The organism is Limnobacter sp. CACIAM 66H1 (genome assembly GCF_001601825.1).
In the GTDB taxonomy this organism is placed as follows: domain Bacteria; phylum Pseudomonadota; class Gammaproteobacteria; order Burkholderiales; family Burkholderiaceae_B; genus Limnobacter.
On the sequence record NZ_LUJK01000015.1, the window covers coordinates 1 to 57289 of the forward strand.

At 54.8% G+C, this 57289-nt stretch carries 56 protein-coding genes (1 of these 56 cut by a window edge); 23 read left to right on the forward strand and 33 right to left on the reverse strand.

Annotated elements, in window-relative coordinates; all coding sequences use genetic code 11:
* The first annotated feature begins 161 nt into the window (after positions 1–161).
* The 7 genes from A0129_RS06170 (at position 162) to A0129_RS06200 (ending at position 8866) form a co-directional block, all read left to right on the forward strand.
* The gene (locus tag A0129_RS06170; RefSeq protein ID WP_105027588.1) at positions 162–644 is read left to right on the forward strand and encodes a type VI secretion system tube protein Hcp; all 483 of its coding nucleotides are present in this window, start codon (positions 162–164) and stop codon (positions 642–644) included.
* Positions 637–1140: a type VI secretion system baseplate subunit TssE gene (tssE, locus tag A0129_RS06175; protein WP_291713369.1), complete on the forward strand. Its 504-nt coding sequence runs from the start codon at positions 637–639 to the stop codon at positions 1138–1140. The genes A0129_RS06170 and tssE overlap by 8 nt, the downstream gene beginning before the upstream one ends.
* Positions 1141–1160: 20 nt before the next feature.
* The gene (gene tssF / locus A0129_RS06180; RefSeq protein ID WP_291713371.1) at positions 1161–3017 is read left to right on the forward strand and encodes a type VI secretion system baseplate subunit TssF; all 1857 of its coding nucleotides are present in this window, start codon (positions 1161–1163) and stop codon (positions 3015–3017) included.
* Positions 3018–3031: 14 nt separating this feature from the next.
* Positions 3032–4036, forward strand: coding sequence for a type VI secretion system baseplate subunit TssG (gene tssG / locus A0129_RS06185; RefSeq protein WP_291713373.1), 1005 nt, complete (start codon positions 3032–3034; stop codon positions 4034–4036).
* Entirely contained in the window at positions 4033–6699 is a 2667-nt protein-coding gene (gene tssH, locus A0129_RS06190; protein WP_291713375.1) for a type VI secretion system ATPase TssH, read from the forward strand. The genes tssG and tssH overlap by 4 nt, the downstream gene beginning before the upstream one ends.
* 31 nt (positions 6700–6730) lie before the next feature.
* Positions 6731–8140, forward strand: coding sequence for a caspase family protein (locus A0129_RS06195; protein ID WP_291713377.1), 1410 nt, complete (start codon positions 6731–6733; stop codon positions 8138–8140).
* Positions 8141–8221: 81 nt separating this feature from the next.
* Positions 8222–8866: a hypothetical protein gene (locus tag A0129_RS06200; RefSeq protein ID WP_291713379.1), complete on the forward strand. Its 645-nt coding sequence runs from the start codon at positions 8222–8224 to the stop codon at positions 8864–8866.
* 17 nt (positions 8867–8883) lie between these two features.
* Here the strand turns inward: A0129_RS06200 and A0129_RS06205 are convergent, their stop codons facing one another.
* Complete coding sequence (locus tag A0129_RS06205; protein WP_291713381.1) at positions 8884–9993, reverse strand: tartrate dehydrogenase; 1110 nt, start codon at positions 9991–9993, stop codon at positions 8884–8886.
* 89 nt (positions 9994–10082) lie between these two features.
* On the opposite strand from A0129_RS06205, the gene A0129_RS06210 reads away from it, so the two are divergent.
* Positions 10083–10538: a S4 domain-containing protein gene (locus A0129_RS06210; RefSeq protein WP_275272195.1), complete on the forward strand. Its 456-nt coding sequence runs from the start codon at positions 10083–10085 to the stop codon at positions 10536–10538.
* Positions 10539–10559: 21 nt separating this feature from the next.
* Here A0129_RS06210 and A0129_RS06215 read toward each other — a convergent pair whose 3' ends face one another.
* The 4 genes from A0129_RS06215 to A0129_RS06230 form a co-directional block, all read right to left on the reverse strand.
* Positions 10560–11003: a peroxiredoxin gene (locus A0129_RS06215; RefSeq protein ID WP_291713383.1), complete on the reverse strand. Its 444-nt coding sequence runs from the start codon at positions 11001–11003 to the stop codon at positions 10560–10562.
* Positions 11004–11076: 73 nt separating this feature from the next.
* Positions 11077–11751, reverse strand: coding sequence for a BON domain-containing protein (locus A0129_RS06220; RefSeq protein ID WP_291713385.1), 675 nt, complete (start codon positions 11749–11751; stop codon positions 11077–11079).
* Entirely contained in the window at positions 11741–12343 is a 603-nt protein-coding gene (locus A0129_RS06225; protein ID WP_291713387.1) for a phosphoheptose isomerase, read from the reverse strand. Before A0129_RS06225 ends, A0129_RS06220 begins: the two co-directional genes overlap by 11 nt.
* Positions 12344–12434: 91 nt before the next feature.
* On the reverse strand, positions 12435–12938 hold the full coding sequence (locus A0129_RS06230) for a YraN family protein (protein ID WP_291713389.1): 504 nt from the start codon (positions 12936–12938) through the stop codon (positions 12435–12437).
* Between A0129_RS06230 and rsmI the strand changes: the two genes are divergently transcribed.
* On the forward strand, positions 12937–13863 hold the full coding sequence (gene rsmI / locus A0129_RS06235) for a 16S rRNA (cytidine(1402)-2'-O)-methyltransferase (RefSeq protein WP_291713390.1): 927 nt from the start codon (positions 12937–12939) through the stop codon (positions 13861–13863). The genes A0129_RS06230 and rsmI overlap by 2 nt on opposite strands.
* Positions 13864–13931: 68 nt before the next feature.
* Here rsmI and A0129_RS06240 read toward each other — a convergent pair whose 3' ends face one another.
* The 4 genes from A0129_RS06240 to A0129_RS06255 form a co-directional block, all read right to left on the reverse strand.
* Complete coding sequence (locus A0129_RS06240; RefSeq protein ID WP_291713392.1) at positions 13932–14777, reverse strand: hypothetical protein; 846 nt, start codon at positions 14775–14777, stop codon at positions 13932–13934.
* Positions 14778–15753: 976 nt separating this feature from the next.
* Positions 15754–16179, reverse strand: a complete 426-nt coding sequence (gene dksA / locus A0129_RS06245; protein WP_291713394.1) for an RNA polymerase-binding protein DksA — start codon at positions 16177–16179, stop codon at positions 15754–15756.
* Between the two features lie 52 nt (positions 16180–16231).
* On the reverse strand, positions 16232–17200 hold the full coding sequence (locus A0129_RS06250) for a GTP-binding protein (RefSeq protein WP_291713471.1): 969 nt from the start codon (positions 17198–17200) through the stop codon (positions 16232–16234).
* Between the two features lie 97 nt (positions 17201–17297).
* Positions 17298–18320: an MBL fold metallo-hydrolase gene (locus A0129_RS06255; protein WP_291713397.1), complete on the reverse strand. Its 1023-nt coding sequence runs from the start codon at positions 18318–18320 to the stop codon at positions 17298–17300.
* A 95-nt stretch (positions 18321–18415) separates the two neighbouring features.
* On the opposite strand from A0129_RS06255, the gene A0129_RS06260 reads away from it, so the two are divergent.
* Positions 18416–19597, forward strand: a complete 1182-nt coding sequence (locus tag A0129_RS06260; RefSeq protein ID WP_291713398.1) for an isovaleryl-CoA dehydrogenase — start codon at positions 18416–18418, stop codon at positions 19595–19597.
* A gap of 4 nt (positions 19598–19601) precedes the next feature.
* On the opposite strand, the gene A0129_RS06265 is transcribed toward A0129_RS06260, so the two are convergent.
* Positions 19602–20822 (reverse strand): alpha/beta fold hydrolase, encoded by a 1221-nt coding sequence (locus tag A0129_RS06265; protein WP_291713400.1) that lies wholly within the window; start codon positions 20820–20822, stop codon positions 19602–19604.
* Positions 20823–21049: 227 nt separating this feature from the next.
* On the opposite strand from A0129_RS06265, the gene aceK reads away from it, so the two are divergent.
* Positions 21050–22774: a bifunctional isocitrate dehydrogenase kinase/phosphatase gene (gene aceK, locus A0129_RS06270; protein ID WP_291713403.1), complete on the forward strand. Its 1725-nt coding sequence runs from the start codon at positions 21050–21052 to the stop codon at positions 22772–22774.
* A gap of 654 nt (positions 22775–23428) precedes the next feature.
* Here aceK and A0129_RS06275 read toward each other — a convergent pair.
* Positions 23429–24154, reverse strand: a complete 726-nt coding sequence (locus A0129_RS06275; protein ID WP_291713405.1) for a nitroreductase — start codon at positions 24152–24154, stop codon at positions 23429–23431.
* Positions 24155–24286: 132 nt separating this feature from the next.
* Here A0129_RS06275 and A0129_RS06280 point away from each other — a divergent pair, with 132 nt between their 5' ends.
* Positions 24287–25798 (forward strand): NAD(P)/FAD-dependent oxidoreductase, encoded by a 1512-nt coding sequence (locus A0129_RS06280; RefSeq protein WP_291713407.1) that lies wholly within the window; start codon positions 24287–24289, stop codon positions 25796–25798.
* A gap of 53 nt (positions 25799–25851) precedes the next feature.
* Here A0129_RS06280 and A0129_RS06285 read toward each other — a convergent pair whose 3' ends face one another.
* Entirely contained in the window at positions 25852–26235 is a 384-nt protein-coding gene (locus A0129_RS06285; protein ID WP_291713408.1) for a hypothetical protein, read from the reverse strand.
* Between the two features lie 137 nt (positions 26236–26372).
* Between A0129_RS06285 and A0129_RS06290 the strand changes: the two genes are divergently transcribed.
* From A0129_RS06290 to A0129_RS06315, 6 genes are all read left to right on the forward strand, one after another.
* Positions 26373–27062, forward strand: a complete 690-nt coding sequence (locus tag A0129_RS06290; protein WP_291713410.1) for an exopolysaccharide biosynthesis protein — start codon at positions 26373–26375, stop codon at positions 27060–27062.
* Positions 27063–27144: 82 nt separating this feature from the next.
* Complete coding sequence (locus A0129_RS06295) at positions 27145–27753, forward strand: 2-hydroxychromene-2-carboxylate isomerase (protein ID WP_291713412.1); 609 nt, start codon at positions 27145–27147, stop codon at positions 27751–27753.
* A gap of 2 nt (positions 27754–27755) precedes the next feature.
* Positions 27756–29366, forward strand: coding sequence for a carboxyl transferase domain-containing protein (locus A0129_RS06300; RefSeq protein ID WP_291713414.1), 1611 nt, complete (start codon positions 27756–27758; stop codon positions 29364–29366).
* 32 nt (positions 29367–29398) lie between these two features.
* Positions 29399–30196, forward strand: a complete 798-nt coding sequence (locus A0129_RS06305) for an enoyl-CoA hydratase-related protein (RefSeq protein ID WP_291713415.1) — start codon at positions 29399–29401, stop codon at positions 30194–30196.
* Positions 30197–30212: 16 nt separating this feature from the next.
* Positions 30213–32264: a biotin carboxylase N-terminal domain-containing protein gene (locus A0129_RS06310; RefSeq protein ID WP_291713417.1), complete on the forward strand. Its 2052-nt coding sequence runs from the start codon at positions 30213–30215 to the stop codon at positions 32262–32264.
* Positions 32261–33205 (forward strand): hydroxymethylglutaryl-CoA lyase, encoded by a 945-nt coding sequence (locus A0129_RS06315; RefSeq protein ID WP_171101052.1) that lies wholly within the window; start codon positions 32261–32263, stop codon positions 33203–33205. Before A0129_RS06310 ends, A0129_RS06315 begins: the two co-directional genes overlap by 4 nt.
* Positions 33206–33267: 62 nt before the next feature.
* Here A0129_RS06315 and A0129_RS06320 read toward each other — a convergent pair whose 3' ends face one another.
* From A0129_RS06320 to gspG, 15 genes are read right to left on the reverse strand one after another with little or no spacing between them, the layout of a single operon-like run.
* Complete coding sequence (locus A0129_RS06320) at positions 33268–35175, reverse strand: ATP-binding protein (protein ID WP_291713419.1); 1908 nt, start codon at positions 35173–35175, stop codon at positions 33268–33270.
* Positions 35172–35885, reverse strand: a complete 714-nt coding sequence (locus tag A0129_RS06325) for a response regulator transcription factor (RefSeq protein ID WP_291713421.1) — start codon at positions 35883–35885, stop codon at positions 35172–35174. Before A0129_RS06325 ends, A0129_RS06320 begins: the two co-directional genes overlap by 4 nt.
* A complete protein-coding gene (locus A0129_RS06330; protein WP_291713423.1) occupies positions 35882–37795 on the reverse strand; it encodes an ATP-binding protein in 1914 nt (637 codons plus the stop codon). Before A0129_RS06330 ends, A0129_RS06325 begins: the two co-directional genes overlap by 4 nt.
* A gap of 4 nt (positions 37796–37799) precedes the next feature.
* Positions 37800–38513, reverse strand: a complete 714-nt coding sequence (locus tag A0129_RS06335) for a response regulator transcription factor (protein WP_291713425.1) — start codon at positions 38511–38513, stop codon at positions 37800–37802.
* Positions 38510–39724 (reverse strand): type II secretion system inner membrane protein GspF, encoded by a 1215-nt coding sequence (gene gspF, locus A0129_RS06340; RefSeq protein WP_291713427.1) that lies wholly within the window; start codon positions 39722–39724, stop codon positions 38510–38512. The genes A0129_RS06335 and gspF overlap by 4 nt, the downstream gene beginning before the upstream one ends.
* Positions 39725–39742: 18 nt before the next feature.
* The gene (gene gspE, locus A0129_RS06345) at positions 39743–41203 is read right to left on the reverse strand and encodes a type II secretion system ATPase GspE (protein WP_291713428.1); all 1461 of its coding nucleotides are present in this window, start codon (positions 41201–41203) and stop codon (positions 39743–39745) included.
* A complete protein-coding gene (gspD, locus tag A0129_RS06350) occupies positions 41203–43563 on the reverse strand; it encodes a type II secretion system secretin GspD (RefSeq protein ID WP_291713473.1) in 2361 nt (786 codons plus the stop codon). Before gspD ends, gspE begins: the two co-directional genes overlap by 1 nt.
* A 26-nt stretch (positions 43564–43589) precedes the next feature.
* Positions 43590–44321: a type II secretion system protein N gene (gene gspN / locus A0129_RS06355; protein WP_291713430.1), complete on the reverse strand. Its 732-nt coding sequence runs from the start codon at positions 44319–44321 to the stop codon at positions 43590–43592.
* A complete protein-coding gene (gene gspM / locus A0129_RS06360; RefSeq protein WP_291713432.1) occupies positions 44318–44845 on the reverse strand; it encodes a type II secretion system protein GspM in 528 nt (175 codons plus the stop codon). The genes gspN and gspM overlap by 4 nt, the downstream gene beginning before the upstream one ends.
* Positions 44842–46095, reverse strand: coding sequence for a type II secretion system protein GspL (gene gspL / locus A0129_RS06365; protein WP_291713433.1), 1254 nt, complete (start codon positions 46093–46095; stop codon positions 44842–44844). Before gspL ends, gspM begins: the two co-directional genes overlap by 4 nt.
* Positions 46096–47043 carry a type II secretion system minor pseudopilin GspK gene (gene gspK, locus A0129_RS06370; protein ID WP_291713435.1) on the reverse strand — a complete coding sequence of 316 codons (948 nt, stop codon included), beginning with the start codon at positions 47041–47043 and terminating at the stop codon, positions 46096–46098. It abuts the gene before it with no gap.
* Positions 47043–47741: a type II secretion system protein J gene (locus tag A0129_RS06375; protein ID WP_291713437.1), complete on the reverse strand. Its 699-nt coding sequence runs from the start codon at positions 47739–47741 to the stop codon at positions 47043–47045. Before A0129_RS06375 ends, gspK begins: the two co-directional genes overlap by 1 nt.
* The gene (gspI, locus tag A0129_RS06380; RefSeq protein WP_291713439.1) at positions 47738–48112 is read right to left on the reverse strand and encodes a type II secretion system minor pseudopilin GspI; all 375 of its coding nucleotides are present in this window, start codon (positions 48110–48112) and stop codon (positions 47738–47740) included. The genes A0129_RS06375 and gspI overlap by 4 nt, the downstream gene beginning before the upstream one ends.
* Entirely contained in the window at positions 48109–48621 is a 513-nt protein-coding gene (locus A0129_RS06385) for a prepilin-type N-terminal cleavage/methylation domain-containing protein (protein WP_291713441.1), read from the reverse strand. The genes gspI and A0129_RS06385 overlap by 4 nt, the downstream gene beginning before the upstream one ends.
* Positions 48593–49042: a type II secretion system major pseudopilin GspG gene (gene gspG / locus A0129_RS06390; protein WP_291713443.1), complete on the reverse strand. Its 450-nt coding sequence runs from the start codon at positions 49040–49042 to the stop codon at positions 48593–48595. The genes A0129_RS06385 and gspG overlap by 29 nt, the downstream gene beginning before the upstream one ends.
* 369 nt (positions 49043–49411) lie before the next feature.
* Here gspG and A0129_RS06395 point away from each other — a divergent pair, with 369 nt between their 5' ends.
* Entirely contained in the window at positions 49412–49858 is a 447-nt protein-coding gene (locus A0129_RS06395; protein WP_291713445.1) for a type II secretion system protein N, read from the forward strand.
* Here A0129_RS06395 and A0129_RS06400 read toward each other — a convergent pair.
* Together A0129_RS06400 and A0129_RS06405 are read right to left on the reverse strand one after the other, a co-directional pair.
* Positions 49855–50607, reverse strand: coding sequence for a DUF3108 domain-containing protein (locus tag A0129_RS06400; protein WP_291713446.1), 753 nt, complete (start codon positions 50605–50607; stop codon positions 49855–49857). The genes A0129_RS06395 and A0129_RS06400 overlap by 4 nt on opposite strands.
* A gap of 17 nt (positions 50608–50624) precedes the next feature.
* Positions 50625–51095, reverse strand: coding sequence for a D-Ala-D-Ala carboxypeptidase family metallohydrolase (locus A0129_RS06405; protein ID WP_291713449.1), 471 nt, complete (start codon positions 51093–51095; stop codon positions 50625–50627).
* A gap of 5 nt (positions 51096–51100) precedes the next feature.
* Between A0129_RS06405 and A0129_RS06410 the strand changes: the two genes are divergently transcribed.
* On the forward strand, positions 51101–51793 hold the full coding sequence (locus tag A0129_RS06410) for an HAD family hydrolase (RefSeq protein WP_291713450.1): 693 nt from the start codon (positions 51101–51103) through the stop codon (positions 51791–51793).
* Here A0129_RS06410 and A0129_RS06415 read toward each other — a convergent pair.
* From A0129_RS06415 to gpmA, 4 genes are read right to left on the reverse strand one after another with little or no spacing between them, the layout of a single operon-like run.
* Entirely contained in the window at positions 51790–52536 is a 747-nt protein-coding gene (locus tag A0129_RS06415) for a molybdopterin-synthase adenylyltransferase MoeB (protein ID WP_291713474.1), read from the reverse strand. The genes A0129_RS06410 and A0129_RS06415 overlap by 4 nt on opposite strands.
* A gap of 38 nt (positions 52537–52574) precedes the next feature.
* Positions 52575–53960, reverse strand: coding sequence for a S41 family peptidase (locus A0129_RS06420; protein WP_291713452.1), 1386 nt, complete (start codon positions 53958–53960; stop codon positions 52575–52577).
* A 5-nt stretch (positions 53961–53965) separates the two neighbouring features.
* Positions 53966–55267, reverse strand: a complete 1302-nt coding sequence (locus A0129_RS06425) for a peptidoglycan DD-metalloendopeptidase family protein (protein WP_291713454.1) — start codon at positions 55265–55267, stop codon at positions 53966–53968.
* A gap of 6 nt (positions 55268–55273) precedes the next feature.
* Positions 55274–56020 (reverse strand): 2,3-diphosphoglycerate-dependent phosphoglycerate mutase, encoded by a 747-nt coding sequence (gene gpmA, locus A0129_RS06430; protein WP_291713456.1) that lies wholly within the window; start codon positions 56018–56020, stop codon positions 55274–55276.
* Positions 56021–56125: 105 nt separating this feature from the next.
* Between gpmA and A0129_RS06435 the strand changes: the two genes are divergently transcribed.
* The 3 genes in view from A0129_RS06435 to secB are tightly spaced (at most 52 nt apart) and all read left to right on the forward strand, a layout consistent with a single transcriptional unit that may run on beyond the window.
* Positions 56126–56605, forward strand: a complete 480-nt coding sequence (locus A0129_RS06435; RefSeq protein WP_291713458.1) for a rhodanese-like domain-containing protein — start codon at positions 56126–56128, stop codon at positions 56603–56605.
* A 52-nt stretch (positions 56606–56657) separates the two neighbouring features.
* On the forward strand, positions 56658–56924 hold the full coding sequence (grxC, locus tag A0129_RS06440) for a glutaredoxin 3 (RefSeq protein WP_291713476.1): 267 nt from the start codon (positions 56658–56660) through the stop codon (positions 56922–56924).
* Between the two features lie 42 nt (positions 56925–56966).
* Positions 56967–57289, forward strand: partial view of a protein-export chaperone SecB gene (secB, locus tag A0129_RS06445; RefSeq protein ID WP_291713460.1) — the 5' portion only. 157 nt of this gene lie beyond the right edge of the window; the window shows 323 of its 480 coding nt (coding positions 1–323); the start codon lies at positions 56967–56969; its stop codon lies off the right edge, out of view.

The window sequence follows — 57289 nt, forward strand, 5'->3', positions numbered from 1 at the left end:
GGTGGTGAAGACCGCCTGACAGAAACCGTGACTTTGAACTTTGCCGAGTTCAGCTATGTGTACGTGCCACAGAAGAAAGACGGTGGCCCCGAAGGCAAGGTTGAAGCCACATTCAATATTGCAACCAACTCCGAGAAGTAATCGGACAGCCAGGAAACACAATGTCGAAAGTCGATATGTTCCTGGCCCTGGATGGTTCCCGCCAAGGGGCCATCCAAGGGGAAAGCCAGGTCAGTGGTCATGTGGGTGAAATAGAAATCGCCGGTTGGTCTTGGGGCATGTCCCAGCAAGTCCATTCATCATCGCAACTAGCATCCAAAGCCTCGGTGCGTACTTTGAGCGTGCAAAAGGCGATCGACAGTTCGACCACCGCAATCATGAGTGCCTTGAAATCTGCAGAACTGCTGAGCAAAGTGGTACTCACTTGTCGCGACCCTGGTGGCCTTGCAACCATTGATTACTTGCGTATAACTTTGCGCAAGGCGCGTATTTGCGATTATGAAATCACAGGCAGTGCAAGCGATGGCCGGCAGGTCGGGGAGTCATTCTCGATTGCATTCAAGGAAATCGAAGTCGTGTATACCCCCAAGTCGGCAGCCAATTTAAAGGCAGGTGCCTGCACTTACATTGACGTGTATGAGTAAGTCTAGGGACGCGCTGCAACCAGCCTTGCTGGATCGTCTTCAGGATGACGAGCCCGCCCTTCAAACTGAATCTGCCAATCGCCGCTTCATTACCAAAGAGGCGCTGCGTCAGCTGGTGCTGCGCGATCTCGAGCAGTTGCTGAACGCAACCCGTGTTCTTGACAGCAAGTGTCTTGAGGGTCAGCGGCAATTGAATGAGTCTGTGCTGGCTTATGGCATGCCCCCGGTGGCCGGAAAAATTGCGTCCATGATCGATGTCAAAGATTTTGAACGAACCGTGGCCAATCTTATTCGGCGGTTCGAACCGCGAATCGATGGAAGTTCATTGAAAGTAACGGCGGAAACCCAACAAGGCCTGATGCATTTGCACAATGTAATTGGCCTGCGTATTTCCGGTTTGTTGTGGGCTCAACCCTACCCAATCGAATTGATGTTGCGCACTGAAGTGGATCTTGAAACCGGCAAGGTGCTGTTGTTGCCGCTCTCCGGCTTCTGAGTAACAGGTATCACCTCCATATGGACCCTCGTTTACTTCAGTTTTATATTCAGGAGCTTGCTCACGTGCGCGACACGGGTGCCGAGTTCGCTGCACGTTTTCCTAAAGTTGCGTCGCGCCTTGCGATGGATGCAACCGAGGTACAAGACCCCTATGTAGAAAGATTGCTGGAGGGGTTTGCTTTCTTGACTGCCCGGGTTCAGCTTCGCTTGAACGAGGAGTTTCCGCGGTTTACCGAGCAATTGCTCAACTGCATCAGCCCGAATTTTTTAGCCCCTGTGCCCGCCATGGGGGTGGTGCAACTCAATCCCAATCACAGCGATGTTGCCCTGAAAAAAGGCATTTCGCTTTCAGCCGGCACCGTGCTGCAAAGCCAGGTGGCCAAGGGCATCAACACGCCCTGCAAGTTCAGGGTTGGGCACAGTTTAACCTTGTGGCCCTTGGTCATTCAGGCCATTGAACACGGCCCTTTCAAGGCCCATGTGCCAACCATGCGGGGTGGCAAGCAGCCACGGTCAGCTTTGCTGGTCACCATCGAGAATTCAACGCACTCTGCATTGTCCCAACTGCCATTGGATGAACTCGATTTTCATGTCAGTTGTGGTGATGAATACGCCTACGCACTCCTTGAAAGGTTGTGTCATCAAACTGTCTCGGTTGGCATTCGTGCACCTGAACAAGTCGATTGGAAATGGTTACCTCTTCCGTGTGTTGCTGCTTTGGGGCTTGATGATTCCGAGGCACTGCTCCCGGTCCATTCAAACCAGTTCAGTGGCATGCGTTTGTTGCAGGAGTTTTTTGCGTTTCCGGCCCGATTTCTGTTTTTCCGTGTTCAAGGTTTAAGGCGTTTTCTGGCCAGTTGCCAGCATTCCACATTTCAGCTGGCCTTCTGTTTTGCCGAGCCAAATACCGAGCTAGACCGTGTGGTGGGAGTGGATTCATTGGCCTTGAATTGCACCCCTGTGGTCAATTTGTTTGAACAGAATTGCGACCGCGTGTTGCTGGATGAACGTTTGCATGAAGTGCAAGTGCAGCCCAATCGCAGCAAGCCACACGATTTTGAAGTGCACTCGGTGCTGGGCGTGCAGGGGTATGGACAAAACAAGGTGCAGGAATTGCCGCCCTTGTATGCGGTGTCGACCCAAGCCAACACCCATAACGATTGTGAGACCCCCAGATTCGTACACCGGCGTGTGCCCACTTTGCTGTCAGAAAAACAAGTGCGCGAGGGTGGTCGTTCTTCTTACTCAGGCAGTGATGTCTACCTTGGCCTGACCTTGCCCACTGGTGAACTCATTCAAACACACGGTTTTGAACAGCTTGCGGTGCGGGCCTTGTGTACCAATCGGGATTTGCCCCTGCTGATGCCCGTGGGGCAAGGGCCGACAGACCTGGCCTGGCCCGGTAACTTGCCCCTTCACTCCATTCTCTTTTTGCGCGGCCCCAGCCGTCCGAAGGCGGCCATGTATGGCGGGCAAAGTTGCTGGCAGTTGATCGAGCATTTGTCACTGAACTACCTTGGCTTAATCGATCAAGATGCCCTGGCCTTGGGGCAGCTTTTGGCCTTGCACGCCGACCCTGCGCAGCAGGCTCATCAACACATGGCCAGGGCGATTTTGGCAGTTGAATCGCAGCCACTGGTGTCGCGTGTTGTGCGCCAAGGCAGGCCAGCTGTGGTGCGTGGCTTGCTGGTTACGCTCACACTGGATGAACTGGCCTTGCAGGGCACGGGTGCCCTGGTGCTGGGCAGTGTGCTGGCCTTCTACCTTGCAAGCCATGTGTCGGTGAATTCATTTGTGCAAACCCGGGTGCGTCTGCACAGCACGGGTGCAGTATTTGATTTTCCTGCACGGTCGGGCAACCGGCCTTTGTTGTAGCAGGGCTTGTGCAAATGAGCGCGCTCAAGCCACCTGCCCCGAATTTTTTTGCCTTGCTGCGGCAAATTGAACATGCCCATTCGGGCAAGCCTTTGCTTGGAAAATCATTGCGCCTGCGTGATGACCCTGTGCGTTTGGGGCAGCGACCCTACCTTGATTTCGCCACGCAAGATTTCAAACGCGAAGACACCATTGTGGCTGGGCGTTTGGGTGCGATTCCAAAGTTGTACATCCAGAATTTCGGTTTGTTGGGCCCCAACGGCGCCTTGCCACTGCATTACACAGAACATGCCTACACGCGGATTCACCAGTGGAACGACCCCACATTCGCCGAGTTTCTGGATATCTTTCACCATAGGGCTTATTTGTTGTTTTACAGGGCATGGGCCGAGTCGCAACCCCACATTGCCTATCACCGCCACACGTTCAATCCGTTTGCGCAGCATTTGAATAGTTTGGTGGGCCATGGTGCATCATCCAGCTGGGGGCGCGAGGCCTTGCCTACTCATTTTCGCGCCAGTCTGGCAGCGCATTTCACCCGGCGAAGCAAAACACAAGAAGGCCTGGCCAAAAGCCTGTCGGCCTTGACTGGTTTGCCGGTGCAAATTTTTCCTTTTCAGGCGCAATGGCTGCAATTGCCTGTGCAGGCTGGCCCACAAGTGCTTGGGGGTGGGACCATGCTTGGCAGCAGGGTGTGGTGCGCGCAAAGCAAAATAAAAATTGAGATTGGCCCCATGGCCTACAACGCTTACCAACAACTGTTGCCCGCCACCGAAGGCCGCAAGCGCCTTGTGCAGGCAGCCCATGCCTACCTGGGGCTTGAGTTTGATTGTGAATTTGCACTTCGAATCAGCCCTGACCAAATTCCGCAAGCTTGCCTTGACGGCACAGCCCAGCTGGGGCGCACGGCATGGCTGGGTGAACTACAGCGGCACAAACGTGCGCAACAGCCGACCACCGTTCGCATGAAATGTCCTGCGGTTCCCACTCATTCTTCCTTGTCTCGGAGTTCAGCATGAGCAATATCAGCCGTGTTTCGCTGTTTGCCAAATTAAATCCCATTGCATTCAAATCTGTTGAAGGTGCCACCGTGCTGTGCAAATTGCGCAGTAATCCATATGTTGAACTGGTGCATTGGGTGGCCCAAATTCTTCAGCAGGATGACAGCGATTGGCACCACATTCTTCGCCATTTTGATCTGGATGCAAACGCTGTACTTGTGGATGTGCAGCGCGCCCTTGAGCGTCAGCCCGGCGGTGCGCAAGCTATTTCCGATTTGTCTGAGCATGTGACCAATGCCGTAGAAAGGGCCTGGGTTTATGCCTCACTGATGTTTGGCGCACAGAAAGTACGCACGGGTCATGTGTTGGTGGCCTTGTTGAAAACAGATTTTCTGTTGCATGAACTACTGAAAATTTCATCCCGCTTCAAACAGATTCCAGAGGCTGCGCTCAGTGAAAACTTTGCACAACTGGTGGCAAACTCCGCCGAGCAGTCTTTGTTGGCTGCCGAGGTGCCATCGGGTGCACTGCCCGGGCAGGCCAGTGGAGCCATGCCTGCTGCTCAATTGGGCGGCGAAGAGGCTTTGACGCGCTACACCGTGGACCTGACCGACAAAGCGCGCAAGGGTGAAATAGACCCTGTGTGCGGTCGTGAACTGGAGGTGAGACAGATCATCGATATTTTGCTGCGTCGTCGTCAAAACAACCCCTTGATTACCGGTGAAGCGGGGGTGGGCAAAACTGCGGTGGTCGAAGGGTTTGCCTTGCAGGTGGTGGCAGGTGATGTGCCACCGGCACTGCGAGGGGTGCGAATATTAACCCTCGACCTGGGTTTGTTGCAGGCTGGTGCTTCCATGAAAGGCGAATTCGAACAGCGGCTACGCCAGGTGATTGATGAAATTCAGGCCAGCGAGCAAAGCACCATTTTATTCATCGATGAGGTGCACACCTTGGTGGGTGCAGGCGGCAATCAGGGCACTGGTGATGCCGCCAATTTGCTCAAACCCGCCTTGGCGCGTGGCACGCTCCGCACGATTGGCGCCACAACCTGGACTGAATACAAAAAATACATTGAGAAAGACCCCGCACTGACGCGGCGTTTTCAGGTGGTGCAGGTGGATGAGCCTTGCGAGGCCAAGGCCATCGACATGTTGCGTGGTTTGGCCGCGGCCATGCAGGTACACCATGGGGTTTGGCTGCTTGATGAAGCAGTGCAGGCGGCGGTGCGTTTGTCACACCGTTACATTCCTGCGCGGCAGTTGCCAGACAAGGCGATCAGTCTGCTCGACACCGCATGCGCACGCGTGGCTGTTTCCCAGCACGCCACACCTGCACCCATCGAGTCGGTTCAAAAGCGGTTGACTGCTTTGCGTGTTGAGCGACAGGCGATTGAAAAGGAAGCAGCATTTGGGCGTGAGCACGCAGCACGGATGGGTGAAATTGAAGAAGCATCGATCAGGCTGACTGAGGAATTGGAGAAGTTGCAATCGCAATGGCAAGACGAAAAGCGGGCACTGGATTCCCTGCTGGCTTTGCGCCGTGCCGTTGATCGAACAGATGCCAATGAAACTAGCAGTGGGCAGGCATTGTCCAATCTTGGGCAATTGAAGGCGCTGGAATGCGAGATCAAGGCGCTGCAAGGCGAAGCACCCATGATTCACCCACAGGTGGATGCGCAGTGCGTGGCGGCCGTGGTGGCCGACTGGACGGGTATTCCCGTTGGGCGCATGGTGCGCAATGAAATTGAAAACGTGCTGAGCCTGAGTAGCGCGCTGGGTGCACGTATTGTGGGCCAGTCGCATGCGCTGGAGACCATTTCGCGTCGAATTCAAACCAGTCGCGCCGGTCTGGATGACCCGAACAAACCGGTGGGCGTGTTCTTGTTGGCGGGTACTTCGGGCGTGGGCAAAACAGAAACCGCGTTGGCCCTGGCCGAGAACCTGTACGGTGGTGAGCACAATGTGATCACCATCAATATGAGTGAATACCAAGAGGCGCACACCGTGTCTTCACTGAAAGGCGCGCCACCCGGTTATGTGGGGTATGGCGAAGGCGGTGTGTTGACCGAGGCTGTGCGCCGAAAGCCCTACAGCGTGGTGTTGCTCGATGAGGTCGAGAAAGCCCACCCCGATGTGCACGAGCTGTTTTTTCAGGTGTTTGACAAAGGCTGGATGGAGGACGGCGAAGGACGTCGAATTGATTTTCGAAACACCCTGATTTTGTTGACCACGAATGTGGGCACCCCTGAATTAATGGCGCTTTGCAAAGCGGGTTTGCACGCCGGAGAAATGCCTGAACCCGAGGAACTTGTGAAGGCCCTGCGTGCACCCATGTTGCAAGTGTTTCCACCTGCCTTGTTGGGGCGGCTGGAAGTGGTGCCGTATTACCCGCTTTCCAGTGGCATGCTGGCCAATATCGTCCGCTTGCAGTTAAGCCGCATTCAGCAACGCATTGCTTCTACACACCGAATGGCGGTTCAAATTGATCCTTCCGTGATTGATCGGATTGTAGCCCGTTGCAATGAGGCTGACTCGGGCGGGCGCATGGTCGGCACCATTTTGAGCAACACTTTGTTGCCCACAGTGAGCCGTCAATTGTTGCAGGCCACCCTGCTGGGCAAATCAGTCAACACATTGAATATCAGCACCGATGGCCACGAGTTCACGTACCAGTACGACTAAAACGACCACAATAAAACTGCCGTGTTCAACGTTGCCGCAGTTGCCCGGCCGGCGAAGTGCACTGCAAACTTTGTTGGGCCTGGCGGGTATGGTGTCAGTGCCGCCTTTGGTTTTTCGCTTGCCACCCACCCAGGCTGGCAGCCTGCCAAGCGATTCCGCTGCGCCCTACACGCACAGGCTGGCTTTGTTGATCGGCAATGGTGATTACCCGGTTCCGCACGATTTGCCGCCCATTCACAAGAATGTGATGGATCTTGGCGAGGCCTTGGCCTTTCGGGGTTTTGATGTCACCCAGGCCATGAACCTGGATGAAAGCAGCCTGCAAACCACGGTGAACGAATTTGTAAAACGGGTTGAGCAAGCACCCCCGAATGCGGTCACTCTGTTTTATTACGCAGGCCACGGTTTGCAGGTGGACTCCAACAATTTGTTGTTGGGCTCGGGGGCGAACCCCACGGCACCTCGCCGTGATTTACTGGCGCGCTCCCTGGTGCTTCAGCAAACCTTGCTGGCTGCACTGCCACCCAGGCCGCAGGCCTTGAACATCACGGTGATAGACGCATGTCGAACCGATTTGCGCCATGCCTTGGGCGATGGCGAGGGTCTGAATCAGGTGGAAGCGCCTTTGGGCAGCTTGGTGTGTTTTTCAACAGGGGCTGGCAAACCTGCCGTGTCTCCGGCCAGTGCGGATCAAAACACTTTTTACACGGGTGCTTTGGTGAAACTGCTTAGGGAGTCGGCAGCGCACATCACTTTTAATGATCTGTTCCGGATGGTGAAGCAGGACGTAGAGAACACCATGCTGAAGCACCCCCTTGCTGCAATTCGACGTTTGGCTCAAACCCCGTTCATCGCTGACAATGCCCGTGCGCAGGTTCCGTTGGCGGTGCATCTTTCGGCACTCCCGGGCGTTTCTGCGCCTCCGCCCATGTTGCCTCAGGAAGAGGCTGATTGGAATGCAATCCAGTCAACACAGTGGCCTGTTGATCTGCTTCGCTTGTGTCAGGCTTTTCTGGCGTCTTACCCGAACAGTATCCAGGCAAGGTCTGTCATGGTTTATCAGGCCGGTGCCCAGCAGGCCTTGAGTGTGTTGCGACACAAAGAGGTCAAGCTGTTTAGAACCAGTTTTGTGCTTCCCCAGTCAATGCCCTCCGAGTTACTGGTTGATGCGACCGCCGATCTGGTTCGGGCCGCACGGGGTGACAAAGATGCAGCAGCCCGCATTGCCCGTTTGCACCGCGAGATGGATGCTGAGCAAGGTCAACTTCGTTACGTGGGTTGGTTGCAGTATGCGGGCGGTTTGGGAAACGGCATTGCAAGCTACGAGCTGGCGCTGTACTACCGTGAGGCTGCTCAGCCCTTGTTGGCGGCTCAAGCCGAGGCCCGCGCCAGGCACCTGGGTTATACGCCACCCCGTGCCTTGGGGCATGCGCGTAAATAGGCTGCCCTTTACAGCTTATTTTGAGGTTTCAATTGCCTTACAAAGATTCACAATGTTTGTAAGTGAAAAAGGAACCTGAAAATGATCCGCCTTGTTTTTAACTGGATTGCCCTGGCTTTGTCTGCTGGTTTGCTGATGGCTTGCAACCCGCGCACCAATTTGAATGAAGACAACTTGCTCAAAGGCGCAAGGGCTGAAACTTTCATTTTGAGCCACGGTGCCCTGTGCGCGCGTTTGCCCAGTCCGGAAGCAATCGAGCAGTACGCCCGTGACCAGGTGCCTGCCAACAGCGCATTGGCCCGCGAGGTCAAGGCTTGGGATTTGTCGGGTTTACTGGATATTTTTCAAACCCGGGATGGCCGCTGGGTGATCATGCCCTCCAGCGGTTTGAAAAAACTGGAAGGTGTTCATTTCAGGCAAGGCCCTCAGGGTGACAACGAAGCCTTGTGTTTTGGTCGCCTGTGGGTTGAAAAAACAGTCGACTATATTCAAAACAAGCCATTTGGCCAGGAAGACGCGGTTTCAGCGCGTTTCGAAGCCAGCTTGAAAGACGCCCACATGTTGAACCACTTCAAGAACCTGAAGGTCGAGTCGTTCGACCCCTCTGTGTTTACCTTGAGTACGGGCACTGCAATCGCGGGTACATTGCAGCCCAGCTTTGTGATTGAAATGGCCCTTCGCCCCACTCACACAGGTTGGTACCTGGCCAAGAACGGGGCGAACTAGGCCTGCATCAGCGGGTTTTAGCCCAGTGCGTTTACGATGGCATCGCCCAAGGTTCTGGTGGTGCCTTTTCCCTTCAGGTCACCTGTCAATACGGCCGGGTCACCGCTTTCCAGCACGTGTTCAATGGCAGCGAGAATTTGGTCATGGGCCAGCTGGTAGCGGGTTTGGCGACCCGCTGCCACCACTGCCGGGCTATCTCCCAGAAACTGGATCATCAGGGCGGCCGACCAAATCATGGCGATCGGGTTGGCAATCCCTTTGCCAGCGATGTCTGGCGCTGAACCATGCACGGGCTCAAACAGCGACGGGAACGTGCGGTCCGGATTCAAGTTGGCGGAGGGAGCCAGGCCAATCGTGCCAGTGCAGGCTGGCCCCAGGTCGCTGAGAATGTCGCCGAACAGGTTGCTGGCTACGACCACATCAAAACGCTCGGGTTGCATCACGAACCGGGCGGCCAGAATGTCCACATGTTGTTTGTCGTAGGTCACCTCTGGGTAGCCTTTGGCCATGTGGTCCACGCGCTCATCCCAGTAGGGCATGCTGATTGCAATGCCGTTGCTTTTGGTGGCGGCAGTCAATTTCTTGCGAGGCCGGTTTTGCGCCATTTCAAATGCAAACTTCAGCACACGGTCGACACCGTGGCGGGTGAACACACTTTCCTGCAGCACAATTTCACGGTCAGTGCCTTCGAACATGCGGCCACCCACCGCCGAGTATTCGCCTTCGGTATTTTCCCGAACCACCACGAAATCGATGTCTCCGGGTTTTTTGTTGGCCAAGGGGCAGGGTGCGCCAGGCAATAATTTCACCGGGCGCAAGTTCACATACTGGTCAAATTCACGTCGGTATCGCAGCAGCGAGCCCCACAGGGAAATGTGATCGGGAACCAGGTGGGGCATGCCCACCGCGCCGAACAAAATGGCCTCGCAGGCCTCAAGTTGGGGCTTCCAGTCCTCGGGCATCATGCTGCCGTGTTTCAGGTAGTAATTGCAGTGTGCCCAGTCTTTGTGATGCAACTCCAGCGTGATGCCATGGGTTTTTTCAGCCCAAGCCAGCACCTTCAGTGCTTCTGGCATAATTTCCTGACCGATGCCGTCGCCGGGAATAATTGCGATGGAGTGTTTCACAGCCTTGTCCTTGTTGAATTCATGGAAGCCCCACAGGCTACCTGAACCAAGGTAGGCCAACCAGTGTGGGAATCCCCGATGGAGTCAGCTTGAGCCGCAGTAAAAACAGAAACCCCGAGCCCGCAAAAACACCGAACGGAAAAACCGATTTTTCAGCACCGGGTGCCAAGGTGCGGATCGACAAATGGTTGTGGGCAGCCCGTTTCTTCAAAACCCGTTCGCTGGCCACGGAGGTGGTGGAAGGTGGCAAGGTGAAGTGCAACGATGAACGTGTCAAGCCTGCCTATGGTGTGCAGGTGGGCGATGTGCTCACCGTGCCGGTGGGCTGGGACGATATGGTGCTGGTGGTGAAAGGCCTGGGCGACAAGCGCGGTAGCGCCACGATTGCGCAAGGCCTCTACGAAGAAACCATGGAAAGTGCGAAAAAGCGGGCGGAACGCGCAGCCAACCGCAAGTTGATGAAAGACCCCGCACTCGAGATCAAGGCGCGGCCCACCAAGCGGGACCGCCGTGTGATGGATGATTTTAAATGGGGCGATGAATAAGCCCGGTGAATGTTGCCGGCCTTAAACCTTCTCAGCCAGCGATTTCTCGATCAGCTGGTGCAAAGCCGCAAAATCGGGTTCACCCACATAGGTTTTGATGATCTCGCCTTTGCGATTGATCACATAGGTGGTTGGCGTAATTTTTACGTCATCAAATGCTTTGGCAATATTGCCGTTTACATCCAGTGCCACATCAAATGGCAGCTTGCGGGTTTCTGCAAAATTCACCACGTAATCGGGGCGGTCGTAGCTCATCGCCACGGCGATGGTTCTAAATCCCTGATCTTTGAACTTGTTGTGAGTGTCGACAATGTCTGGCATTTCTTTCACGCAAGTGGTGCAACTGGTTGCCCAAAAGTTCACAAGCATCACCTGACCTTGGTAATCGGCCGGTGTAATGGTTTGGCCTTGAATGGTGACGTAATCCACTTGCGGTGCTTTGTCGCCCCCGCAGGCGGTCAGCATGCTGACCACTGCAAGGGTTGAAAACAGAGTAAGAAATTTTTTTGATCATTGCCGGTTGTGTTGGTTGAACTGATTAACGCGGGCCGTTTTCCACGGGCGCACTTCCATTGTTTGGAGTGGCCGACAGGCGGGAAAGTTCAGCCTCTGAAATCAATTCAAGTACCTTGACCACTTTCACTACGCCAGGCACGCCCGCAGCAATAGAGGCCGCACGGTTGGCCTCACGCTCGGTGACCAGGCCCATCAGGTAGACCACACCTGCTTCAGTGGTGACCTTGAATGAGTTGGCAAAAATATCTTGGGCATCCAGCAGGGATGCTTTGACTTTGCCGGTGATGAACGCGTCGTTGGAGCGCGCTGACAAGGAGCTTTTGAATCCCACTTGAATGTCGTTCACGATCAGACGAATGTTGGGCAATGTGGCAACACGGGCCTCTACATTGCGAATGGTGGTTTCGTCTGGCGCTTCGCCTGTCAGAAGGATTTGACGGTTGTACACGGTCGCGTTGACGTGCACGCTTTCACCAAAACTTTCGCGAATTGCGCTCTCAGCCTTGACCTGCAGGGTGCGGTCTTCAACTTGGGTACCCACGGTGCGGCGGTCGGCTGCAGCTAGGGAACCTGCTGTGATACCCGCCACTGCACCTACAAAACAGCCGCCCAACAGCGGTGCTGCCAGTGAAGCCATCAAGATGGCGCAGATGGCGGAAGAACGTGTGCGGGTAAAAAACCGGGGGTTACGACTCATTTTCTTCTTCTCCAAGTAAGCTCAGGTCGATGCCATCGCAAATGCAATGGATCGCCAACAAATGTATTTCCTGAATGCGGGCAGTGCGGTTGTGCGGTACGCACACATGCACGTCGCCTTCCTTCAGCTGATGCACCATTTGACCGCCGCCTTTGCCAGTGAGTGCAACAATGGTCATGTCGCGGGCGTGAGCGGCTTCAATGGCCAGTTGCACGTTTTTTGAGTTGCCGCTGGTTGAAATGGCCAGCAACACATCACCAGGCTGGCCAATCGCTGCCACCTGCTTTGAAAAAATTTCATTGAAACTGTAGTCATTGCCGATCGCCGTCAACGCCGATGAGTCGGTGGTGAGTGCAATGGCCGCCAGGCCGGGGCGCTCGCGCTCGAACCTGCCCACCAGCTCAGCTGCAAAGTGTTGGCAATCGCCTGCCGAGCCACCGTTGCCACAGGCCAGTACCTTGCCACCATTGGTGAGTGCAGTCACCATCAGCTCGATTGCCTCGGAAATTGGCCCGGCCAGCTCTTCAGTGGCGGCCTGTTTGGCGGCAATGCTTTCGTCAAATTGTTGGGTAATGCGTGTGATCAAGTCCATGGCGACAGGCCTTCTGGCAGTTATCTCGAGCCTTCTATTATAGGTGACCCCGTTGCAGGCGATTTGCATGGCGCAGCGGTTTGATTCCGCTTTAGTTGCTGATTTGCCACGCATTTTGCACCCACTGTGGTTCAGTGCCGTTTTCTAGTGCGACCACGTCAAAACGCAGGTGCTTGAACTTGCGTTGACCCTGCTGCACCCACCACAGCTTGGCGCAGCGGGATACGCGTGCCTGTTTGCGAGTGGAAATACTCTCGAGTGCGCTGCCATGGCGGCTATTGTTGCGAAGCCGAACTTCCACAACGACGGCGGTGTTGCCATGCGCCATGATTAAATCGATTTCACCGCAGCGACAACGGTGATTTCGTGTCACCAGGATTAGTCCGTGTCGTTCAAGCAGGCGCAAGGCTTGGGTTTCAGCAAGTTGCCCCTCCGTCAACACGGCAATTTTGTGCGTCGGTGGCCTTCTGTGGGTGGTGTCGGGCTTTTCTTTGGGGGTAAGCCATGGAATTTTGGCTTTTGGTGATCGCGATTTGCGTCTGCCCCATGGAATGCCGGACAATTCAGGAACTTTGGATTTGGATTTGAGCGCCATGCAGAACGCCGGTGAAGGAAATGGAATGAACGATGCTGTGAATTCTGATGCTCAGAGTGAAACACGGCGAGAACCTTCCCTCTATGTGGTGGCAACCCCCATCGGCAATATGGGTGACCTTAGTCTTCGTGCGCGCGCAGTGTTGGAGCAGGTGGATCGAATTGCCGCGGAGGACACCCGCAACACCGCCCGCATGCTGGATGCACTGGGTATCAAAAAGCCCTTGATGGCGCACCATGCCCACAATGAACGCGAAAGCGCGCAGGGGGTGCTGGCTTGTTTGCAGCGTGGCGAGTCGGTGGCGTTGGTGAGCGATGCGGGCACACCGGCCGTGTCGGATCCTGGCGCCGTGGTAGTTCGCTGTGTGGCAGAGGCCGGTTTTACTGTGGTGCCGGTGCCCGGTGCCAGCAGTGTGTTGGCTGTGGTGGCCGCGAGCGGTTTGGTGGACGGCGCTTTCACTTTTCGTGGCTTTTTGCCAGCGAAAGGAAAAAACCGTTTGGATGATTTGAAAACCTGGTTGGCCTGCCCGGAGCCTCAGGTGGTGTTTGAGGCGCCCCACCGCGTTATGCAACTGGTGGATGATCTTGAAAGCCTTGGCATGGGCGGGCGCGAAATGTGCGCCGGTCGCGAGTTGACCAAACAGTTTGAAACTTTTTACCGGGGTAGTGGCGAGCAGGTGTTTGAGCAGGTGCGACAGGATCCCAATGCCGAGCGGGGCGAATGGGCATGGGTGATTGGCGGTAACCAGATTTCTGACCATAATGCAGAAGCCGAGCAGGCCAGCGCAGATTTGGACACCTGGCTTGCCCTGTTATTGGCCGAGTTGCCGCTGAAGACTGCGGTGGCGCTGGTGGTGAAGGCCACGGGCATGGCAAAAAACTCGGTTTATGACCGGGCTCTTGCGATCAAAAGCGGGCAGTCATAAAAAAGCCAGCCCGAGGGCTGGCCAAACCACTGTGTGGTGTCAAGAACAACTATTGCCTGCGAGAACAATCAGGCAGGCAGGGGCAAGCCTGCTTCAGGCACTTCCAGGCCACTGATGCTTACAGATGCTGAAATTGGCAGACCCTCAGGCAAGGCCAGGGTCAGTGTGCCGTCCTCAAAACTGATGGGGCTGGCTGGCAGGCCACCGCCTGTATCTCCACCGGGCAGGCTGGGCAAACCACCACCAAGCAGGCCGGTCAACGAGTCCAGGCCTGGCAGTCCGTCTGTTGGAATTGGCAGTGCATCCAGGCCAGGAAGAGCGTCCAGGCCAGGGATTGCGTCCAAACCGGGCAGTGCTGGCGCATCGGGCAGACCACCGCTGAGCAGGTCAGTCAGTGTGCTCAGACTTGGCAAGCCATCGGTTGGAATTGGCAGTGCGTCCAGACCAGGAATGGCGTCCAGGCCGGGTAGTGCGGGGGCTTCTGGCAAGCCACCACTGATCAGGTCAGTCAATGTGTCCAGGCTTGGGGCGCCGTCGGTTGGCAGTGGCAGTGCGTCCAGGCCAGGAATTGCATCGAGACCAGGAATTGAAGGCGCGTCAGGCAATCCGCCTGTCAGCAGGTCGGTGATGGCGTCCGGGCTGGTTGGCAGCATGTCCAAACCAGGAATTGAGTCCAGTCCTGGAATGCCAGCTGGAGGGGTGGGCAAACCACCACCCAACAAACCTGTGAGTGAATCCAGTCCGGGCAGGCTGTCTGTGGGAATGGGCAATGCGTCCAAACCGGGAATGGCGTCCAAGCCAGGCAGTTCGGGGGCAGCTGGCAGTGAGCCAGCAAAGGTGTCCAATACGCCAGCCAGAATTTCGCCAGCTACTGGTACGGCACTAATGCCGTTCTTCAATTCGTCTAGGGCCATGCTTTCTCCGTCATTTGAAATGATTAAAAATAGTTATTATTTTTCTGTAGGCAATCTGCGTTGCCTGCGTAATAACAACAGAGATTGATTAATCATCGCAATTCGCAGATTACTTACAAAGTATGGGTAAAAAACTCACTTTTCTGCGATCTTTCTAGGGTAAGTTGATGATTCTCAAAAGAAATTGACTTCAGTGAAATATTTGTGGCGGAAAATTGATGACAAAACTGTGATGGCGGGGGGTTTACGTCACCCGAAGGTGACTTTTGATCTGAACTTGAAGGTTCGCGGCTGCTGTTGTGCTTGTCTCGCACGGGGCCGGTGACCAGGGAGCCAAACTTGAACTGTCACCGCTGCTATTGGTAGCCAACTCGGCGTGGGTACCTTGTGTCGCACAGGGCTGGTTGATTGGAAGCTGAACTTGAAGGATCGCCGTTGCCCGAAAACTTGGCATTTCGGCTTGTCGTCTTGAGCCTGCACTAAGCCAAGCCCTCCAAAAGTAACGGTCGGGTCTTGGCTTTCGCGCCAGGGCGCGATCGTTAGCCTCGACGCGCCAAGCCGGCAAGTTTTCTGACTGGTCATCGTGCGACCCATTGCAAGTTCAGCCGCCCAATCGGCGGCGGTGTTTCGATCGCTTCGCCTTCAAGAAAACCTGCCCGTTTGAATTCACCCGCCACGCTCGGCCATGGGCCGGCACCGAGACTCGGCCCGCCCTTTTGCCGAGCGAGGTGAGTCAGGGTGAATATCAAAAAGGGAAATACAGGTTTTCTGGCGAGAGATCGGAACCCAAGCCGATCGGGCGATTAATAAAGAAGCTGCGGGACAGCTGAACCCAAGCCGATTGAGCTATTAACAAAGCCGCAGAGAGCGGAACGCAAGCCGAATGGGTATATAGGTCGGCCATTGAGTACGTAAAAAAAGCACGCCAACCTATGGTCAACATGCTTTTTTAGAACGCATCAGCAAATCGAGCGAATTAATCTCCGTACATGCGCTGCTTCAATTCCCGGCGCTGCTGCGCTTCAAGCGAAAGCGTGGCTGTGGGGCGTGCAAGCAGGCGGGCTACACCGATGGGATCGCCGGTTTCTTCGCACCAGCCGTATTCACCGTTGTCGATTTTCTGCAGTGACTGCTGCACTTTCTTCAGCAACTTGCGTTCGCGGTCGCGAGTGCGCAGTTCCAGCGCATGCTCCTCTTCGATGGTTGCGCGGTCTGCAGGATCAGGAACCACTACAGTTTCACGCAGATGCTCCGTGGTTTCGCCTGCATTGGCGAGCAGTTCTTTTTCCATGTCCTGCAAGCGCTGGCGGAAAAAGGCAAGCTGCACCTCGTTCATGTAATCGTCTTCTTTCATCGCCAACAATTGCTTCTCGGTGATGAGTGGCGTTTTCTCAGTGGTCATAGCACAGCCTCTAGTCCTTTGGTTTTTTATTGACTATATACCAGTATATCCGCTATCGGGCTAGACAAAGCTCTAACCCTTGGGTGATAAATTCCTTGGGGAGTTTACGCCCAATAAACACGATTTTGCTTTCTTTTTTCTCGGCACTGTCCCATTTTCTGCCCCAATCGAGTCCCATCAGCATGTGAACGCCTTGAAACAGGGCGCGGCGGTCGCTGGCCTTGATGTTCAAAATGCCTTTGTAGCGAAGCATGTCAGGACCGTACACCTGGGTGACCGACCCCATGAATTCTTCGAACTTTTGCCCATCGAACGGTTTGGTACTTTTGAAGACAAAGCTTTGGATTTCGTCGTTATGGATGTGCTTGTCTTCGTCCAGAAAATCGGGTGCAATATCCAGAATCGAATTCAGGTTGAAGCCACGCACATCCAGCAATTTATCGATTGGGGCCACGCCGAATTCCGAGACCATCATTTCAGCGCGGGCATTCATTTTAACCAAGCGACGTTTCAATGCAGTGACTTCATCTTCTGTGCACAAGTCGGTTTTGGATAGCAAAATGCGATCGGCAAAGCCCACCTGTTGCTGAATTTCTCGGTGTTCATCCAGTTGCTGCATGCCATGCTTGGCGTCCACCACGGTAATCACCGCGTCCAGAATAAAACTTTCAGCGACCAAATCATCGACAAAGAAGGTTTGGGCAACCGGGCCAGGGTCGGCCATGCCAGTGGTTTCGATCACCACGCGATCAAATTTGAGTTCGCCGGCCAAACGTTTGGCGGCCATTTCACCAAGAATACGCACCAGGTCGCCGCGCACGGTGCAGCACAGGCAACCGTTGTTCATCTCAACGATGTTTTCCTGATCGTTTTGCATCAGCAAATCGTTGTCGACACCTTCTTCGCCGAATTCATTTTCAATCACGGCGATTTTCATGCCATGGTTTTCTTTGAGGATTCGGTTGAGCAAGGTGGTTTTTCCACTGCCCAGAAAACCGGTGAGGATGGTGACTGGGATCATGTTGTGGGGTGCTTTGTTCATGGTGCTGTGTGCTGCAAAAATTGGGTCAAAATTGGAGATGGGGTCGTTTGTACAAATTTAAAGGGCCGGCTGGCGTCTAAACTGCCTGAAAAGTCCACACACCTTCAATGGCCAAACGTTTCACCAAACCTTTGTACCACAGGTAGTGCAGGTGAGCGACGGCCTCACCCATGGCAAAGCTCATCTGGTGGCCGTCCATCTCGCGCCTGAACAACACGGCAATGGCCTGGCGGGCGGTCAAGGGCTTTTCCTTGATGGCTTCCAGCAGTTCATTGAGCCGGTGATCGTGGTGGCGCAGCAATTGGGCGCACCGGTCGTGCACGCCTTTGAAGGGAACGCCATGAGAGGGAAGCACGGTGAGGCTGTTGGGCAGTTGCGCCATGCGCTGTACGGATTGTAAAAACAACAGTAGCGGGTTGCCTTCGGGCTCAATGCCATACACGCTGACATTGGTGGAGATGGTGGGCAAGAGCATGTCCCCGCTGATCATCAAATCCAGGCTTTTGCACACCAGGCTGATGTGTTCGGGGCTGTGACCGAAACCCGCATGGCATTGCCACAGATGGCCTCCAATCTCGATTTCATCCCCGTGCTGAATGCGTCGGTAGTTCAGTGGGGGTTCCGGCACAAGGCGCGAAAACATGCCACCTCGCGCTTCCAGGGTTTCATCGGCTTTTTTCTCGTTCACCAGGCCGTGGCTGCCCATGAAGGCGGCCAGCGTGTTGGCATCAAAGCCCGGCAGGTTAGCGCACAAGCCGCGGGCCATGAAGTACTCGCCCGTGGACATGTGTACCTGCACGCCGTGGCGGCGGGCCAGTGGGCCGGCCATGCCGATGTGATCGGGGTGGGCATGGGTCACGATAATGCGGCCCAAGGGTTTGCGCACAAACAGGGTTTGTTCGATTTCTTCCCACATGGCAGCCACATCGGGCAGGCCCGCGCCGCAGTCCACCAGGGTGTACTGGTTTTCTTCTTCGATCAGCCAGACATTGATGTGGTCGAGCGCAAAAGGCAGTGGCAAACGCAGCCACAAAACGCCAGGGGCGACCGGGGTGGGCTGGCCCAGAACGGGCGGTTCAAACAAACGTTCAATTCCCATGTGTTTTCTGGTGACTTTTCAGTCATTTGTGTGGGTGAAGGGGCTGATTGTAGGGCATCATTTCGAAAAAGCATAACTTCTGCGGAGACTTTGACATGTTGAATTTGCCAGGACTTCAGTTTGATCTTGGAGAAGACATCGACGCCTTGCGCGATGCCGTACAAACTTTTGCCCAAGCGGAAATCGCCCCTTTGGCCGCTGAAATGGACAAAACCGACCAATTCCCCATGCACTTGTGGCGAAAAATGGGTGAAATGGGCCTGTTGGGGCTGACGGTTGAGGAAGAGCTAGGCGGCAGTGGCATGGGCTATTTGGCCCACATTGTGGCGATGGAAGAGATTTCACGGGCCAGCGCCTCGGTGGCATTGAGCTACGGTGCGCATTCCAACCTGTGTGTGAACCAGATTCGCCGCAACGGCAATGACTGGCAACGCCAAACCTTTTTGCCCAAGCTCATTTCGGGCGAGCACATTGGTGCCTTGGCCATGAGCGAACCTGGTGCGGGCTCAGACGTGGTTAGCATGCAATTGCGGGCCGACAAGAAAGGCGACAAGTATGTGCTCAACGGCAGCAAGATGTGGATTACCAATGGCCCCGATGCGGATGTGCTGGTGGTGTATGCCAAAACTGATCTGGCTGCTGGCCCCCATGGCATTACTGCTTTTTTGATTGAGAAGGGATTCAAGGGTTTTTCCATAGCGCAGAAGCTGGACAAACTGGGTATGCGGGGCAGCCACACCGGCGAGTTGGTGTTCGAGGATTGTGAAGTGCCGGAAACCCATGTGCTGGGCAAGGTGGGCCGCGGTGTGAATGTGCTCATGAGTGGTCTGGACTTTGAGCGCGCGGTGCTCAGCGGTGGGCCCCTGGGCATCATGGCGGCGGCCATGGATGTGGTGGTGCCTTATGTGCACGACCGCAAACAGTTCGGTCAAAGCATTGGCGAATTTCAGCTGATTCAGGGCAAGCTGGCGGACATGTATTCAGTCATGATGGCCACCCGTGCCTATGTGTATCAAGTGGGCAAGGCTTGTGACAAGGCCACGCCAGACACTGTTCGCAAGTTGCGCAAGGACTGCGCCGGTGCCATTTTGTTCTCGGCCGAGAAAGCCACCTGGATGGCGGGCGAGTCCATTCAGATTTTGGGTGGCAACGGCTACATCAACGAGTACCCCTGTGGCCGTTTGTGGCGCGATGCCAAGCTGTATGAGATTGGCGCAGGCACCAGCGAAATTCGCCGCATGTTGATTGGCCGCGAGCTGTTCGCGGAAACGATGTAAACGCTTATTGCGGCAGGGCAGGCCCGGTGGATTTGAACACCCGCTTGTCCTGCCCAATCACCACTTCACTTTCCCACAAGTAGCTCAGCCTGGGGTGCGCAGTTTGCAGCACTTTCAGCGCCTCAGTGTTGCCCAGCAGGTGGAAATTCATCCAGGCCAGTGAGTACTGGGCAGCAATTTCCCGTCCCCAGGTTGAGGTGGGCAGCAGCGGGTAGTTGGTGTGCTGTGCATGGCTGGCGGCATCGGCCACGATAAAGGCGCGGTCACTGGTCAGTTGGTCATACACCGGGCGCACCACGGCCGGGTTTACCGCCACAATCGGTGCAATCGGGCCATCGTGGTCACCGGTTTGTATCATCACAGGGATCGGGTTTTTGTCGAACACCGATTGAATTTCGCTGATGGGTGCGGCAGCCACAGCGGCTTTCAATCGTGGCTCCACTGCTTGCAAACCCATGGTGGCAATGGCGCCCATGCTGTGGCCGATCACGCCAATGCGGGCCGGGTCAATAAACTCGCGCACAGGGCTGTTGTTGAGCAGGTAGGTGAGCGCGTCTTGCGCTTCTTCAATGTTATTGCCGGGGTCGCCTTGCACTTCATCATCTGATCGACCCTGGCCGGAAAAGTCAAACGCAAACACCAGATAACCTGCATCGGCAAACAACTGGTGCCACCAGCGGTACATGGCTGTGTTGGTGTTCAGGCCTTCAAGCGCAAGTATCAATGGGTATTTTTGGGCGGTGGCCGCAGTTTGTCCGCGTTTGGGCAGCACAATTTCGCCATGCAGGCGGGTGCCGTAGCGGTTTTGAAATTCAACGGGAACCAGTGCAACCGACTTGTTGTTCTCGGGGTGCCCGTACCAATGAAATACTTGATCAATGCGGGAACCGTCGCTCAATTGCGCCGCCATGGCGCGAATTTGAAATTCCAGCAAAGCGGGGTCGGTGATGTCGCTCAGCGTGTAGCCCAAGGCGATGGGGTCAACCACACCGGCCAGTTGTTGGCGCGGCAACATGTCGCTGACCATGCCCAGTTGAAACAGCACATCATCGGAAGACAACGGGCTTTCTGGGGGATTTTCACCTTGAACTGAAGCAGGCCAGCCAAAGGCCTCTGAGGATTGAATGGCATTGCGCGGTGCGGAGCCGGATTTGTTTTCTCCGTTGCAGGCCCAGGCCAGCAAGGGTAAGCACAACAGGTAGAGCAACTTGAAACGACTTGGCATGACAACTTCCTGATTCAATCCGTCCATGATACTAAGTTCGCGCAGGTTTTGGATTTTCTTGGGCAAACGGGAATGGGATCTCGTAGAATCGGTGGTTCATCATATGGAGTGAAGCCAGCTTATGAGTAGCGTGCCTTTGGACCTGAAAACCCTGGAAGAGGATTTTGGTGAACTCAGCGAAACCAGCCACCTGAGTGAGGAGGAAGAGCGCGAGTTGTCCAAAAAAAGTGGCCAGCGACATTCTGGCGGGCTTCGACAAACACTACCGCTTGTTTCGTTATTGCGCCCAGCAAACCAAAAAGCTGTTTGAGGAAGGCGATTGGCATTTGATCCAGCAACTGGCCCGCGACCGTATTGATTTTTACGATGAACGTGTGAAAGAGGCGGTGGATTTACTGCGGCGCAATTATGGTTCGCTACTGATGAGCGAATCGGTGTGGGCCAAGATCAAGACCCGTTTTGTGACTTACCTCGTTGACCACAAACAGCCTGAGTTGGCGGAGACCTTTTTCAATTCCGCCGTGACCAAGATTTTGCATCGCGATTACTACCACAACCGGTTTCTGTTTGTGCGCCCCGCGGTCAGCACCGATTACGTGGAAAGTGATCCGCCTTCTTACCGCAGCTATTACCCGGCCAACCCAAAAAGCGGTGGCTTGCGCAAAACATTGAAGCGATTGATTCGTGATTTCTCCCTGAACGCTGAATTTGTGGATTTGGAGCGGGATCTGCGTTACGTGGTGCATGCTGCACGGCAGGTGATGCCACGGCCCATCAAGGTCGATCCGGATTGCCAAATTCAAGTGCTGTCCAGTTTGTTCTTCCGCAACAAGGGCGCATACATCATTGGCAAGTTCATCAATGCCAACATGCCTCAACCATTTGCCATTCCGATTCTTCGCGATTCTTCCGGCAAGTTGTACATCGACACAGTGCTGTTCAATGTGCAGCAAATCGCCACATTGTTCAGTTTCACGCGCGCTTATTTTTTGGTGGACATGGAAACGCCTGGCGCCTATGTGCAGTTTCTGCGCACGCTGTTGCCGAACAAGCCCAAGGCCGAGATGTACACAATGCTGGGTTTGCACAAGCAGGGCAAAACCCTGTTTTACCGGGATTTTCTGCACCACTTGAAGCATTCGCACGATGAGTTTATCGTGGCGCCCGGTATCAAGGGTTTGGTCATGGCGGTGTTCACGCTGCCGTCTTATCCCTACGTGTTCAAGCTGATCAAGGACAAAATTGCACCCAGCAAGGAAATTGACCGCGCTGGCGTGATGCGTAAGTACCAGTTGGTGAAAGAGCACGATCGCGTGGGTCGCATGGCTGACACATGGGAATACAGCCATGTGGGTTTGCCACTGAACCGCTTTTCAGAAGAATTGATCGAGCATTTGAAGGACACTTGTGAAAGCTCGCTCAGCTTTGAAGAGGACACCGTGGTGATCAAGCATGTGTACATTGAGCGCCGCATGACTCCTCTGAACATTTACTTGCAGCAGGGCACCGACGCGGAAGTGGAACACGGCATCACAGAGTATGGCAATGCGATCAAGCAACTGGCCGCCGCGAATATTTTTCCGGGCGATATGCTGTTCAAGAACTTTGGTGTGACCCGCTTGGGTCGAGTGGTGTTTTACGATTACGACGAAATTGAGTACATGACCGACTCCAATTTCCGCCGAATTCCGGATGCCCCCAACCCCGAGGCAGAAATGTCCTCGGAACCTTGGTACACAGTGGGGCCGAAAGACGTATTCCCCGAAGAGTTCGGGCACTTTTTGCTGGGTGACCGCCGGGTGCGCAAAGCGTTTTTGAGCAAGCACCGTGATTTGCTGGAATATGAGTTTTGGCAAGAGCGCAAAGACCGAATTACCCAAGGGCACATTGAGGATATTTTCCCGTATTCCGAGGCGGTGCGGTTTACCAACCGGTTTATCAAGAAGCCGTGAGCTGCCTTGCGGTTTCTGGCCAACTCGGCGTGGGTACCTTGTGTCGCACAGGGCTGGTTGATTGGAAGCTGAACTTGAAGGATCGCCGTTGCCCGAAAACTTGGCATTTCGGCTTGTCGTCTTGAGCCTGCACTAAGCCAAGCCCTCCAAAAGTCACGGTCGGGTCTTGGCTTTCGCGCCAGGGCGCGATCGTTGGTCTCGGCGCGCCAAGCCGGCAAGTTTTCTGACTGGTCATCGTGCGACCCGTTGCAAGTTCAGCTCCCAGCACTCCCGAGCAGCGCTTCGCCATCACCACGCAACTCGCAGCTGTGTTCAACGCCCAATTGGCGGCGGTGTTTCGATCGCCTCGCCTTCAAGAAAACCTGCCCGTTTGAATTCACCCGCCACGCTCGGCCATGGGCCGGCACCGAGACTCGGCCCGCCCTTTTGCCGAGCGAGGTGAGTCAGGGTGAATATCAAAAAGGGAAATACAGGTTTTCTGGCGAGAGATCGGAACCCAAGCCGATCGGGCGATTAGAACGCAACTGGAGATCGGAACCCAAGCCGAATGGGCGATTAGAACGCAACTGGAGATCGGAACCTGAGCCGAATGGACCATCAAGAAGCTCCGAGAGAGTGGAACCCAAGTCGATTGAGCTGTTAAACAGCGTGCATTCAGGCCCCTCGCTTGGGCAGCATCAATTCACTCGCCGCAATTTTCTCGGGCTGAAACCTGTTCACCGGTACATCCAGTTCATAGCCAATCGCCACACCGCACAGCAGGTTGTATTGCTTCGGAATATCGAAGTGCTTGTCCAAAGGCGAGCGGAATAGCCCCAGCGCACCTTGAGCGCAGGTCCCCAAACCTTCATTGGTGGCAGCCAACATCAGGCTTTGCAGAAAAATGCCAGCATCCAGCGCACTGTAAATACCCACACCTTCATGCACAAAAAGAAACGCAGCAGCCGGCGCCCCAAACATACGGAAGTTCTCGGCCATGGCCTGGTCGCGGGCTTTCAAGTCGTTGCGGGCCACGCCCAATACGCCATACAAGCCTTTGCCACACTCCACCCTGCGTGCCTGCAAGTCCTTGGGGTAATTCACCACAGGTTTGACATCGCCATCGGGAATGCCTTTGCTTCGGGTCAACAGCCCTTTGATTTGCGTCAGCTTGCCACCACGTTGAAGTTTGATTGTTTCTTGAAACCTTGAGTACAGCTCGGCACGCAAACTTTCCAGCACATCGCCAGTGGCCAGTGCGATTCGGTAGGGGTGGGTGTTGGACCAGCTTGGTGACAGTGCAGCCTGTGAAAGTAGGCGTTGGAGCACCTCGTCGGGCACGGGTTTGGGGTCAAAAGCACGCACACTGTGGCGCTGTTTCAATGTGTCAAGAAATTCCATTTTTCCTTGCTCTGTGTAATAGTTAGCCCAGTTTAGAGTATTTCTTACTAGTCAACAGACCCAGCTCGCCACTATTCTCTCAACTGACAATACAAAAAGTCACATAAACGGTCAACCCACGGGGACAAAACAATGAACAATCCACATGTAGACGTACTGATTATTGGCGCCGGTCTGTCTGGCATTGGTGCAGCATGCCACATCAAGCAGAACTGCAAAGGCAAAAGCATCAAAATTCTGGAACGTCGCAAAGCGATTGGGGGCACCTGGGACTTGTTCCGCTACCCTGGTATCCGGTCTGATTCCGACATGTTTACGCTGGGCTACAGCTTTAAGCCCTGGAAGGGCGAGAAGGTTTTGGCCAATGGACAGGAAATTCGCGAGTATGTGACGGAAGCCGCCAAAGAGCACGATGTGATCAAGGATATTCAGTTCGGCTTGAAGGTGACCGCTGCCAATTGGGATTCCGAAGCAAACCAGTGGACTGTTGAAGGCGTCATTGAGGAAACCGGGGAGAAGCAGGTGTTCACCAGCAACTTCCTGTTGGGTTGTACTGGCTATTACAACTATGACAAAGGCTACAGCCCTGAATTTCCCGGCATTAAAAAGTTCAAAGGCACTGTGGTTCATCCGCAGCAGTGGCCTGAAAACCTGGATTATTCAGGCAAGCGTGTGGTGGTCATTGGCAGTGGCGCCACTGCCATTACTCTGGTGCCTGCCATGGCCGATACGGCTGGCCACGTCACCATGTTGCAGCGTTCGCCCACCTACATTGCTTCCATTCCATCGGTGGATCCGGTTTCTGTGGTGTTGAAGAAGTTCATGCCCGACACCTGGGTATACAACATCGGCCGTGCCCGCAATATTGGCCTGCAACGCCTGATCTTCAAGTTGAGCAAAGAGCGTCCGAAAGCGATCAAGCGTTTGCTGCTGGGTGCTACCCGTGCGCGCATGGGCAAGAACTTTGACATGAAGCATTTCACGCCCAGCTACAACCCTTGGGATCAGCGTTTGTGTGTGGTGCCGGACGGTGACTTGTTCAAAGTGCTGAAAAAAGGCAAGGCTGACATCGTGACCGATCACATTGATACGTTTGTGGAAAACGGCATCAAGCTGAAAAGCGGTCAGGTACTTGAGGCGGACATTGTGATCACAGCCACCGGGCTGGACCTCCAAATTCTGGGCGGTTTGACTGCGCATGTGGATGGCAAGCCTGTCAACGTGGGCGAGGTGATGAGCTACAAAGGCGTGATGATGAGTAGCATCCCCAACTTCGCCATGGTGTTTGGTTACACCAATGCTTCCTGGACTTTGAAAGCCGACTTGGCTGCCGAGTTTGTTTGCCGAGTGCTGAATCACATGGACAAACATGGTTACACCCGTGTGGTGCCCAACGCCGAGGGGGTCGAGGCGGACGATACTCCCATGTTTGATCTGGAAGCGGGCTACATGAAACGTGCCGCAGACCGTTTGCCCAAGCAGGGTCCGGCTGCACCTTGGACCGTGGTCAACAATTACCTGGCTGATCGCCCCGTGCTGAAAAAAGGTGAGATTGAAGATGGCGTGTTGGAGTTTGCGAAAGCGGGCTCCGCAACTGGCAAAAAGCCTTCGGGTCGCAAGTCACAAGCCAAGCAGGCGGCTTGATTGTTCACCTGATTGATCAAAGGGCTGCAGCGATGCAGCCCTTGTTCTTTGGATCAATTGAACCCACTGCCATCTCCCAGACGATTCAATCCTCGGCTGGCCCGCTGCGCGCGAGTCGTGCGAAATTGCGCCACCTGTTCCTTGTCCACCTCGAATTCACCGCCCAAGGGAGTTTCCAGGGTGCCTGTGTCAAAGCTGTCCAGGCCACGGTTCAAGCCCAGCAGATCGTCTCGGCCGATGGCCAGCAATGCTTTGGCCAATGGGAAATTGCCTTGGGCTCGAATGTCGTCGCGGAGTGTGTTCACCGCGAGGATTTCCTCGCCGTTGACAAAGTAGTCAATCGGGCGGGGCACTTCGGGAAAGCGTTCCGCCAGGGCGGGTTGGGTAAGCGAGGTGCCTGCGCCTAAGGCAATCAATAGACAAGTGTGTTTGAACATGAAGACCCCCGTGATGAATATGTTTTCATCATCTAGAGTGATACTTAGGTAATGACGTTGTCTATCGGGCTTACCCTTCGCTCGAATTAGGTAGGTTTCATCACAGCTGCATTCAAATTCGCCTAAGATGGGGGGCCTTGAATTCAATTCCCCGTGCTGTGAACCAAGCTGACAAGTCTGACGAGTCCCTGAACGAACTACCCTATGCTTGGCGCCGTGTGGTTTTGTTCGCGGACAACATGGCGCAGGCCACTGTGGCCGATGCCATCGGCCGCAGTCCCAAGCAACAGCTCACATGGATCGGTCTGGCCGCTTTGCCTTTGCTCTTGCCCTTCGGAATTCCGGGCATTGCGACCAGCCTGGGTTATCTCACTTTCCTCTTGGGTGTGGGTTATGCCCTCGGGTTTGGGGTACCCATTCCACAAAAGATCGGCGAAAAAAGGCTGCCACCCAAAGCGGCCCATGTGCTTAAACGGTTTTTGGGCGTGTTCATCCGCAGGGTGGCCCCCCACAGCAAGCCGCGCCTGTTCCTCATGAGCCACCCGCGAATGCGTCCCGTCAATGGCTTGGTGCTGGCCTTCGCCGGGCTCACCATGGCAGCGCCAGTGCCTTTTGCGTCATTCGACAACGTGTTACCCGCTGCAGCCATGGTGTGCATCACTTTTGGCCTTAGGGTTCGGGACGGCAGGCTGGTACTGGCGGGCTACGTGTTCACGGCATTGGCTGCCTTGCTGGTTGCATTGTTGTGGTGGGGTGGTTATGCCGTGTTCATGTGGGTTTCAAAGCAACCCTGGGCAAGCCAATGGCTGGGTTGGCTTTTTTCCTGACAAGGCGCAAGCCACACCGCGAAGTATCCCCTAAGTTCGTTAGAATCACAGGAATAACCTTAATCTGGAGCCCAACAGCACCATGACTACCAAACAAACGATTGATTTCTATTTCGACTTGACCAGCCCCTATAGCTATGTGGCCGCCGAGCAAATCGAGGAAATTGCAGCAGCAGGTAACCGCAGTGTGAATTACAAGCCAACTCTGTTGGGCTTCGTATTCAAAAGCACTGGGAACACCGCGCCCATGATGAACCCGGCCAAGGGCAAGTACTCCGCAAAAGACTTCGCGCGCACCGCGCGCTTTCATGGCTTGAAAATCAACTGGCCGAAGAAATTCCCCATCAATGCCACCACTGGCTCACGTGCCATTTTGCAGGTGCTGAACACCCAGCCTGAAAAAGCGGGTGAACTGACCCGTGCCCTGTACAAAGCCTATTTTGTGGATGGGCAGGACATTACCGAAGATTCAACTGTGCAGGCGGTGGCCGATTCCATCGGACTGGATGGTGCAGCGTTGATTGCAGGTGCCCAAACGGATGCGGTGAAGGAACAGATGAAGAACGCAGTGCAGGAATCCATCGATGCCGGCATGTTTGGTGCACCGTACTTTGTGGTGGATGGTGAAGCCTTCTGGGGCCAGGATCGCATGGAACAATTGCGCCGCTGGGTTGTGCAGGGGCCTTTCTGAACATGGCTGTTCTCGACTCCAACAATGTCAAAAGCCGCCCCGATTTTGCGGCCAACCAGGCGGCACTGAAAACACTGGTTGACGAGCTGAAAGCCAATTTGGCGGTGGTGGCACAGGGTGGCGGAAAGGTGGCCAATGAACGGCACACAGCGCGTGGCAAGCTGCTGCCCCGCGAACGCGTGGCGGGTTTGCTTGACCCGGGTTCGCCCTTTCTGGAACTGGCACCCCTGGCTGCATGGGGCATGTACGGTGGCGCTGCGCCGGGTGCCGGTGCAATTGCAGGCATTGGCCGCGTCAGCGGTGTGGATTGCATGATTGTGTGCAATGACGCCACCGTGAAAGGCGGCACCTATTACCCCTTGAGCGTGAAGAAGCATTTGCGCGCGCAGGAAGTGGCCGCAGAGAACAATTTGCCCTGTATTTACCTGGTCGACTCTGGCGGGGCCAACCTGCCCAATCAGGACGAGGTGTTTCCAGACCGCGATCACTTTGGACGAATATTTTTTAATCAGGCCAATATGAGCGCGCAAGGCATTGCGCAAATTGCGGTGGTCATGGGTAGCTGTACCGCTGGTGGTGCGTACGTGCCCGCCATGAGCGATGAAGCCATTATCGTGAAAAACCAGGCCACGATTTTTCTGGGTGGTCCGCCCTTGGTGCAAGCCGCCACGGGCGAAATTGTCAGTGCCGAAGAACTGGGTGGTGCCGATGTGCACACACGCCTCTCCGGTGTGGCCGACCATTTGGCCGAGAACGATCAACATGCTTTGGAAATTGCACGCCGCATTGTGGCCAATTTGGGTCGACCCGAGAAACGCTACCCATGGGCGTTGACGGAATCCAAAGAGCCCCTGTACAGCGCCGAGGAAATTTACGGCATTGTGCCCACCGATGCGAAAAAACCATTCGATGTGCGTGACATCATTGCCCGCCTGGTCGATGGCAGCGAATTCGATGAATTCAAAGCCCGCTTTGGCAATACGCTGGTGTGTGGATTTGCGCGCCTGTATGGCATGCCGGTCGGCATTGTGGCCAACAACGGCATTTTGTTTTCCGAGTCAGCGCAGAAAGGCGCTCACTTCATTGAACTGTGTTGCCAACGCAAGATCCCCTTGGTGTTTTTGCAAAACATCACTGGTTTCATGGTGGGCAAGAAAGTAGAAAACGAAGGCATTGCGCGCCATGGCGCAAAAATGGTCATGGCAGTGGCCTGTGCAAAGGTGCCCAAATTCACAGTGGTGATCGGTGGCTCCTTCGGGGCCGGCAACTACGGCATGTGCGGTCGTGCGTACAGCCCGCGCTTTATGTGGATGTGGCCCAATGCGCGAATCAGTGTGATGGGTGGCGAACAGGCTGCCGGCGTGTTGGCCACCGTGAAGCGCAACCAGATTGAGGCCAAAGGCGGCACCTGGAGCAAGGAAGAAGAAGCCGAATTCAAGGCACCCACGCTAAAGCAGTTCGATGAACAAAGCCAACCCTATTACGCCACGGCAAGGCTCTGGGACGATGGCTTGATTGACCCGGTGGATACCCGCCGTATTCTGGGCATGGCCATTTCAGCCAGCTTGAATGCCGACATTCCGGATACGAAGTTCGGCGTCTACAGAATGTAAATGCGTACAACAATAAAAACGGAGACACCGCAATGACAGAACAGTCGAATGAAAAACCCGTGATTGAAACCCGCAAGGGAAAATCCGTGTGGCTGACGCTGAACCGCCCGCACATTAAAAACGCCATGAACGGCGAAATGATTGCCATGCTGGTCGAGGCTTTCCAGCGTTTGGGCAATGACCCTGACACACGCGCGATTGTGCTGGCTGCAAATGGGGATGCATTTTGTTCTGGCGCCGACTTAAGCTACATGATGCAAATGGCGCAGCAGGCGGCCAGCAACAAAACCAGCGGCATCACACTTACCAGCCTGTTTCGCGGCATTGCCGAATGCCCCAAGCCCGTGGTGGCGCGTGTGCACGGCTTGTGCCTGGCAGGTGCCACTGGCCTGGTCAGTGCCAGCGACATTATTGTGGCCAGCAACAATGTGAAATTCAGCTTGCCGGAAGTCAAGCGTGGTTTGATACCCGCCACCATCAGCCCCTATGTGGTTCAAGCCATGGGTGTGCAGGCTGCGCGCCGCTATTTCATCACTGGCGAAACATTCACGGCTGAGAAAGCGTACGAGTTGGGCATGGTGCATGAACTGACCACGCTCGACACACTCGATGCGAAGCTGGAATCGATTCTTGCCGAGCTGGACAGTTGCGCCCCCGATGCCATGGCGGCGTGCAAAAAACTCGTTCGCGATGTGTCGCGCATGGACATCACCGCCGATGAAACGCACGCCGATGTGGCTGCACGACTAGCTGAAGTGCGCGGCAGTGCCGAAGCCGCCGAAGGCATGATGGCTTTCATGGAAAAACGCAAACCGAAGTGGGTTGGCTAAAAAGGTTATTCACACAATGTTCACCAAAATACTGATTGCCAACCGTGGCGAGATAGCCCGCCGAATTAACCGCACCGCGCAAGCCATGGGTATTCAAACCGTGGCGGTGTATTCCACGGCTGACGCACAGGCCCTGCATGTGCAGGAATGCAATGAAGCGGTGTGCCTTGGCGAGCCCGAGGCTGCGCAAAGCTACTTGAATATCGCCAAAGTGATTGCAGCAGCCCGGCAAACCGGCGCGCAGGCCATTCACCCCGGTTACGGTTTTCTGTCCGAGAATGCCGCCTTCGCGCAGGCTTGTGCCGACGCACACATCACCTTCATTGGTCCCGGTGTGCAAGCCATCCGCATCATGGGCAGCAAAAGCGAGGCCAAGGCCTGTGTGCAGCCTGCGGGTGTACCGCTCATTCCTGGTTACTTTGGTGCCGATCAATCGCTGGCCACTTTGCAGGCTGAAGCGGAGCGAATCGGTTTTCCGCTGATGATCAAGGCGGTGGCCGGCGGTGGTGGCAAGGGCATTCGAATTGTCAGTAACGCAGGCGACTTGCAAGCCGCACTTGAAAGTTGCCAGCGCGAGGCCAAAAACGCATTTGGCGATGCCACCGTGATGCTCGAAAAACAGATTATCCAGCCTCGCCATGTGGAAGTGCAGGTGTTTGCCGACACCCACGGCAATGTAGTGCATCTGTTTGAACGTGATTGCTCGGCACAGCGTCGCCACCAAAAAGTGATTGAGGAAGCACCTGCATTCGGGCTCACCGAGCAACAGCGTGAAGCCTTTGGGCGCACAGCGGTGCAAGTGGCCAAGGCTGTGAATTATGTGGGCGCTGGCACGGTGGAGTTTTTGCTGGATGCGCGTGGCGAATTCTATTTCATGGAAATGAACACCCGCTTGCAGGTGGAGCACCCGGTGACTGAAATGATCACCGGTTTCGATCTGGTTCAATGGCAAATTGAAATCGCGGCAGGTTTGCCCTTGCCAGCGACCCAGGAAACCATTCACATTGACGGCCATGCGTTTGAAGCGCGCCTGTATGCTGAAAACCCGGAGCAGGGGTTTTTGCCTGCCATTGGTACCGTTGAATTGTGGGAAGCACCCGATGCAATCGAGTTTCGTACCGGTACGCACGCAGGCCGAACAGCTGGAATTCGTCTGGACTCCTCCATGCGCTCTGGCTTGGCCGTATCGCCTTATTACGATCCCATGGTAGGCAAACTGATTACCTGGGCACCCACACGCGATGCTGCATTAAAAAAACTGGCTGACGCATTGGCGCAGCTGCGCTGTGTCGGCGTAAAAAACAACCTGGCCTGGTTGCGCGGGCTCTGCCTGCATCCGGAATTTGCAGCGGGTGGTTACGACACGGGTTTGATTGATCGAATGGCCATGGGTACTGATCCATCCACCCCCATGGACACCCTCACGCTGCAGGCCTTGGCGGGCCTTGCCCGTTGGGCTTTGCACCAGCACCCGCACAACAGAAACAGCAAAGATCCGTTGGCCATGCTGGATGGTTTTTATTCCAGTTCGCCCCCTTTGCGGGAAGACCGCTGGTTGAGCCGTGACACATCGCTGGCCACCCACACGCATGTCGCGGTGTGCGGGCAGCAAGTCAGCATTCAAAGTGCTGGGGCCGCATTGCACGTCACGCTTTCAGCCGTGTCATCCCGCGGTGAGCTACCGCGCGTTCAGGGGCACATTCAGTCGGGTGCCCATGCCGGCAGTGAGTTTGATTTGATTTGGCATGGCGACAACCTGAATGTGCATGTGGGTGCAGAGCAAACCAATTTGCAATGGCAAAACCCGGCGCAGATTCGCGCCGACCAGGGCCATGACGCACACGGCGTGGCCGCACCCATGCCAGGCAAGGTATTCGCGGTCTTGGTGAAAGTGGGTGACAGGGTGAAAAAAGGTCAACCTTTGATTGGCCTGGAAGCCATGAAGATGGAGCACACCTTGAATTCGCCCTGCGATGGCGTGGTTCAATCCATTCCGCACCCGGTGGGTGATCAGGTGACTGAGGGCACCGAGTTGATTCATTTTTCAGAAGACGACACGGCAAAATGAGCATGATCAAACTTCCTTCGCAGGTGACTCTGGTTGAGGTTGGCCCACGCGATGGCCTTCAAAACGAGAAAACACCCATTTCTACTGCCATCAAGGTCGAACTGTGCAAACAGTTGATCGAGGCGGGCATTCACAGGCTGGAAGCCGCCGCATTCGTATCGCCCAAGTGGGTACCGCAAATGGCCGATGGCGCGGATGTGTTGGCTGGCCTGCAAGCCCTGCCGGATCTACAGGATCGTACTGTGTCGTACTCGGCCCTGGTGCCCAACCTCAAGGGCATGGAAGCTGCGATTGAAGCCGGCGTGCAAGAGGCCGTCGTGTTCACTGCTGCTTCAGAAGCCTTCACGCAAAAAAATATCAATTGCACCATTGCCGAAAGCATCGAGCGTTTCAAACCTGTGGCTGCATTGGCCCAAGCCCATAACATTCACTTGCGTGGTTCTATTTCCTGCGCGCTGGGTTGCCCTTATCAGGGTGAGGTACCGGTGCAAAACGCAGCTGAAGTGGCTTTGCGTTTACGCGACATCGGTGTGCAGGAATTTGACGTGGCTGACACGATTGGTGTGGGTACCGCGCTGAGGGTTAGCCAGGTCTTCGAGGCTGTGGGTTACAGCGTGGGTTTGAACAATGTGGCGGGCCATTTTCACGACACCTATGGTCAGGCTCTGGCCAATATTCTGGCAGCCCTGCAGTTGGGTGTGTCCACTTTTCACAGCTCGATCGCCGGGTTGGGGGGATGCCCATATGCCAAAGGTGCAACCGGCAACGTGGCCACCGAGGATGTGGTTTACCTGTTGCAAGGCATGGGCATCGACACTGGCCTGAACATGCACAAACTGGTGCAAACTGGCGCGTGGATTTCAGGCAGCATCGGCAAGCCCTACACCAGCCGTGCTGGCCGTGCGGTGTGGAATAAACTGAATACCGAAACAGGTGCTTGAGCGCTCAGTGAAGTGCTTCTGCGGTGGTGCACTTCACTGCCGAAATGACTCATCTGCCCCGCTTACTTTCTACGCATTCTGGGAATGGCCATGAACACTGCCACGCCTTGTTCCTGGCTGTTGCGCCCGGTATAAAGCTCGATTCGAATGGCTTTGGCCCGAATTTTCATGTGTGCCAAACCACGTCCGCGCCCCAGTGTGTTGTGAGGCATGCCCACACCGTTGTCGCTGATGTTCAGCAACACTTTGTCGTTGGCCTCATCCCATCGCACACTCAATTCAATCTTGCTGGCTTTGGCATGTTTGAGGCTGTTGGCAAAAATTTCCTGCACGATTCGCAGCAAGTCGAACAAGTCACGAGAGCTGTAGCCCTCCAGTTTCGGAATGTCTGCCACACTCCACAACAATGTGACGCCACTGGCTTTCAGGCGGCGTTCATACCGCCATCTGAAGTTACCCAACAGCGCCAAGAGGTCGTCGCTTTGCGGGTCGAGTGAATCAATCGCCATGCGCAAATCATCGAGGCACTCCTGCAATACATCGCGCATTTCATCCTGGCTCAGCGGCTTTGTCTCACTCAGGTTCAGGGCCGACACCAAACTGGAACCGACCCCATCGTGAATGTCTTGCATAATGCGCCGACGCTCATCGTCCTGAGCGCGTTGCTGCTCAATTTTGCGCAGCAAATTAAATTGTCGAAACAGCTGTTGTTCGCGAATGGCCAGTTCTGAATTCAGCGAGTCGTTGGAGGCTTTCAATTCCAGCAACAAGGCGCGATAACGCCTGAAAATCACCCAACAAGCCGATACGAACAACAGGATGCCGGTGTACTGCGACAGCAACACCGACTCAATGGGCAGCAGGTTCAGCATCGTGGCCAAATCACGAATGCTGAGCAGAACAAACAGCAGAGAGCTGCAGCCCAGTATCGCAGCCTCAAAATTTTGAAGGCGCCATGAATAAGTTAACAGCAGCACATTCAGAATGAACACCAGCGGGATTACCGGCAACAGCAGCCAGAATGTGAAATTCAGTATTTGCTCACTGCCTGCAGCGAGTGTGATCAGCGACACTGCTATTGCGTAGGCCACCAGTCCTCTGGGAATCCACTTCCACCCCAGGTTCATGTACCGTATTAAAAACAGCCCGTACAGACAGGCAAACCAGGCATGCAGACTGTGCACCAGCTGTCCCCACTGCGCGTGGGGCAGGGGAATCCAGTCCATGAAATAGCCTGTGTTACGTGCTGCAAAAACGATCACGGCAAGGCTGAAAAACAGGAAACCTTCCTGTTCCCGAAAAACCCTGGCAAATAACAGCAGAAGCACACCACTGGCAAAGGCCACCAGCGTGGCCAGCATCGACCCGGTCACTTGCCAGCGATACGACGATTCATACATGGGTTCCAGTACGCTGTTGGGCCCCAGCCATACCCTGCCCAGTCCGCTTCGGTAGTTTTTGTAGCCTGCAACCTGAATCAGCAAGGTGTTGTTACCAGGGATAAGCAGGTCGGGCGAAAACTGGAACAGATAGGGGTAGTTCCAGTGCCGGGTAATGTCCCCCTCGAGTGTTCCCAAGCCACCAATCCAATGGCCATTGAGATAAGCGTGAGCATTCATGATCGCCCGTGGCATGAAAACCGCGCTGGGAACAGGTTTGTCAGGACTCAGGCGGAAATCGATTTGATACCAGCCCTGGCCTTCAAACTCAGGTTGCGTGGTGTCCCAGGAATCGGGAAGTACCACGGTTTTTTTGGCGTTCAGCGCCAATACCTCGCTGGCGCTTAATGTGGGATCACTGGAGAAAAGCACCTTGGCCTGCTGAAACATGTAGGCCTGCTGATGTGAATATTCATCGCCTAGCGCGGGCAGTGGTGCCTTGAACGTGCCCAACAAGGCCACCAGCAACGTCGCCAGAAAAAGAATTAAGAAGCGCCCGGTGAACAGGCGATCAGCAGATTCCGGATTCAAAGGTCAAGCAGTCCCAACAGGGTGGCTTCATACACTGCCTCAGACCTGCTATGCACGTGCAGTTTCTTGTAAATACGCTTCACGTGGGTTGCAACTGTGTGGGTTGAAATACCCATTTGCGCTGCAATTTCCTGTGCGGTAAAACCGCGGGCCACTTGTTGAATCACCTTCAATTCCCGATCGGTAATGCTGCAGGCCTTTTGCGATTCATCCAGATCGGCCTTGGTTTGAGCATAATCTGCGTCACAAACGCGAGGAGTTTGCATTTTTGACAACAATTGGCGCGCAATCAGTGGGCTGATGGGCGAACCCCCGTTGGCCACTTCCAGAATGTGCTCAATCAATTCTTCGTTGGAATAATCCTTAAGCAGGTAACCGCTTGCGCCAGCTTCAAGACTTCGCACTACATGGTCTTCATCACCAAATGCTGTGATGACCAGGCATTCTGTTTCGGGTTTGTGTTTGCTTAGCCACTCGATGACTTCAATGCCCGACGAGTCTGGTAAACCCAGGTCGATCAATGCCACCTTCGGGTTGGTCATGAACAACAGGGAATAGGCGTCCTGAACAGTGCTGGCCACGCCCAACAGCTTCATGTGTGGGGAGGAGTCAATGACGCGGGTGAGGTGATCTTGTGTGGCGGGTTCATCCTCGACCAAGATCACGCCGACTGGCTTGGCTTCAATGTGATCGAGATCTCGCGCGTTCATGGTTTGCCGATTGGTGTATCCAAGGGTAATTTGAGCAGAAAACGGGCGCCTTGCCCAGCCTCGGAATGAATATTGATACTACCTCCCAAAGCATTTGCACGTTGTTTCAGGTTTTTCAAACCCCTGCCGTGCTGGCTTCTTTCCATCACGAATCCTACGCCGTTGTCTTGAATCTGAACACCCACATATTTTGGTCCCCTTGAAACATGCAAGCTTACTTCGCTGGCGTTGGCGTGTTTCAAAATGTTGGTGAAAATTTCCTGAACAATCCGCAGAACATGAAGACAGTTGCGCGCATCCAGGTAGGGAATGGTAGGGATGTCCTGATCGATGACCCAATGCAGTCGAATGCCAGCACTGCGCATATTGTCTGCAATCCGGTAACGGAACGCACCGAGCAAGGTGGTCAGGTCTTCTTCGATTGGCTCAAGCGAGTCAATCGTCAATTGCAAATCCCGCAACCCCGATTCAAGCAGGTTCAAGGTGTTTTTGCGGTTGAAGTTCGAGGATTGCAGGTGGTGAATGGCGGCTACCAGGTGGGCACCCAAGCCATCGTGCATGTCGGCCATCAAACGTTGACGCTCAGCCATTTTCACCTTTTCTTCATCTATTTTTTGCATGCGCTGGTATTGCGCAGCCAGTTCGGCCTCGCGCTCCATCAGGCGGCTTTGAAGTGTTTCGTTGAAGCGGTCCGATTCAGCCAGCAAACCACTGTAACGGTCGATCAAAAAGTAGCTCATGGCCAGAAACATGGCGATACCCATGTACTGATTCAGAAAGTAACCATCGAAAGGCAAAATCCCGGCGAGAAAAAGCAGATCGGACACACTCAAGGCCATGTAACAAAGCAGGCCGAATCCAAATGCATGCGGAGCCAGCGATTGTTTGGTGTTGCCATAGCGCATCAGCTGGATCACATTCCAGCTGTACATGCACAAGCCAAGAATGCCGTAATAACCCACCAGGCGAAGAGCCCAGTTTTCATTGATCATCAGCAGCACGGGAAAACTGGCTGTGTAGGCGCCCCATATTTTCCATTCAAGCCGGTGTTTGGGCACACGGCAGTACAAAAGGATCAGCAGCAAAATCACGCTGGCAAACACCAGCAAGCCGCCTTGGGTAATCTGGATCCACAAGCCGTGCTCAACTGGGGGTACCGTGGTCAAGAATGCGAGGTTTCGGATACCCCACAAAAAACAGGTGGCGGCCAGCAGCGTGAGCAAGCCGCTACGGGTTTTGCCCATGCCGATCAGGATGGTCAGCACAATTCCCGCCCCCAGCACAAAGGCGGTACTGAGGTAAACCGATGTCACCTGCACTTCGTAACGTGACCGGTAAGCTTCTCGAAGGTTCTCGTCAGAGCCCAGCCACACTGAAGACAAGCCCGCCAAATAGTCGGGAAAGGCGCGCACTTGAATGGCCAGTGTGTTTTTGCCGGGCTGCAGCACACGGGCACCCAAATTCAGAATTTGGGGGCGATTCCAGTTGCGCTCGGCGTACTCGCCTGTCATGGGACCGAAGTAACCAATTCGCTCCCTATTCAAGTACACCTCGGCATTCATCGCAAAGCGGGGAATGTAAAGCGCCTCAATTCGGCTCTCTGGCAATACGGTGAAGTCCATTTCATACCAGTAAAAACCGCCCGGACCCTGCAGTTTGTCGTCGATTCGGTGGGGCAACAGCACCACCGGGGCTGAAGCCAGGTGCGAAGGGGGGGCGGTTTGGTAATCAATGTGCGTTGAAAAACGCGCCATGGTCAATTCAATCGCGCTGGGGTCAGTGGGGGTGGCCTTGGCAATTTGATAAGAAAGCAAGGCTGCACCACTCAGTGCAATGCACACAGCCAACACATAAAACAGGCCAAGTCGTTTCGCCCAGCTTGATGTGGGCTTCAGTGGAGCGCTTGGCATCGTTTCAGCAGTCTTTTAAATTAATCAATCCCAAGGCATTGGCGCGGTGAACTGCGCTGGTGCGGGAATTCACCGCAAGTTTTTTGTAAATGCGTTTGATGTAGGTACTGATGGTGTTGATGGACACTCCCAGAATGTCTGCAATTTCAGCTTGCATGAATCCTTTGGCCACCATTTCCAACACTTGCTGTTCCCGTTCTGACAAAGGCGTGAACTCCTGGTTCATCGCAGTTTTGCTGGTTGGGAGTTGATCGGGCGTTGCCACTCCGCGAAACCGGTTCAACAGTCGTCTTGCGATCACCGGGCTGATGGGTGAACCGCCTGCACGCAATTGTTTCAATCGATCCAGAATATCGGCGGTGCGTGTGTCCTTGGTCAAGTAGCCTGTAGCCCCGGCCTCGATGCTTGAAATGACGTGCGATTCATCACCAAACACAGTCAATACCATACTCTCGCAGCCGGGCATGTGCTGGTGAATGTGGGCAATCAGCTCCAATCCACTGCCATCTGGCAGGCCCAGGTCAACCAGCACCACTTCGGGTTGTAACTCCTCAACCACGGCGATGGCCTCTTTCAGCGTGTACGCCTGTCCAACCAGGTTCAATTCAGGGTGGGTCTCTATGGCCAGTCGAAGCGCTTGCTGAATACGCTCGTCGTCGTCTACCAGCATGACGCGGATGGTGTCTTGCCCAATCTCTTTTCTGCTTTGTATGTTCATTGGATCAGTTGGTTGACTTCAATAATCGGCATCATCACCGCCAGTACAATCAATAACACAATCAGGCCCATCACCAAAATAAGAATGGGCTCCATCAAGCTGGTGAGCCACATGGCCTTGCGTTCAACTTCGGTGCGCTGGCTTTCCGAGGCACGTTCCAGCATGGCTGCCAGTTGCCCTGTGGCTTCGCCGCTGGCCACAAGATGAGTCAGCACCGGCGGAAACAAACCACTTTTTCCCATGGCTTTGCTCAATCCGCTGCCTTCTTTCACGCGTTCCTGGACATCAACCATGGCCAGTTGCAAGGCACTGTTACCCAAGGTGCGGTTTGCGGCGGCCAAGGCTTTCAAAATTGGAACGCCGCTGCCCACCAATATCGACAGTGTGGAGGCCAAACGTGCGGTGTTCACCGCACGAATGAAGGGACCCACGACCGGAATGGTCAACACAAACTCATCGAATTTCAACTTGAAGGCTTTGTTCTTCAGCGCATTGCGAAACAGGTAAATTGCCGCCGCCAGCGCCAAAGCCATTAACCAACCCCAGTCGCGAAGCAGGTCCGACAAGGCAATCATCACCACCGTGAGTGTGGGCAGTGCCTGGTTGTTGCTTTCAAACACTGAGACCACTTGCGGGACCACATAGGTCAACAAGCCGATCACCACCATCAACGCCACCACGGTAACAATGGCGGGGTAAATGAATGCAGCACTCACTTTTTGTTGCAAGGCCTGGCGGGCTTCCAACGCATCGGCCAGCTTCGACAGCACGCCACCCAAGTCGCCAGTATTTTCACCCGCGGCCACAGTGGCCACATACATTTCAGGGAAAGCTTTGGGGTACTGTGCAAGCGCCTGGCTCAGCGGCGTGCCTGAAACCACTTCGGAACGAATACTGTTGATACGCTCGCGAATCAGGGGTTTTTCTGCCTGTTCAACCAATGCAGCCAACGCCTGTGCCAGCGCCAGGCGCGCTTGCAGAAGGCTTGCCAATTGCCGTGTCAACAGCACCACTTCACGGTTGCTCAACTCCCGGTCAAAGCGCCCAGCCTTTCTGCCGGTCATTTTCGCGCTGCCAACTTCAAGCACCTCAATGGGTGTCATGCCTTGCATGCGCATCTGGTTGCGTGCGGCTCGCGGGGAATCGGCCTCCATCGAGCCTTTCACCGTTTTGCCTTTGGCGTTCAATGCCTCATATCGAAAAACCGCCATATTTGCCTAGTCTCTCGCTCAGTCTCTGGTGACTCGAAGCAGTTCTTCCAGGGTGGTAGTGCCGCTGTCCACCCATCGTTGCCCATCTTCCCGCATGTTCTTCATGCCTTTGGCCTGTGCACGCTGACGCATTTCGGCTTCCGAGTTTTCGTTGTGCACCATGGTGCGCAATTCATCGTCAATCGTGAACAGCTCGTATACGCCTGTTCGGCCAATGTAACCGGTGTGACCGCACTGGTCGCAGCCATTGGCATGCCAATGTGTGTCGCCGTGCTCATCTACTGTGCTCGTTTTGCAGTGGGGACAAAGGCGTCGCACCAGGCGCTGGGCCAAAACACCCAAGAGGCTGGAGGACAGCAAGAATGGCTCGACGCCCATGTCCACCAGGCGAGTTACTGCGCTCACGGAGTCGTTGGTGTGCAGGGTGGCCAACACCAAGTGGCCCGTCAGCGACGCTTGCACCGCAATTTGTGCAGTTTCAAGGTCGCGGATTTCACCAATCATGATCACATCCGGGTCTTGGCGCAAAATGGCGCGCAAGGCCTTGGCAAAAGTCATGTCGATTTTTGCATTCACCGGGGTTTGGCTGATGCCAGGCAAATCGTATTCCACCGGGTCTTCCACGGTCATCACATTGGTAGTTGATGAATCAATGCGCGACAACGCGGCATACAGCGTGGTGGTTTTGCCCGAGCCGGTCGGGCCCGTCACCAAAATGATGCCGTGAGGCATGTTGCACAGCCGGTCCATTTCTTTCAGGGTGTGCTCCGGCATACCCAGGCGGCTCAGCTCAAGCCGGCCCGCTTCCTTGTCCAGCAAACGCAGCACGGCCCGTTCTCCATGGCCTGTGGGCAAGGTTGAAACACGCACATCCATGGGTTTGCCCCCAATGCGCAAGGTAATGCGGCCGTCTTGAGGCAAACGTTTTTCGGCAATGTCCAGGCTGGCCATGATCTTGATGCGTGAGATCAGTGCCGAGTGCAGTTCACGACGGGGTTGCAATACGTCGCGCAGTGTGCCGTCTACCCGGAATCGTACGGCAGAGTGGGTCTCAAAGGCCTCGATGTGAATATCCGACGCACCATCCCGGCTGGCTTGGGTCAGCAAGGCATTGATCATTCGAATAATCGGCGCATCGTCTTCAGTTTCCAGCAGGTCTTCCACGGCGGGAATGTCTTGCATCAACTGGTCCAGGTCCAGGTCACCTGCCACTTCATCAGCGACTGCGGCAGCACTGGTTTCCTGGTTTGAATAGGCCTGGTTGATGGTTTTTTCCAGCACGACCGCGTCTTCACAAAATACCCAGTCGATGGGGCAGGGTGCTACACGCTGCGCCTCAATCAGCGCGTGGCTGGGGGTGCGCGGGCTGAAAGCCAAACGCCACAATTCGCTCTGTGCATCCAGGCACAGCACCTGGTTTTGCCTTGCAAAACCGTAGTGCAAACGGCCAACAGTTTGAGGATTAAAACGCAGTTCCATCAGGGCGTACTTCCTGGGGTTCGGCCACGAATCATGCGCCCGCCATTCGGGCCTACATCGGAACTGCCAGTGCTTTCACCAGCGCGTGGTATGACCAGAATCCGGTTGCTCGGTGTGAGGTTGATTGAATCAGCATTGCCTTGGGCTGGCGCCACCGCATTGGGTCGTGCAACATCGGCCGGGCGGCGGCTTGGCAATACGGGTGCTTCCATGTTGGGCAGGCCAAATCGTTTCTCCGGTTGGTTTTCCTGTTGCAATTGGCGCATATAGTCATAACGATTGGTCACAATGCTTTGGGCCTGGTCTTCATTGCGTACCACCACTGGTCGCAAAAACACCATCAAATTGGTTTTCTGGCGACGGCGGTTGTCATAGCGGAAAAACTGCCCTAGCACAGGTACATCGCCAAGGCCGGGTACCTTTTCTTCGTTGCCGGTGACACGGTCTTCCACCAAACCACCCAGCACAATGATGTTGCCGGTCTCAACCAGCACATTGCTTTCAATTGAACGCTTGTTGGTAATAATGCCCGACACGTTGGTGCTGTCGACCACCGAGCTGACTTCCTGGAAAATGCCCAGTTTCACAATGCCGCCTTCAGACACCTGTGGCTTAACACGCAAGGTCAAACCCACATCCTGTCGCTCAATGGTCTGGAACGGGTTGACCGTTGCCCCGTTGCCACCGCTGTTGGTGAACTGCCCGGTAATGAAAGGTACGTTTTGGCCAATCACGATTTTGGCTTCTTCATTGTCCAGCGTCAGAATATTCGGTGTTGAAAGAATGTTCGCATTTGCCTTGCTTTCCAGTGCCCGGGCCAAAAAGCCAAGGTTGGAGATAGTACCAATCCCGGGAATATTCACTTGCCCGTCAATCACACCGATGTTCAGGCCACGGCCCACCGAACCCAGGTTGGTGGCTACACCCAGAATATTGCTGCCAGAGCCTGGGTCGTTGAAGTTGGTGCCACCGATCACCCGCACACCGTCTGCCCCAACGCCTGACAAGCCTTGAAACTGAATCCCAAACTCAGCAGCTTTGTCGGTGGACACCTCAACAATGAGGGATTCCACAAACACCTGCGCACGACGCACATCCAGCTTCTCAATAATGGAGCGCAGGTTGCGGTAGATGGGTTCAGGGGCGGTAATGATCAGTGAATTGGTGGACGGATCGGCCTGAACAATACCGCCATTGTTCAGGTCTACGTTGCCTGAAGCTGCGCTCAATTGCCCGCTCGAGGTCCCACCACCCAGCGACGAGCCCAGGCTGCTTGAACCCAGGCCAGCGCTGCCATTGGTAATGTTGCGTGTGCTGTTGTTGGTGTTGGAGGTGTCGCCCAAACCACCCGCAAGGCCGCCACCAGAGAGTGAGCTCAAACCCGAGGAGAGGTTGTTGTCGGAAATCGGGCTGCTGCTCAGCACCGCCTGCAGTGTTTTGGCCAGCTTGGCGGCTTCTGCATTTTTCAGGTATACCACCCACACATTGCCGGGCTGCTTGGTGGGTTGATCCAGCTTGGCGATCAATGCCTTTGCCAGGTTCAAACGAGCTTTGCTGGGTGTGCGCAACAACAGCGAGTTGGTGCGCGGATCGGCCATCACGGACAACCGTTGGCCTGCATCCACCGCGGCACCCGTACCCCGGTTGCCCTCATCCAGCATGCGTCCCAGAATGGCAGCCAAATCCACGGCCAATGCATGTTCAAGAGGCACCACTTCCAGATCGCCAGAATACGGGCCATCAATGCTCGCAATGATGCGGGCAATTCGCTGCAGGTTGTCCGCGTAATCGGTAATCACTAGCGTGTTGTTGTTGGGGTAGGCGGCAATGGTGTTGTTCGGTGCAATCAAAGGGCGCAGTACTGGCACCAGTGCAGTGGCCGATTCATAGTTGAGCTGAAACACCTGGGTCACAATTGCATTGCCGCTTTGATTCATGGCCCTGCGAGGGTCCACACTGTCGGCCTGCACCTTGGCATCGTTTTCAGGCAATACGCGTGCAATGCCACCGCTTTCCACAATCGTAAAACCCTGCAGGCGCAAGGCTGCCAGCAATGCATTCTTGGCGTCCGCTGCACTCAGGGGCTCAGGCGACACCAGTGAAATGGTGCCCCGCACACGTGGGTCCACCACGAATGTCTGATTGGTAAACGAGCCAATTGCGCGCACCACGGCATCAATGTCTGCATTGACAAAGTTCAATGCAAACTTGTCTTCCTGGCTATTTTGGACCCTGGCGGTACTTTGAAGATTCAGGTTTTGTGCATGGCCCGCAACCCCCAATCCCAAGCCCATTGAGGCCAGTGCGATGCTCAAGAGCGAGCGTTTCATTTGTCCCATGCGTGCAGTGTTCAAGCTCACTGTTCCTTTTATTTTTGCTTCTTTCATCAAAATACACCCAAGCGATAGCGATCGCCTTCAAGTCGTCCCATCTGGCTGAGCAAGCCGGTCAACGCATCCTTGCTGCGTTCCTGTGCACTGGCATACCCATTGAATACAAATCGTTGTCCGTTTGTCCACTGACCGTTTCCCTCTAGCATCAGGGGACCTTTGTTGGTCGCCAGTGTCATGTCTATTCTTGTATCAGGATTTCCTGTCACGGTGATGACATATTCGCCCAAGGGTCGAATGCTGGCCAGCGCCGATTGTGCATCCAGCCATTTCAGCGTGGCATTCAGGTCCTCGCCGCTTTCCCATCCACGCCAGCTTAACTGCAACAGGCCTTCGGGTCGAATGGTATTGAATGGCGCACCGGTTGCACCCAGCCAGGCCGCAGGCATTCGAAGTTCGCCACCACTGACACTAATACCTGTGCCAGTGAATCCCAGATGCAAAGGCTGCACGAATTTTGGGTGCGTGACTTCAATGGCCAGCCAGCCGGCCTCGCCGCCCAGCTTAAGCCGCCAGGCCAGTGCCTCTGGTATGGCAAATACCCGCGCGCCATCGGACAGGCCCAGCTGCATTTGCCCCGACCACACCGAGCCGTTGCTGCTTAATACCCGGACCTTGCCCTCGCTGGCGGATTCAATGCGGCCAGACACCGCATACACCGGGTAATTCCACACCAGCACAGCCAGCGCAATCAGGGCAAAAGGCCACAACCCGCGCAAACGTTTCATTGAGGCGAGCCTGTGTTGCCCTGATTGCCTGGCAGCAAAGTGACATAACCTTTCAGTACACCAGCTTCCACTTTCTCAACTTCAGCCAGGTTCAAACTGAGGCTGGAAATGGCCTCGGCACGTGCCAGCCAGGCCAGAAAACCACTGGCTGATACGCCGTTGAATTCCACGCGGATGTCGCCTTCTTCCGTGCGTGCAAGAGAGGCTTGCTCGGCAATGCCCTGTTCGTCGAGCAGTTGCTGAAGGCGGGCCTGCAAGTCGCTTTCAGGCACCACGACTCGGGATCGCGCACCTCGCAGGGCTTCCAGATCCTGCGCAGCCCGCATCACCTGACCCGCTTTGTCCACCAGCGCGGCCTGGTTGACGGGGCCTTGTTGTATCGTCAGAAGTGCAGGTTCAATCAACACAAACCAGGCAATCAGCGCAGCGGCCAAGGCGCCGCCATAGGTCACCAGTTTTCGCTCCCTGCTGTTGAGCTGGTCCAGTTGGGCTTGTGCCTTGTTTAGCAAATCATTGGGTTTCATCGCGCCGCTCCTTTCTTGACCTGCAAAACAGGCAAGTTGGATTGCGCACCAATCAGCCACTTCGCATCCAGTCTTCGGGCTTTGAGCTTTTGCAGGGCGGCACCTTGCTGGTCTTCAGACACATTGGCATTGAACCGCACACTCAGTGTGTTCTCGGCCCACGCAAAGTCAACCATGCTGTTAAAAGGTGCCTGTTCCATGGCCAATCCCACCTCGTGAAGCAGGGCACTTGCACCCTGGGCGTTGCTGGTGTCCAGCCCGGCATTCAGGTTGCGCTTTTCCCGTTCAATCAATAACAGGGGGTCGGCCACCATGGGCGTGTTGGGCAAAGCTTGAGCATAACTCTCGGCAATTTGAGCCTCAATCGCAGCATTGGCGTTGTCGATTTTAAAGGCCAATGTATTCAGACCCAGCACCGCAACCGCCAATAAGGCCAACGCAGGGGTCAGCAGCTTGCGCAAGCCAGCCTGGTTCGCCATGGGTCGCATACCCATTTTTCGCAGTTCGTCTGCGTTAAGCAGGCTTTTGTTCAGCAGTTTTGGCAAAGGCTCGATGGGCGCACGTGCACTGGCTCGAATTTTATTCTCGCCCATCGCACCATCCAACTGGCTGCTTAACCAGGCATAGTCTGTGTTGTTCAATTCAATGACTGGCGAGCCGACTTGTTGCAATCTGCGTTGTAGCATGACCTTCAACACAGCAGCCTGAGCGGTGGGTGTCAACAAAGGCGTGTCGATTCCATCGATCAACATAAAATCCTGCCCGCTGACCCAGGCAGCCCCTTCACTGCCAGTGCGTTCCCGCAGGGTTTCACAGCTCAGGCCTGCCAGCTTCAACCCTTGTTGGGCGCAACTACTCACAATGCTGCGTGCTCGGGTTTTGCCAAGTACCGCAGCCAGTTTTGCGCCGCCTGCATGATTGGGCAGGTTGGGCCACAGGCTTACGTGGTTTTCTTCGGGCTCGTTCAACAGGTAAGGCTCGACCAGAAAAGGCAGCGCCTCCTTCAGTTTGTTGCCTGTCAACTTGGGCGGTACCACCGCAAACAGGCCCACTTCACTCGGGTTCACCAACACCAGGCAAGGCAAGTCTTTGGGTAGCTTGTTCAGGGCCTCCTCGCCGCCGTGCAGTTTGTCGCCGCTTCGGGCAAGCACTTCATAGCGCAGCCGAATCATGCGGCCTTCTTCTTCCGCACGGGTTTGGTCCAAGGCCTTTGGCCACCAAATCACCAACAAGGGTTGGTTGTTATTCAATTATTGTCTCCACATCACATACACGCGCTGGTCACGTCGCTCGAGCAATGCCCGGGTTCGAATCAACGCCTCCTCGACCTGTGCAGTGCCTTCTACCAGGAAGTAATTGCTGCTTACAGTTATTAAATCATTGTTTATGGTCACATTTGCATTCAGGGCGGCCCGAATATCCGCCACGTTGCGGAAAGTGACCCTTTCACGTTGGGCCAGCAGGCGTTGCGCATCGCTGAAACTCATTTCCTCTACTACTGCATAAAGCACTTCGGCAGATGCAGTGTTCGCGTTCACCGCACTTGCTTTAGGTAATATGGCCACGTAAGGGCGCAACTGGTTCCAGGTGTCCTCGGTGATACCGTATTTCCCACGAAATTCCTCCCACCGCAAGGCGGGCTCGAAGCGTGGTGCATTTGGATCAATGCCTTGTTCCTCCGGATTGACCAGCTTCGGCATGAACATGGTGCTCAAGGTTTGTACCAGTAAATTGCGTTGATCCGCAGGTACACTCAGCAGATCGCTCAGTTTGGTGAAACCAGCCAGCCAAACTTGCTGACGCGGGTTGTCAGCACCCAGATTGCGCAGGTTGAATCGCCCCTGTGCGTCTTCAATGCGTCCGGTCAACACCACTTCACGGTCATCGACGTCGGTGGCATTTTCCTCTTTGCGCATCAAGCCCTCGTTGATGCGGCTTTCCGCCAGAGGCACGGCCCATGGTTCTGTCAACGTATCGGTGGTCGACACCCGGGCATCTTCGCGCAAAATAACCCGGGCCCAGTCCACACCGCTGCGGCTAACCGCATCGGCCTGGTCGCGTGCTGCGGCAACCGAAATAGTTTTTGCGGTGGCAAACAGGTTCCAGATCAAGGGGCTCACTGCCAGCGTACACAGCACCACAATGAACAGCGCCATGACCACGGCTGCGCCCTGTTGTCCGTCCGGATGAATTCGCATCAGTAGATCCCTCCGGTCAAAAACACCCGGGTCACTGCCTGATTGTTGGGTTGCGTCAGGCTGATCTCGACCGCCCGCACCAAGCTTTGCACTGGTTGTCCCTCGGGAGTTTCGGGTGTTCCGGGAGTGTCACCTTCGGCGCCTTCCGGGGGGCGCTGTGCCGGTGCACCGCTATTCAATTGCAGTGCGGGCCCTTGCAATTCAAGATCGGTACGTTCCTGCAGGGCGTGGCTGCCAAATGTCACCGGGCTAGTCCAACCGCCGGGTTCTCGCAACAGGCGGACTTGCATGCCGCGGGTTGCAATTGGAGCGCTGATCGACGGTTGCTCCGGGTTGGGCTGGCGTCGAGCGATTCGAAGCAGGTTGGTACCATCCAGAACCCATTCCACACGCTCCCGGTAAGCAGGTTCACTGGTGTTGCGCTGGGTGAACTGAATTAGCAGTCCATTGCCAGTCACCTCAATCAAATCGCTTTCCGGGGTGGGTGCATCCAGCGACAACTCCAGGGCGCCGAGATCTTTCTCGAATTGAGACAACACGGCCGACACGGTTTGAATTTGTTCGTCTACTTCGGTCACCCGGTTGGCTGAGCGCAGCACCTCTTGCAAACCCTGCCAGGACAAAATCGAAATGACCGACACAATGCCCAGTGCAATCAGAACCTCAAGCAGCGTAAATCCATTCGCATTTTTATTCATGGCGCGCTGCTCAAGAAAATCACCAACCGAGCAAGCTGATTGCCTTGTTCGCCCTCGAAGGCATCCAGTACCTGAATTTCAACCCGTCGGAAATTCGGGTTGGGGGTGTTGGAAATTTCAACCCGACACACAAAGCGAAAATTGCCCTGTGGGCAGGATTGTTGCGCGGTTTGTGCGCTCGGAAACACACCGGAAACCCGAATGTAGTTGGCGGCATTTTTCGCGCTCCACTGCGCATATTGCCGTTTGATCATCTCGTCTTGCTGAATGTTCAAATTGCCGGCTGCTTTCAGGCAGGCAATCAAGGCCACTGCAATAATGGTCATGGCCACCAAGGCTTCAATCAGGGTAAAACCGTGCTGCTGCTTCATAGGTTTTGACTGGCCCTGTTCAGTACAGTGGTACTGGGTTTGCTGACCTTGAATACACCGCTGGCCTGGCTCTCCAGAACCACTTGTACCTGGTTGCGTTGAAGCACAATGGCCTGGCGCTTCAAGCCCACCTGGCTTTCCAGGGTCAGGAATTTGTTTTCAAGGCCCTCGTTGATCAAAGTCACCTTGAATGGGCCGTTGTCCCAAAGGCGGGGGCGCAGCAGTGGCTCGGTGGTCACTGGCACCCATCGGCTGCCGGTGAATTCTTCGAAGGTGTAGCCTTCATCCCCGGCTACAAAGCGAATGTCTTTGGATTTCAGTAAAGATTCTTGCTGTGCAATTCTCAGCAGTTGCGACAACTTTTTGGCGTCCGATTCCAAGTAATTGGAATCGCCAGGTGTACCGCGCACAACAATAAGGCCAGCGGCGATCGACAACACGACGATCACCACCAGCAATTCGAGCAGGGTGAATCCCTGCTTAGAGGCTCCACGAACCAATGTCGGCATTCACGCCCTCACCACCGGCTTTGCCATCTGCACCAAAGCTCATTACATCCACTTCGCCGTTAATCCCAGGGCTCAAAAACTGGTAGTTGCTGCCCCAAGGGTCAACTGGCAGGCGCGACAAATAGCCACCTTGCTTGTAATTGCGTGGTACGGGTTCCGTGGTTGGAGGAGTCACCAAGGCCTGCAGACCTTGCTCCGTGGTGGGGTAGCGGCTGTTGTCCAGCCGGTACAGGTTCAGTGCCTGCATCACTGATGCGATATCTTGTTTGGCTGCGACCACACGGGCCTCGTCAGGGCGCCCCATGATTTTTGGAACCACCAGCGTGGCGAGAATACCAAGAATGACTACAACCACCATGATTTCGATCAGGGTAAAACCCCGATTTTGTGTTTTGCCTTGAAGCGAATTTAGTTTTTTCATAAACAACCGTCGAGAAGATCCAGAATTATCCTTGCTGAAGGTTACACCCATTTTATGAATATTTGACAGCAGCCCGCACCACCGTTGCAAGCTGGTCAAAATCCCCCCGCTTTCGGGTAATCAGTAAAACCTTTACCTTTGTCACGTAAATAGGGTCTTTCTTAGGTGTTCTTACGTGCGCATACTTCTAGCGTGGGCAACTCAGGTTGCCGACAACCCTTGAAGCATGGCTTAAAAACCGGGCACCCTCGCGGGTTGTCCGGTTTTTTTTTGAATCCGGACCACCTTGCGGGTTATGATGCTCTCCAGTGTGTCACTTCACTTCGCCTCATGAAACTTGCATTGAAAAAGCCCGTTGTTCAGTTCAGCATGTCGCCCAGACTTGTTCAGGGATTGAGAATGGTGTTGTGGTTGGGCACAGTGGGGCTGGCTGTGTGGGTGTTGATCAAGTTGTTCGCACCTGCACCCGTGGTCGCCCCCGCCATGCCTGCGCAGGCCTCGGCAAATTATCAAATCGACCAGTCGCCCGAAGCGCGGCTCATGGGCGTTGAAACGGCGGGCGGCCTCACGCCGCCATCAGTGAATTTGTTGGGCATTTTCGCGAACAGCGAAGGCAAAGGTGCCGCGGTCATGTCAATTGAAGGGCAGCCCGCGCAGTCCAAACGGGTGGGCGATGAAGTGGCCAACGGTTGGACGCTGGAGGAAGTAGGTCCAACCTTTGCAGTCATGCGTCGCAGCGGGCAGCGTCATCAGGTCAACTTGCCTATTCTTGAAGCAGATCCCAACTTGCTGCGCCGCGTGCCTTCCAGCGGTTAAGTGCCAACACCAATCAGGGTTTGGATCAAGGCCTTGCCGTCGGCATCCTGAATTTCTATTTTTGCAGGCTGCCAGTTCAAATCTTTGGCATACCAAATTCGCACAATTTCGTCGCCTGCGTCTTCCGGTTTGGTTTCAAATTGCAAGGTACTCACTCGGCGCTCGCCTTTGCCGAAGTCCAGCGTTAGGTCTTGAGCTTTTTTCAGAACAAACACCTCATTGCCCACGCGCCCGGTGCTCATGACCCGCATGGTCAAGGTATCGCCCGTTTTCAGGTCAGCGCTGCAGCGCAAACGCGCTGCGATCTGATAAATCATGCTGATTCGGTCCTGCAGCCCTTTTTCATACGGCGCAGACTCACCATTGCGCTTGAACAGCACCTGCTGCGTTTCGGCATTCAGCATACTTTCCGCCACCGGTTTTTTGCCACGTTGCTCGGCGTAGTAAAAGGGTGTCAAACCCAATTGTGCATCTACCAGACCTTCGCTTTTCTGGGTTAATTGGCCCGAGTACAACAAAGCCAAGAAGCCTTTGGCCTGCGAAGTTGATTCAAGTTTGTACTGCGTACCCGCAACCCGCATTTTGTGGGTACTAATGGCCAATTCGCCAGGAATTTGACTGTGCGTCAATGAAAACCTCAGGTCTGTATCAATCACCTGCTTGCCCATGCCCCTGCAAGTGGTGTCTGCGGCCCAAGTGCTGCCCACGCTGCTCAGGCCGAGCAGGGCAACGGTGCTGATTTTGATCATTGTTTTTTTGGTGATAATCATCGCTTCACGATACCTTCCAGATAACCTTCGTCTTTGCTGAAAATGCTAAGACACTCTCGTCTGGGTGTTTGGCCCAGCGGTGCAGCGGATACATGCACCCATTTGCCAAACTCCAGAATCAGTTGATCAAATTCACATGGCAATTGTGCAATCGCCAATGCCAAATCACAGGGGCTACCGAATTCAGGGCACACCACATCAGCCGCCAGCCCCACGCAGTGCTGCGAGTTGGGCACTCCGCCCACTTTCTCATTCAAGGCCTGTGCCCTGAACCCACTGTTAATCTTTAACGCACCACAGCGGATATTCAGGGACCTTTGTATTTCGCCCAGCAAGGCAGAAAGCCTGCTCAGGTTGCCCAGCAGCTCCGGAGGGCAACTGTTGTCTAGACCGCATCGCAGCGCGGTGTCAGAATGACACAAAGTGTCCTGACAAAATTCGGGATGAAAACTCAACTTCAGGTTCATTCGTTTTGCGCATTCGTTATATTCGTCGTCCCCATGCGGGCCTGTCTGGCAAAGTGTATTTGCTTGATCTGGACAACACCCTTCACCACGCGTCAACGCACATTCTGCCCGAGATCAATCGGCAAATGACGCATTATCTGGCCGAACACCTCGAGTTAGACCCTCAGCGCGCCAGCGAGTTACGCACCCAGTACTGGCTTCGCTATGGTGCCACCTTGCTGGGCATGATGCGCCACCATCAAACCAACCCTCATCATTTTTTGGCCAGTACACATCGTTTCGAGGGTTTGAAGAAACTGAGCTCGCGCCACGGCAGTGTGCCTCACCGACTAAGCAAATTGCCAGGGCTGCGCATCATGCTGACCAATGCGCCCCGCGCCTATGCAGTTGCATTGTGCAAGGAAATGGGTTTGTACCGGTATTTGCACGCCGTCATCGCGATCGAAGACATGGTGGTTCACCAAACCTGGCGACCCAAGCCAGCCAACATTCTGTGGCCCAATCTGAAGAGCAAGTTGAAAGGCAAGCGGGCTTTGCTGGTCGACGACACCTTCGGGCACCTTGAGCAGGCCGCCAGGCATGGCATTCAAACCAGCTGGATCACCTTCCCCGGGTTGGGGTTCAAGCCCCGGCAACTCACCGGCAAAGTCAAACACCGCATCCGGCAGTTTGAAGCCATTCGCACCGCGAAATTTTAGGTGTTACACACGGCGCACTTGGGGTCTTTGCGAATTTTCATTTTCGTGAATTCGCAACTGCGAGAGTCGTAAATTTGCAGGGTGCCGTACAGGGGCTGGCCAAAACCAGCCAGAATCTTCAGTGCCTCGCTGGCTTGCAGTGTACCGATCACGCCGGTCAGTGGCGCAAAAACACCCATGGTGGCGCAACGCACTTCCGACACATCATCCCCTTCGGGGAACAGGCAGTGGTAGCAGGGCGCTTGCGGATTATTCAGTTCGAACACGGCAAGCTGGCCGTCCAGCCGAATGGCTGCGCCGGACACCAAGGGCTTTCGGAACTTCACACAGGCGCGGTTCACGGCATGCCGGGTTTTAAAGTTGTCGCAGCAGTCCAGCACCACATCCACTTGTGCCACCAACTGCTCCAGTTCTTCGCCTTCAAGGCGATGGGCAATCGGCACAATCGTGCTGCAGGGGTTCAGCTCATTCAGGTGGGTTTTAGCAGATTCCACCTTGGCCATGCCCACACGGCCTGTGGTGTGCAGCACCTGGCGTTGAAGATTGGTCAGGTCCACTTCGTCGTCGTCGGCAATGTAGATGGTGCCCACACCGGCACTGGCCAGGTACAAAGCACTGGGGCAGCCCAAGCCGCCCGCGCCCACCACCAGCACTTTGGCACTGGCGATGCGGGATTGTCCTTCAATCCCTATTTCATCCAGAAGAATGTGACGGGAGTACCGAAGTAGCTCCTCGTCATTCAAGTCTCTCAGTTCCACGTTCAAGCCGTTTTCGGGGCGGCTTACTTGGCTGATTTGGCAGTTTGAGCAGCCTTGCGGTTTTGCACCACAGGCTTGCCCTTCAGGTAATTCAGGGCTTGCTGCAACTGGTAATCGTCTTTCTCGCCAAACACAATGGGCTTCATGTCCGCGTTCTTGTTGGTGTCAGCACTTTTTGAGCTTGGTGTCTCTTCACCTTTGTCGTTGCTCAAATGGCGTGTCAGGTCCGCCTCACGAACGCGTTCAACAATGTCGCCTTCCGGTGTCTCTGTCACCACGAAATCGGGTTCAATCCCTTTGGCCTGAATGCTGCGACCACTCGGTGTGTAGTAACGCGCTGTAGTCAGTTTGATCGCGGTGTTGTTGTTCAGCGGCAAAATTGTTTGTACCGAGCCCTTGCCGAATGTTTGAGTGCCCAGCACTTTGGCGCGGCCATGGTCTTGCAGGGCGCCTGCCACAATTTCAGAAGCCGAGGCCGAGCCGCCATTCACCACCACAATCATGGGTACTGTTTTGGCAACCGGGTGCAACTCTTTCAGATAGTCTTTCTCCCGGCCACGCAGGTAGTCTTCCGGCCCGGCCACCAGTTTGCGCTGGGAGTCCTCAGTGCGCCCGTCGGTAGAGACCACCAAGGTGTTTTGCGGCAAAAACGCCGCGCTGACGCCCACAGCGGCATTCAGCAAGCCACCCGGATCGTTGCGCAAATCCAGCACCAAACCTTTCATCGGTGTTTTGGCTTGCAGGGTGTTGATGGCTTTCACCAGATATTCGCCAGTGTGTTCCTGAAATTGTGTAATTCGAACGTATCCAATGCCATCGTCCAGCATTTTGGACTTCACGCTTTGAACACGAATGACATCACGGATAATTTTGACTTCGATTGGCTTTTCTACTTCTTTGCGAATCAGGGTCAGGCGGATTTCAGTTTTGGGTTTGCCGCGCATTAAATTGACAGCGTCGGACAGGCTCATGCCTTTCGTCGGCTTGTCATCAATCTTCACGATGAGGTCACCGGCCTTCACGCCTGCTTTTGCAGCTGGGGTGTCTTCAATCGGTGAAATCACCTTCACAAAGCCGTCTTCTGTACCCACCTCAATGCCCAAGCCACCAAATTCACCCTGCGTGCCGACGCGAAGCTCTTTGAAGGCCTCTGCATCCAGGTAGCTGGAGTGCGGGTCCAGGTTGGACACCATGCCGCTGATGGCCCCATTGAAGAGCTTGTCGTCGCCCACAGGTTCCACATAGAAACTCTTGATTGCGCCAAAAACCTCGGTGAACTGGCGCAGCTCACTCAATGGCAACGCTTCGGGCTGCTGCCGTTGGGCCACCGCGCTAATACCCACGCTGACCAACACGCCGGCCACTACACCGACTGATACCAAACTGATTTGCCGCAATTTTTGACGCATAATTCCTACCGACCTTTGGTCCACGAAATAGGATCGAAGGGTTGTCCCTGATGCCTTAGTTCAAAGTATAAACCTGTATCAAGATTACCACTGCTGTTGCCAGTTTCAGCAATGGTGTCACCCGCTTTCACGGAATCCCCTGATCTTTTCATTAATTTACCATTGTTGCCATAAACGCTCAAAAACTGGTCGCCGTGGTCAATGATCACAATTTCGCCAAATCCTCGCAGCCACTCAGAGAACACCACGCGCCCCGCTGCAACAGCGCGAACTGCCTGCCCCGCCTCGGTGGCGATAAAAATCCCCTTCCAGGATGGGCCTTGCCCGTCTTTGGATCGCGTTTGACCGAACTGGCCAGCCACGGTGCCTTGCACTGGCAACACCAACCGGCCTTTCAGCTTTGCAAATTCACCCGTACTGGGCATGGGCGGCGGGGGTGAGTAATCCGGTGTGGATGGTGCTTTTCCTGTCGATTTGGGCGAAGTGCCCGACTGGCCTTGTTGCTTTTGTTGTTGCGCCGCCAGTGCCTGCTTGCGTTTGGCTTCCTCAATGGCCCGGGTCAATTCGGTAATGACATTGCTTAAACGTGCCTCGTCGCGTTGCAGGCGCTTTCGTTCAAGCTCCTGGTTTTTCAACTTTGAATTCAAATCGGCGATCAACTGGTTGCGTTCTTCGCGTTGTGCCACCAATTCCCGCTGGCTTTTGTTCTGATCCGCGATCGTATTCTCGAGTCGCTCCTGCTTTTTCTCCAGACCCAGCCGAATTGACTCGAGTTCACGAGCTTGAGCCGCTTGCTGAGCAGCCAAATCGCGTTCGGCCGCTGAAATTCGTTCATACCAGTAACTTTCCCGTGCCGCTTCGCTGGCAGACTTGCCCGCCAGCCAAGCCTGTGTCGGGTTCACTTCAACCCGGCGGTACTGGTTACGCATCACTTCCGCCAGCCTTGTCTGAGTGCTCTCCAGGTCCTTTTGAAGTTGCGCTTCGTCCCGGCTCAGCTTTTGGATGTCTGTCTCAAGCGCATCCCGATCCTGGTCAAGTGCCTTCAAGCGGTTCTGGGTTTTTTCAAGACGTTGTTCAAGCAGGTTGAGGGCCTTGGCCGCCTGCTTTTTCTCGCCACTGGTTTCATTGATTTCCTTCTTCAATGCATCCAGTTTTCGGCGCACTTCGTCGCGTTCCTGTCGAACACCCGCCGGGTCGCGCACACTGCTTTGCGCCCGAGCAGGCTCGCTGGCGGTCAAGGTGAGCAAGGCCAATGCTGCACCAAGCCCGCCACGGGTACAACGAATCAACTTGGAATAGTTACGCACCTGAACTTACTTGGCCTTTCCCTGGTTTTTCACGGCAGCCATGGCCGCTTCAATTTCAGCCTGGTCGCCCAGGTAGTAGCTGCGAATTGGTTTCAGGTTTTCGTCCAGTTCGTACACCAAGGGGCGTGCGGTTGGAATGTTCACCTGCAAGATTTCCTCTTCGCTGAGATTGTCCAGGTACTTGATCAGCGCACGCAATGAATTGCCGTGTGCAGCAATCAACACCTTCTTGCCTGCTTTAATGGCCGGAGCTATACCCTCTTTCCAAAGGGGGATTACACGATCCACAGTGTCTTTCAGGCACTCGGTGAGTGGAATCTCCTCGGGTTTCAGCTTGGCGTAGCGGGGGTCTTTGCCCGCAAAACGGGGGTCGTCCACCTTCAGCGGGTTGGGTGCAATGGCGTAGGCACGACGCCAGATCAACACCTGCTCCTCGCCAAACTTGGCTGCGGTCTCTGATTTGTTCAAGCCCTGCAAGTCGCCGTAATGGCGCTCGTTCAAGCGCCAGGCGTGCACAACCGGTAGCCACATCTGGTCCATTTGGTCCAGGGCAATCCAAAGGGTGCGAATGGCGCGTTTCAAAACAGAGGTATACGCCACGTCAAAGCTGTAGCCCTCCGCTTTCAGCAGGTCGCCTGCCTTGCGCGCTTCTTCGCGGCCTTTGTCGGTCAAGTCCACGTCGGCCCAGCCAGTAAAGCGGTTTTCCAGGTTCCATTGGCTTTCGCCATGGCGCATCAATACGAGTTTGTACATGTTTGTGGCCTTTAAGTTGCTGTCTAATTAGGCAAACCTCCATTTTAGCCTCGATTCAAGGGGATATAATGACCAATCCATCAAGACCCACTCATTGCAGGATTTATGTCGCAGGAATTTCTGATTCAAAACAGTTGGCTCATCGCCTTGGCCTTTGGCTCTGGCCTCATGTTGATTTGGCCCTTGCTGACCAAAGGTGGCGGTACTCGTGTCACAGTGCCCCAAGCCACGCTGTTGATCAACCAAAAGAAAGCAGTGCTGGTTGACATTCGGGACGATGACTTCGTCAAGAATTCAGGTGTTGTGCCCAATTCAAAGCGCATGGCGATCAAAGACCTGAAAGAAAAAGCCGGCACTCTGGCAAAAACCAAGGAAACTCCCTTGATCGTGTTGTGTCAAACGGGCGCTCGCTCTGGCGCAGCCGCCACAGTCTTGAAAGCGGCAGGTTACACCGACGTATTTGTTCTCGACGGCGGCATCAATGCCTGGAAAGAGGCTGGCTTGCCGGTTAAAAAGGCACAAGATGCAGCCGAGGTCGCGCCCAAGGCCAAAACACCCAAGGCCACCAAACAGATTGCCAAGTGAGAGCAAATGCGGTCGCAGTCAACACAGTAGTCAAGGAATACACATGAGCAACATTCAAGCCCCTGTTCGCATGTACACCAGTGCAGTGTGCCCCTATTGCGTGCGTGCGGAACGCCTGCTCAACGAGCGCGGCGTGCAGAATATTGAAAAAATCCGGGTTGATCTCGACCCATCCCAGAAAGAAAAAATGATGGCTGAAACCGGTCGTCGAACCGTGCCGCAAATTTATATTGGCAGTACACATGTGGGCGGCTGCGATGACCTGTTCGACCTCGATCGTGCTGGTAAGCTCTTGCCACTGCTGGGGCAACCTGGCTAACTTCATTCAAAACTTATTCATTCAATCCATAGGAGCCAGCAAATGGCCGAACAGAATTCAGAAGCAGTGTTTCAAATGCAACGCGTGTACATCAAAGACGCGTCTCTGGAACTGCCCAATGCCCCACAAATTTTCCTCGAGAAAAACCCGCCCAAAATTGAAGTAGCGGTAGATGTAGGTGCACAACGCTTGGCCGAGAATATTTTCGAATCGGAAGTGACTGTTACTGTGACTGCCAAAATCGATGAGAAAGTGGCGTTTTTGGTGGAGTGCAAGCAGGCCGGTATTTTTGAAATTTCAAACGTACCTGAGGAGCAGTTCGATCCCCTGTTGGGCATTCTGTGCCCCAACATGATCTATCCCTA

Coding starts and splice junctions, on each gene's coding strand:
- A0129_RS06200 (WP_291713379.1), top strand. CDS start 8,222: ATGATCCGCCTTGTTTTTAACTGGATTGCCCTGGCTTTGTCTGCTGGT.
- gspK (WP_291713435.1), bottom strand. CDS start 47,043: ATGCGAATTCATCCGGACGGACAACAGGGCGCAGCCGTGGTCATGGCG.
- gpmA (WP_291713456.1), bottom strand. CDS start 56,020: ATGTACAAACTCGTATTGATGCGCCATGGCGAAAGCCAATGGAACCTG.
- rsmI (WP_291713390.1), top strand. CDS start 12,937: ATGCAGAACGCCGGTGAAGGAAATGGAATGAACGATGCTGTGAATTCT.
- A0129_RS06260 (WP_291713398.1), top strand. CDS start 18,416: ATGTTGAATTTGCCAGGACTTCAGTTTGATCTTGGAGAAGACATCGAC.
- tssH (WP_291713375.1), top strand. CDS start 4,033: ATGAGCAATATCAGCCGTGTTTCGCTGTTTGCCAAATTAAATCCCATT.
- gspM (WP_291713432.1), bottom strand. CDS start 44,845: ATGAAACCCAATGATTTGCTAAACAAGGCACAAGCCCAACTGGACCAG.
- A0129_RS06395 (WP_291713445.1), top strand. CDS start 49,412: ATGTCGCCCAGACTTGTTCAGGGATTGAGAATGGTGTTGTGGTTGGGC.
- A0129_RS06215 (WP_291713383.1), bottom strand. CDS start 11,003: ATGCTGACCGCCTGCGGGGGCGACAAAGCACCGCAAGTGGATTACGTC.
- A0129_RS06300 (WP_291713414.1), top strand. CDS start 27,756: ATGGCTGTTCTCGACTCCAACAATGTCAAAAGCCGCCCCGATTTTGCG.
- A0129_RS06305 (WP_291713415.1), top strand. CDS start 29,399: ATGACAGAACAGTCGAATGAAAAACCCGTGATTGAAACCCGCAAGGGA.
- A0129_RS06250 (WP_291713471.1), bottom strand. CDS start 17,200: ATGATCCCAGTCACCATCCTCACCGGTTTTCTGGGCAGTGGAAAAACC.
- tssG (WP_291713373.1), top strand. CDS start 3,032: ATGAGCGCGCTCAAGCCACCTGCCCCGAATTTTTTTGCCTTGCTGCGG.
- dksA (WP_291713394.1), bottom strand. CDS start 16,179: ATGACCACTGAGAAAACGCCACTCATCACCGAGAAGCAATTGTTGGCG.
- A0129_RS06280 (WP_291713407.1), top strand. CDS start 24,287: ATGAACAATCCACATGTAGACGTACTGATTATTGGCGCCGGTCTGTCT.
- A0129_RS06420 (WP_291713452.1), bottom strand. CDS start 53,960: ATGCGTCAAAAATTGCGGCAAATCAGTTTGGTATCAGTCGGTGTAGTG.
- gspN (WP_291713430.1), bottom strand. CDS start 44,321: ATGAAACGTTTGCGCGGGTTGTGGCCTTTTGCCCTGATTGCGCTGGCT.
- gspI (WP_291713439.1), bottom strand. CDS start 48,112: ATGAAGCAGCAGCACGGTTTTACCCTGATTGAAGCCTTGGTGGCCATG.
- A0129_RS06275 (WP_291713405.1), bottom strand. CDS start 24,154: ATGGAATTTCTTGACACATTGAAACAGCGCCACAGTGTGCGTGCTTTT.
- A0129_RS06285 (WP_291713408.1), bottom strand. CDS start 26,235: ATGTTCAAACACACTTGTCTATTGATTGCCTTAGGCGCAGGCACCTCG.
- A0129_RS06375 (WP_291713437.1), bottom strand. CDS start 47,741: ATGAATAAAAATGCGAATGGATTTACGCTGCTTGAGGTTCTGATTGCA.
- A0129_RS06240 (WP_291713392.1), bottom strand. CDS start 14,777: ATGGCCCTAGACGAATTGAAGAACGGCATTAGTGCCGTACCAGTAGCT.
- tssE (WP_291713369.1), top strand. CDS start 637: ATGAGTAAGTCTAGGGACGCGCTGCAACCAGCCTTGCTGGATCGTCTT.
- A0129_RS06310 (WP_291713417.1), top strand. CDS start 30,213: ATGTTCACCAAAATACTGATTGCCAACCGTGGCGAGATAGCCCGCCGA.
- A0129_RS06230 (WP_291713389.1), bottom strand. CDS start 12,938: ATGGCGCTCAAATCCAAATCCAAAGTTCCTGAATTGTCCGGCATTCCA.
- A0129_RS06400 (WP_291713446.1), bottom strand. CDS start 50,607: ATGATCAAAATCAGCACCGTTGCCCTGCTCGGCCTGAGCAGCGTGGGC.
- A0129_RS06265 (WP_291713400.1), bottom strand. CDS start 20,822: ATGCCAAGTCGTTTCAAGTTGCTCTACCTGTTGTGCTTACCCTTGCTG.
- A0129_RS06220 (WP_291713385.1), bottom strand. CDS start 11,751: ATGAGTCGTAACCCCCGGTTTTTTACCCGCACACGTTCTTCCGCCATC.
- A0129_RS06225 (WP_291713387.1), bottom strand. CDS start 12,343: ATGGACTTGATCACACGCATTACCCAACAATTTGACGAAAGCATTGCC.
- gspE (WP_291713428.1), bottom strand. CDS start 41,203: ATGGAACTGCGTTTTAATCCTCAAACTGTTGGCCGTTTGCACTACGGT.
- tssF (WP_291713371.1), top strand. CDS start 1,161: ATGGACCCTCGTTTACTTCAGTTTTATATTCAGGAGCTTGCTCACGTG.
- A0129_RS06295 (WP_291713412.1), top strand. CDS start 27,145: ATGACTACCAAACAAACGATTGATTTCTATTTCGACTTGACCAGCCCC.
- A0129_RS06325 (WP_291713421.1), bottom strand. CDS start 35,885: ATGAACGCGCGAGATCTCGATCACATTGAAGCCAAGCCAGTCGGCGTG.
- A0129_RS06255 (WP_291713397.1), bottom strand. CDS start 18,320: ATGGGAATTGAACGTTTGTTTGAACCGCCCGTTCTGGGCCAGCCCACC.
- A0129_RS06385 (WP_291713441.1), bottom strand. CDS start 48,621: ATGCCGACATTGGTTCGTGGAGCCTCTAAGCAGGGATTCACCCTGCTC.
- A0129_RS06435 (WP_291713458.1), top strand. CDS start 56,126: ATGTCGCAGGAATTTCTGATTCAAAACAGTTGGCTCATCGCCTTGGCC.
- gspG (WP_291713443.1), bottom strand. CDS start 49,042: ATGAAAAAACTAAATTCGCTTCAAGGCAAAACACAAAATCGGGGTTTT.
- gspF (WP_291713427.1), bottom strand. CDS start 39,724: ATGGCGGTTTTTCGATATGAGGCATTGAACGCCAAAGGCAAAACGGTG.
- A0129_RS06335 (WP_291713425.1), bottom strand. CDS start 38,513: ATGAACATACAAAGCAGAAAAGAGATTGGGCAAGACACCATCCGCGTC.
- A0129_RS06170 (WP_105027588.1), top strand. CDS start 162: ATGTCGAAAGTCGATATGTTCCTGGCCCTGGATGGTTCCCGCCAAGGG.
- A0129_RS06315 (WP_171101052.1), top strand. CDS start 32,261: ATGAGCATGATCAAACTTCCTTCGCAGGTGACTCTGGTTGAGGTTGGC.
- A0129_RS06330 (WP_291713423.1), bottom strand. CDS start 37,795: ATGCCAAGCGCTCCACTGAAGCCCACATCAAGCTGGGCGAAACGACTT.
- A0129_RS06405 (WP_291713449.1), bottom strand. CDS start 51,095: ATGAACCTGAAGTTGAGTTTTCATCCCGAATTTTGTCAGGACACTTTG.